This is a genomic window from Streptomyces sp. NPDC023527, assembly GCF_055560115.1.
The window spans coordinates 113,784-168,370 of the sequence record NZ_JBVHJJ010000016.1 but is presented as its reverse complement, the minus strand read 5'-3'; the positions used below and the strand labels follow the sequence as shown (position 1 = coordinate 168,370).

The 54,587-nt window shown below is 72.7% G+C and carries 55 protein-coding genes and 1 pseudogene (1 of these 56 only partly in view); 29 read left to right on the top strand and 27 right to left on the bottom strand.

Features of this window, described 5'->3' with window-relative positions:
* Positions 1-34: 34 nt before the first annotated feature.
* The 4 genes from ACZ303_RS28450 (at position 35) to ACZ303_RS28435 (ending at position 3,600) form a co-directional block, all read left to right on the top strand.
* Complete coding sequence (locus ACZ303_RS28450; RefSeq protein WP_467343323.1) at positions 35-649, top strand: PadR family transcriptional regulator; 615 nt, start codon at positions 35-37, stop codon at positions 647-649.
* Positions 650-803: 154 nt separating this feature from the next.
* A complete protein-coding gene (locus tag ACZ303_RS28445) occupies positions 804-1,385 on the top strand; it encodes a Clp protease N-terminal domain-containing protein (RefSeq protein ID WP_467343322.1) in 582 nt (193 codons plus the stop codon).
* A 12-nt stretch (positions 1,386-1,397) separates the two neighbouring features.
* The gene (locus tag ACZ303_RS28440; RefSeq protein WP_467343321.1) at positions 1,398-2,399 is read left to right on the top strand and encodes an EamA family transporter; all 1,002 of its coding nucleotides are present in this window, start codon (positions 1,398-1,400) and stop codon (positions 2,397-2,399) included.
* A 217-nt stretch (positions 2,400-2,616) separates the two neighbouring features.
* Complete coding sequence (locus ACZ303_RS28435; RefSeq protein ID WP_467343320.1) at positions 2,617-3,600, top strand: DMT family transporter; 984 nt, start codon at positions 2,617-2,619, stop codon at positions 3,598-3,600.
* A 20-nt stretch (positions 3,601-3,620) separates the two neighbouring features.
* On the opposite strand, the gene ACZ303_RS28430 is transcribed toward ACZ303_RS28435, so the two are convergent.
* The gene (locus ACZ303_RS28430; RefSeq protein ID WP_467343319.1) at positions 3,621-4,331 is read right to left on the bottom strand and encodes a pyridoxamine 5'-phosphate oxidase family protein; all 711 of its coding nucleotides are present in this window, start codon (positions 4,329-4,331) and stop codon (positions 3,621-3,623) included.
* A 35-nt stretch (positions 4,332-4,366) separates the two neighbouring features.
* Here ACZ303_RS28430 and ACZ303_RS28425 point away from each other — a divergent pair, with 35 nt between their 5' ends.
* A complete protein-coding gene (locus tag ACZ303_RS28425; protein WP_467343318.1) occupies positions 4,367-5,698 on the top strand; it encodes an aminotransferase class I/II-fold pyridoxal phosphate-dependent enzyme in 1,332 nt (443 codons plus the stop codon).
* On the opposite strand, the gene ACZ303_RS28420 is transcribed toward ACZ303_RS28425, so the two are convergent.
* Positions 5,689-6,756 (bottom strand): DMT family transporter, encoded by a 1,068-nt coding sequence (locus ACZ303_RS28420; RefSeq protein ID WP_467343317.1) that lies wholly within the window; start codon positions 6,754-6,756, stop codon positions 5,689-5,691. The genes ACZ303_RS28425 and ACZ303_RS28420 overlap by 10 nt on opposite strands.
* Before the next feature lie 74 nt (positions 6,757-6,830).
* Here ACZ303_RS28420 and ACZ303_RS28415 point away from each other — a divergent pair, with 74 nt between their 5' ends.
* Positions 6,831-7,751, top strand: a complete 921-nt coding sequence (locus tag ACZ303_RS28415; protein WP_467343316.1) for a LysR family transcriptional regulator — start codon at positions 6,831-6,833, stop codon at positions 7,749-7,751.
* A gap of 11 nt (positions 7,752-7,762) precedes the next feature.
* Here ACZ303_RS28415 and ACZ303_RS28410 read toward each other — a convergent pair whose 3' ends face one another.
* Positions 7,763-8,230 (bottom strand): pyridoxamine 5'-phosphate oxidase family protein, encoded by a 468-nt coding sequence (locus ACZ303_RS28410; RefSeq protein ID WP_467343315.1) that lies wholly within the window; start codon positions 8,228-8,230, stop codon positions 7,763-7,765.
* A 223-nt stretch (positions 8,231-8,453) separates the two neighbouring features.
* Between ACZ303_RS28410 and ACZ303_RS28405 the strand changes: the two genes are divergently transcribed.
* Entirely contained in the window at positions 8,454-9,176 is a 723-nt protein-coding gene (locus ACZ303_RS28405; protein ID WP_467343314.1) for a cysteine hydrolase family protein, read from the top strand.
* A 15-nt stretch (positions 9,177-9,191) separates the two neighbouring features.
* Here the strand turns inward: ACZ303_RS28405 and ACZ303_RS28400 are convergent, their stop codons facing one another.
* Complete coding sequence (locus ACZ303_RS28400; protein WP_467343313.1) at positions 9,192-9,689, bottom strand: Rieske (2Fe-2S) protein; 498 nt, start codon at positions 9,687-9,689, stop codon at positions 9,192-9,194.
* A 145-nt stretch (positions 9,690-9,834) separates the two neighbouring features.
* Here ACZ303_RS28400 and ACZ303_RS28395 point away from each other — a divergent pair, with 145 nt between their 5' ends.
* From ACZ303_RS28395 to ACZ303_RS28375, 5 genes are all read left to right on the top strand, one after another.
* Positions 9,835-10,659, top strand: coding sequence for a HipA family kinase (locus ACZ303_RS28395; RefSeq protein ID WP_467343312.1), 825 nt, complete (start codon positions 9,835-9,837; stop codon positions 10,657-10,659).
* On the top strand, positions 10,656-11,051 hold the full coding sequence (locus tag ACZ303_RS28390; protein ID WP_467343311.1) for a DUF3037 domain-containing protein: 396 nt from the start codon (positions 10,656-10,658) through the stop codon (positions 11,049-11,051). Before ACZ303_RS28395 ends, ACZ303_RS28390 begins: the two co-directional genes overlap by 4 nt.
* Positions 11,052-11,218: 167 nt before the next feature.
* Positions 11,219-11,980, top strand: a complete 762-nt coding sequence (gene fabG, locus ACZ303_RS28385; RefSeq protein ID WP_467343310.1) for a 3-oxoacyl-ACP reductase FabG — start codon at positions 11,219-11,221, stop codon at positions 11,978-11,980.
* 17 nt (positions 11,981-11,997) lie between these two features.
* Positions 11,998-12,750 carry an SDR family oxidoreductase gene (locus ACZ303_RS28380; RefSeq protein WP_467343309.1) on the top strand — a complete coding sequence of 251 codons (753 nt, stop codon included), beginning with the start codon at positions 11,998-12,000 and terminating at the stop codon, positions 12,748-12,750.
* A gap of 91 nt (positions 12,751-12,841) precedes the next feature.
* Positions 12,842-13,513: a uracil-DNA glycosylase gene (locus ACZ303_RS28375; protein WP_467343347.1), complete on the top strand. Its 672-nt coding sequence runs from the start codon at positions 12,842-12,844 to the stop codon at positions 13,511-13,513.
* 34 nt (positions 13,514-13,547) lie between these two features.
* Here the strand turns inward: ACZ303_RS28375 and ACZ303_RS28370 are convergent, their stop codons facing one another.
* The 3 genes from ACZ303_RS28370 to ACZ303_RS28360 form a co-directional block, all read right to left on the bottom strand.
* Positions 13,548-14,231, bottom strand: a complete 684-nt coding sequence (locus ACZ303_RS28370; protein WP_467343308.1) for a hypothetical protein — start codon at positions 14,229-14,231, stop codon at positions 13,548-13,550.
* A 102-nt stretch (positions 14,232-14,333) separates the two neighbouring features.
* Positions 14,334-14,855, bottom strand: a complete 522-nt coding sequence (locus ACZ303_RS28365; protein ID WP_467343307.1) for a DinB family protein — start codon at positions 14,853-14,855, stop codon at positions 14,334-14,336.
* Positions 14,856-14,909: 54 nt separating this feature from the next.
* Positions 14,910-15,044, bottom strand: coding sequence for a hypothetical protein (locus ACZ303_RS28360; RefSeq protein ID WP_467343306.1), 135 nt, complete (start codon positions 15,042-15,044; stop codon positions 14,910-14,912).
* A 26-nt stretch (positions 15,045-15,070) separates the two neighbouring features.
* Here ACZ303_RS28360 and ACZ303_RS28355 point away from each other — a divergent pair, with 26 nt between their 5' ends.
* Positions 15,071-15,976, top strand: a complete 906-nt coding sequence (locus ACZ303_RS28355; RefSeq protein ID WP_467343305.1) for a Gfo/Idh/MocA family protein — start codon at positions 15,071-15,073, stop codon at positions 15,974-15,976.
* Here the strand turns inward: ACZ303_RS28355 and lnt are convergent.
* Positions 15,948-17,507, bottom strand: a complete 1,560-nt coding sequence (gene lnt / locus ACZ303_RS28350) for an apolipoprotein N-acyltransferase (protein WP_467343304.1) — start codon at positions 17,505-17,507, stop codon at positions 15,948-15,950. The two genes, ACZ303_RS28355 and lnt, sit on opposite strands and share 29 nt — an antisense overlap.
* Before the next feature lie 354 nt (positions 17,508-17,861).
* Here lnt and ACZ303_RS28345 point away from each other — a divergent pair, with 354 nt between their 5' ends.
* Entirely contained in the window at positions 17,862-19,022 is a 1,161-nt protein-coding gene (locus ACZ303_RS28345) for a terpene synthase family protein (protein ID WP_467343303.1), read from the top strand.
* On the opposite strand, the gene ACZ303_RS28340 is transcribed toward ACZ303_RS28345, so the two are convergent.
* From ACZ303_RS28340 to ACZ303_RS28320, 5 genes are read right to left on the bottom strand one after another with little or no spacing between them, the layout of a single operon-like run.
* A complete protein-coding gene (locus ACZ303_RS28340; RefSeq protein WP_467343302.1) occupies positions 18,914-20,350 on the bottom strand; it encodes a cytochrome P450 in 1,437 nt (478 codons plus the stop codon). The two genes, ACZ303_RS28345 and ACZ303_RS28340, sit on opposite strands and share 109 nt — an antisense overlap.
* Entirely contained in the window at positions 20,347-20,985 is a 639-nt protein-coding gene (locus ACZ303_RS28335) for a GTP-binding protein (RefSeq protein ID WP_467343301.1), read from the bottom strand. The genes ACZ303_RS28340 and ACZ303_RS28335 overlap by 4 nt, the downstream gene beginning before the upstream one ends.
* Positions 20,966-21,331: a DUF742 domain-containing protein gene (locus ACZ303_RS28330; protein ID WP_467343300.1), complete on the bottom strand. Its 366-nt coding sequence runs from the start codon at positions 21,329-21,331 to the stop codon at positions 20,966-20,968. Before ACZ303_RS28330 ends, ACZ303_RS28335 begins: the two co-directional genes overlap by 20 nt.
* On the bottom strand, positions 21,328-21,705 hold the full coding sequence (locus ACZ303_RS28325) for a roadblock/LC7 domain-containing protein (protein ID WP_467343346.1): 378 nt from the start codon (positions 21,703-21,705) through the stop codon (positions 21,328-21,330). Before ACZ303_RS28325 ends, ACZ303_RS28330 begins: the two co-directional genes overlap by 4 nt.
* A gap of 34 nt (positions 21,706-21,739) precedes the next feature.
* The gene (locus ACZ303_RS28320) at positions 21,740-23,284 is read right to left on the bottom strand and encodes an ATP-binding protein (RefSeq protein WP_467343299.1); all 1,545 of its coding nucleotides are present in this window, start codon (positions 23,282-23,284) and stop codon (positions 21,740-21,742) included.
* A gap of 519 nt (positions 23,285-23,803) precedes the next feature.
* On the opposite strand from ACZ303_RS28320, the gene ACZ303_RS28315 reads away from it, so the two are divergent.
* Positions 23,804-26,503, top strand: a complete 2,700-nt coding sequence (locus ACZ303_RS28315) for an ATP-binding protein (RefSeq protein ID WP_467343298.1) — start codon at positions 23,804-23,806, stop codon at positions 26,501-26,503.
* 13 nt (positions 26,504-26,516) lie between these two features.
* Here the strand turns inward: ACZ303_RS28315 and ku are convergent, their stop codons facing one another.
* Positions 26,517-27,497: a non-homologous end joining protein Ku gene (gene ku, locus ACZ303_RS28310; protein ID WP_467343297.1), complete on the bottom strand. Its 981-nt coding sequence runs from the start codon at positions 27,495-27,497 to the stop codon at positions 26,517-26,519.
* Between the two features lie 32 nt (positions 27,498-27,529).
* Here ku and ligD (ACZ303_RS28305) point away from each other — a divergent pair, with 32 nt between their 5' ends.
* The gene (gene ligD, locus ACZ303_RS28305) at positions 27,530-28,432 is read left to right on the top strand and encodes a non-homologous end-joining DNA ligase (RefSeq protein ID WP_467343296.1); all 903 of its coding nucleotides are present in this window, start codon (positions 27,530-27,532) and stop codon (positions 28,430-28,432) included.
* A gap of 10 nt (positions 28,433-28,442) precedes the next feature.
* Here the strand turns inward: ligD (ACZ303_RS28305) and ligD (ACZ303_RS28300) are convergent, their stop codons facing one another.
* Both ligD (ACZ303_RS28300) and ACZ303_RS28295 read right to left on the bottom strand, forming a co-directional pair.
* A complete protein-coding gene (ligD, locus tag ACZ303_RS28300) occupies positions 28,443-29,399 on the bottom strand; it encodes a non-homologous end-joining DNA ligase (RefSeq protein ID WP_467343295.1) in 957 nt (318 codons plus the stop codon).
* Between the two features lie 56 nt (positions 29,400-29,455).
* Positions 29,456-30,478: a PHP domain-containing protein gene (locus ACZ303_RS28295; RefSeq protein WP_467343345.1), complete on the bottom strand. Its 1,023-nt coding sequence runs from the start codon at positions 30,476-30,478 to the stop codon at positions 29,456-29,458.
* A 136-nt stretch (positions 30,479-30,614) separates the two neighbouring features.
* Between ACZ303_RS28295 and ACZ303_RS28290 the strand changes: the two genes are divergently transcribed.
* Positions 30,615-32,039: an NAD(P)/FAD-dependent oxidoreductase gene (locus ACZ303_RS28290; RefSeq protein ID WP_467343294.1), complete on the top strand. Its 1,425-nt coding sequence runs from the start codon at positions 30,615-30,617 to the stop codon at positions 32,037-32,039.
* Positions 32,040-32,043: 4 nt separating this feature from the next.
* Here ACZ303_RS28290 and ACZ303_RS28285 read toward each other — a convergent pair whose 3' ends face one another.
* Complete coding sequence (locus ACZ303_RS28285) at positions 32,044-33,471, bottom strand: lipase maturation factor family protein (RefSeq protein ID WP_467343293.1); 1,428 nt, start codon at positions 33,469-33,471, stop codon at positions 32,044-32,046.
* A gap of 70 nt (positions 33,472-33,541) precedes the next feature.
* Here ACZ303_RS28285 and ACZ303_RS28280 point away from each other — a divergent pair, with 70 nt between their 5' ends.
* The 5 genes from ACZ303_RS28280 to meaB all read left to right on the top strand — a co-directional run bounded on the left by ACZ303_RS28280 (position 33,542) and on the right by meaB (position 41,973).
* A complete protein-coding gene (locus tag ACZ303_RS28280; protein WP_467343292.1) occupies positions 33,542-35,647 on the top strand; it encodes a SpoIIE family protein phosphatase in 2,106 nt (701 codons plus the stop codon).
* Positions 35,648-35,758: 111 nt separating this feature from the next.
* Complete coding sequence (locus tag ACZ303_RS28275) at positions 35,759-36,784, top strand: CinY protein (RefSeq protein ID WP_467343291.1); 1,026 nt, start codon at positions 35,759-35,761, stop codon at positions 36,782-36,784.
* Positions 36,785-36,885: 101 nt separating this feature from the next.
* Positions 36,886-38,772, top strand: coding sequence for a methylmalonyl-CoA mutase small subunit (gene mutA / locus ACZ303_RS28270; RefSeq protein WP_467343290.1), 1,887 nt, complete (start codon positions 36,886-36,888; stop codon positions 38,770-38,772).
* The gene (gene scpA / locus ACZ303_RS28265; protein ID WP_467343344.1) at positions 38,772-40,970 is read left to right on the top strand and encodes a methylmalonyl-CoA mutase; all 2,199 of its coding nucleotides are present in this window, start codon (positions 38,772-38,774) and stop codon (positions 40,968-40,970) included. The genes mutA and scpA overlap by 1 nt, the downstream gene beginning before the upstream one ends.
* 4 nt (positions 40,971-40,974) lie before the next feature.
* Positions 40,975-41,973 carry a methylmalonyl Co-A mutase-associated GTPase MeaB gene (meaB, locus tag ACZ303_RS28260; RefSeq protein WP_467343289.1) on the top strand — a complete coding sequence of 333 codons (999 nt, stop codon included), beginning with the start codon at positions 40,975-40,977 and terminating at the stop codon, positions 41,971-41,973.
* 59 nt (positions 41,974-42,032) lie between these two features.
* Here the strand turns inward: meaB and ACZ303_RS28255 are convergent, their stop codons facing one another.
* Positions 42,033-43,082, bottom strand: coding sequence for an enoyl-CoA hydratase/isomerase family protein (locus ACZ303_RS28255; protein ID WP_467343288.1), 1,050 nt, complete (start codon positions 43,080-43,082; stop codon positions 42,033-42,035).
* A gap of 111 nt (positions 43,083-43,193) precedes the next feature.
* Positions 43,194-43,745, bottom strand: a complete 552-nt coding sequence (locus tag ACZ303_RS28250) for a hypothetical protein (RefSeq protein ID WP_467343287.1) — start codon at positions 43,743-43,745, stop codon at positions 43,194-43,196.
* Positions 43,746-43,898: 153 nt separating this feature from the next.
* Between ACZ303_RS28250 and ACZ303_RS28245 the strand changes: the two genes are divergently transcribed.
* Entirely contained in the window at positions 43,899-44,741 is an 843-nt protein-coding gene (locus ACZ303_RS28245) for a glycoside hydrolase family 16 protein (protein WP_467343286.1), read from the top strand.
* A gap of 7 nt (positions 44,742-44,748) precedes the next feature.
* Here the strand turns inward: ACZ303_RS28245 and ACZ303_RS28240 are convergent.
* From ACZ303_RS28240 to ACZ303_RS28215, 6 genes and pseudogenes are all read right to left on the bottom strand, one after another.
* Positions 44,749-45,181: pseudogene (locus tag ACZ303_RS28240) on the bottom strand (GNAT family N-acetyltransferase); the annotation flags it as partial.
* 18 nt (positions 45,182-45,199) lie between these two features.
* Positions 45,200-46,075 carry an undecaprenyl-diphosphate phosphatase gene (locus ACZ303_RS28235; RefSeq protein WP_467343285.1) on the bottom strand — a complete coding sequence of 292 codons (876 nt, stop codon included), beginning with the start codon at positions 46,073-46,075 and terminating at the stop codon, positions 45,200-45,202.
* 221 nt (positions 46,076-46,296) lie between these two features.
* The gene (locus ACZ303_RS28230; RefSeq protein WP_467343343.1) at positions 46,297-46,620 is read right to left on the bottom strand and encodes a nuclear transport factor 2 family protein; all 324 of its coding nucleotides are present in this window, start codon (positions 46,618-46,620) and stop codon (positions 46,297-46,299) included.
* Positions 46,621-46,781: 161 nt separating this feature from the next.
* The gene (locus ACZ303_RS28225; RefSeq protein ID WP_467343284.1) at positions 46,782-47,129 is read right to left on the bottom strand and encodes a DUF1036 domain-containing protein; all 348 of its coding nucleotides are present in this window, start codon (positions 47,127-47,129) and stop codon (positions 46,782-46,784) included.
* Between the two features lie 10 nt (positions 47,130-47,139).
* A complete protein-coding gene (locus ACZ303_RS28220) occupies positions 47,140-47,373 on the bottom strand; it encodes a hypothetical protein (RefSeq protein ID WP_467343283.1) in 234 nt (77 codons plus the stop codon).
* Positions 47,374-47,579: 206 nt separating this feature from the next.
* Positions 47,580-48,290, bottom strand: a complete 711-nt coding sequence (locus tag ACZ303_RS28215) for a TVP38/TMEM64 family protein (RefSeq protein WP_467343282.1) — start codon at positions 48,288-48,290, stop codon at positions 47,580-47,582.
* A gap of 192 nt (positions 48,291-48,482) precedes the next feature.
* Here ACZ303_RS28215 and ACZ303_RS28210 point away from each other — a divergent pair, with 192 nt between their 5' ends.
* A complete protein-coding gene (locus tag ACZ303_RS28210; protein ID WP_467343281.1) occupies positions 48,483-48,698 on the top strand; it encodes a hypothetical protein in 216 nt (71 codons plus the stop codon).
* Positions 48,699-48,804: 106 nt separating this feature from the next.
* Positions 48,805-49,650, top strand: a complete 846-nt coding sequence (locus tag ACZ303_RS28205) for a spermidine synthase (protein WP_467343280.1) — start codon at positions 48,805-48,807, stop codon at positions 49,648-49,650.
* Between the two features lie 27 nt (positions 49,651-49,677).
* On the opposite strand, the gene ACZ303_RS28200 is transcribed toward ACZ303_RS28205, so the two are convergent.
* Positions 49,678-50,709: a DUF8017 domain-containing protein gene (locus tag ACZ303_RS28200; RefSeq protein ID WP_467343279.1), complete on the bottom strand. Its 1,032-nt coding sequence runs from the start codon at positions 50,707-50,709 to the stop codon at positions 49,678-49,680.
* An 82-nt stretch (positions 50,710-50,791) separates the two neighbouring features.
* On the opposite strand from ACZ303_RS28200, the gene ACZ303_RS28195 reads away from it, so the two are divergent.
* Entirely contained in the window at positions 50,792-51,244 is a 453-nt protein-coding gene (locus ACZ303_RS28195) for a DUF4442 domain-containing protein (RefSeq protein ID WP_467343278.1), read from the top strand.
* A 121-nt stretch (positions 51,245-51,365) separates the two neighbouring features.
* A complete protein-coding gene (locus ACZ303_RS28190; RefSeq protein ID WP_467343277.1) occupies positions 51,366-52,031 on the top strand; it encodes a DedA family protein in 666 nt (221 codons plus the stop codon).
* 73 nt (positions 52,032-52,104) lie between these two features.
* On the opposite strand, the gene ACZ303_RS28185 is transcribed toward ACZ303_RS28190, so the two are convergent.
* On the bottom strand, positions 52,105-52,326 hold the full coding sequence (locus tag ACZ303_RS28185; RefSeq protein WP_467343276.1) for a response regulator transcription factor: 222 nt from the start codon (positions 52,324-52,326) through the stop codon (positions 52,105-52,107).
* 293 nt (positions 52,327-52,619) lie between these two features.
* Here ACZ303_RS28185 and ACZ303_RS28180 point away from each other — a divergent pair, with 293 nt between their 5' ends.
* Both ACZ303_RS28180 and ACZ303_RS28175 read left to right on the top strand, forming a co-directional pair.
* On the top strand, positions 52,620-53,888 hold the full coding sequence (locus ACZ303_RS28180; protein ID WP_467343275.1) for an MFS transporter: 1,269 nt from the start codon (positions 52,620-52,622) through the stop codon (positions 53,886-53,888).
* Positions 53,885-54,587, top strand: partial view of a type I polyketide synthase gene (locus ACZ303_RS28175; RefSeq protein ID WP_467343274.1) — the start only. It continues 2,582 nt past the right edge of the window; the window shows 703 of its 3,285 coding nt (coding positions 1-703); it begins with the start codon at positions 53,885-53,887; its stop codon lies beyond the right edge, outside the window. The genes ACZ303_RS28180 and ACZ303_RS28175 overlap by 4 nt, the downstream gene beginning before the upstream one ends.

The following is a 54,587-nucleotide window of genomic DNA, read 5'->3' as shown; positions in this document are numbered from 1 at the left end:
CTGATCAAGACCTATCAGTGATGGGAGGGACGTCATGTGGCGTTCGCATGGACATGAGCACCATGAGCACCATGAGCACTGTGGGCCCGGCCGTCGTGGTCCGGGTGAGTTCGAGGGGCGGCGGGCCGCGTTCGGCCCCTTCGGGCCGGGTTTCGGCGGTCCGCCGTTCGGGGGGCCGCGGGGCCGCGGACGTGGCGGCCCGGGCGGCAGGGCGCGGCGCGGTGACGTCCGCGCGTCGATCCTGGCGCTGCTGAAGGACCGGCCGATGCACGGGTACGAGATGATCCAGGAGATCGCCGAACGCAGTGGCGGCGCCTGGAAGCCGAGCCCCGGATCGGTCTATCCCACGCTCCAGATGATGGAGGACGAGGACCTGATCGAGAGTGAGAGCGAGGGCGGCAAGAAGCTGTTCACTCTCACCCGGGCGGGCCGCGCCGAGGCCGACGCGGGCTCCGACGCGCCGTGGCAGGACGTCGGCCGCGGGGTCGACTGGGAGTCGATGCAGGAGATCCGGCAGGCGGGCTTCGCGCTGATGGAGGCCTTCGGGCAGGTCTGGAAGACCGGCAGCAAGGAGCAGCGCGAGAAGGCGCTGGCCGTCATCAACGAATCGCGCAAGAAGCTGTATCTGATCCTCGCCGACGAGGGCTGACCCGGACCGGTTCGCCGGCACCGTCCCTGAGGACATTTCCGCCCTCATCCTCCTCAAGGATGAGGGCGGAGCCGTTCGTGCCCAACCCGCGTGGGATGCGCGAATGCTCCCCGCCGGGGATGACGTGGCGGCGTGGGGCTGATGGGGTGGGAAGGTGCAAAGCCGTACACGTGATACCGAACCGGTCGGCACCGCCTGTGAGAGCCTGCTCAGCGCCGAGTTGGCCGCCACCGTCGCGGGCGCCCGCAGGCGCGCCGTCCGCGACGGCGACCGGCAGATCGACACCGCGCAGCTGCTGCACACGCTCCTCGAAGCCGACCCCGAGGCGTGCCGCGTCGTGGACGGCGACGGCGCGGGCCGGGTCGTACGGCTGCTCGGCTATCTCGTCCAGCGCACCATCGGCTACGGGCTGCGGTGGAGCGGCACGGTCGAGGACACCGGTGCCCTGCCCGCCTTCCGGGACAGCCGGGCGCCCGGCTGGTCGCGGCCGGCGGGGGCGGCCCTGGAAGGCGCGTTCGCCCGAGCCCGGGCAAGGGACGCCGGCCGGGTCACGGGTCTCGACCTGCTCGCCGCTCTCGCCGTTGACGACCGGTGCCGGGCCGCGGAGGTGTTGCGCCGGGCCGGAGTCGATCTTCAGTCGCTCCTCGCGCGGCTCGGCGCCACCCCGGCCGCGACGACGCGTCTCACCCCGTCTCATGTCATGAGCGAAGGGGGTGACGGTCATGTCATCGGCTGACATGATGCTCCGATGCATGGTTCTGATGTGTCTCGGGGGAGGAGCGCCGGCCTCGGGTGGGCGCTGGTGTCCGCGCTCGCGTTCGGCGGATCGGGTGTCGCGGCCAAGCCGCTGATCCTCGCGGGTCTGGACCCGCTCCATGTCGTCTGGCTGCGCGTGGCCGGCGCGGCTCTGGTCATGCTGCCCGTCGCCTGGCGCCACCGCGCCCTGCTGACACGCAGGCCCGCCCTCCTCGCGGGGTTCGGGCTGCTGGCCGTCGCGGGCGTCCAGGCCTGCTACTTCGCCGCGATATCCCGCATCCCCGTCGGGGTGGCACTGCTGGTCGAATACCTCGCCCCCGCGCTCGTGCTCGGCTGGGTGCGCTTCGTCCAGCGGCGCCCGGTGAGCCGGGCCGCGGCCGTTGGCGTCGTCCTGGCCGTCGCCGGACTCGCCTGCGTGGTGGAGGTGTGGTCGGGGCTGAGCTTCGACGCGGTGGGGCTGCTGCTGGCGCTCGGCGCGGCCTGCTGCCAGGTGGGTTACTTCGTCCTCTCCGACCACGGCAGTGACGGCGACGAGCCCGCCGACCCGGTCGGCGTCATCGCCTACGGCCTGCTGATCGGCACCGTGATCCTCACCGCCGTCGCACACCCGTGGGCCATGGACTGGCAGGTGCTCGCCGGGAGGGTCGACATGAACGGGACGCCGCTGCCCGCCGCTCTGCTGCTCGCCTGGATCGTCCTGATCGCGACGGTGGCCGCCTATCTGACCGGGGTCGTCTCGGTGCGCAGGCTCTCGCCGCAGGTGGCCGGGGTGGTCGCCTGTCTGGAGGCGGTCATCGCGACCGTACTGGCCTGGGTGCTGCTCGGTGAGCACCTCTCCGCGCCGCAGATCGCGGGCGGTGCGGTGGTGCTGCTGGGAGCCTTCATCGCGCAGAGCTCCGCGCCGAAGGCCGCCGCAGACGGGCCGGTTGCCCGCGCCGAGGGCGTGGCGGCGGACACCGAGGAGGAGTTGTCGGCCGGAACCCGGTCGGCATAGGCTCCCGATCATGCCGATGACCGTTCTGCCGCCTCCCGCCGCCTAGCGCGGGCGGCCGCTCCCGGAGGACCGGGCCCGGGGCGAGGCCCCGGGCGGATCGCCGCTGCCCGCACAGAGGACTACGCGATCACCTCATGTCTTCCGCGGGAGAACAGTCATGCCCCATTCCTCTTATTCCCCCTGCCCTTCCTCCGCCACGTCGCCTTCGCACGTCCCCGTGCCGGAGTCCCCGGCCGGCATACCCGTCGGTCGCGGACTGCTCTACGTCGCCGTGGCGGCCGCCTCCTGGGGCACCACGGGTGCCACCGCCGACCTGGTCATGGAGGGCAGCGGGCTCGGCCCCGTCGCCCTCACCTTCTGGCGCACGGCCGGTGGGCTCCTACTGCTGCTGGCGGTGTGGGCACTTCGGCGGTGCCGCACGGTCCGTACGGACGTCCGCGCCGCCCGCCCGTACGAACCGCTGCCGCGCGGGGTCGGGCGCGTCCTGATCACCGGCGTGGGCCTGACCGTCTTCCAGGTGGCCTACTTCGGGGCCGTGGAGGGCACCGGGATCGCGGTCGGCACCGTGGTGACGCTGGGCGCCGCGCCGGTACTGGTGGCGCTCGGCGGCAGGCTGTTCATGGGCGAACGGCTGGGCGGAGGCGGTGTGCTGGCGGTGTCCGGGGCGTTCGCCGGGCTGGCCGTGCTGATGCTCGGCAATGACGGTACGGGCGCGGTGCGCCCGGTGGGTGTGGCCCTGGCGCTGCTGTCCGCCGCGGGCTACGCGGTCGTCACCCTTTACGCGCGGTTCCTGGAGCGCGAGGGCCGGTCCACCGATCCGTTCACCACGACGGTGACGTCCTTCGTGGTCGGGACGGTCTGTCTGCTGCCCCTGGCCGCCGTCGAGGGGCTGTGGCCGCACGCCCGCGAACTGGGCCGCACGCTCGGGCTGATGGCCTACCTGGTGACGGTGCCCACCGCACTCGCCTACGGGCTGTTCTTCGCGGGCCTGGTGGTGGTGCGGGCCACCACCGTCTCGGTGATCACCCTGCTGGAGCCGGTCACGGCAGCGGTCATCGCGGTGGCTCTGCTCGGTGAGCACCTCACCGCGGCGACGGCGGCGGGCGCCGCGGTGCTGCTGTGCGCGGTGGTCGCACTGGCCGTCGCCGAGGCGCGCGGGCAGGCCGCGCCGGCTCTCGGCGGGGCGGTCACGCGAAGGTGAGGATCACGCGGAGGTGAGGGTCACAGAACGGTGAGGTAGTCCGGCACGGGGATGCCCGGGGTGAGGTCGTCGGCCGGGACCGGGGTGCCGTAGACGGTGGTCACGGGGACGACGCCGGCCCAGTGGGGGAGGGTGATGTCCTCCGGGTCGTCCCCGGGGCCGGCGTCGCGGACCTTGGCGGAGGCCTCGGTGAGGTCGACGCGCAGCACCGCCGTCGCGGCGAGCTCCCTGGGCGACGCGGGGCGGGAGTCCGCGGACCGGCCCGGCACGACCTGGTCCACGAGCGCGTCGAGCGCGGCCCTGCGCTCGGCCTCCTCGGTCACCTGGCGGGCGGTGCCGTGCACCACGACCGAGCGGTAGTTGAGGGAGTGGCTGAAGGCCGAGCGCGCCAGGACCAGACCGTCGAGGTGGGTGACGGTCACACAGACCGGCATGCCGGGGTCCTCGGTCAGCGAGGCGTCGCGCAGCGGGCGGGACCCGGTGGAGCCGTGCACGTAGAGGCGGTCGCCGATGCGGCCGTAGAGCGTCGGCAGGACGATGGGGGCCCCGTCACGGACGAAGCCGAGGTGGCAGACGTAGCCCGCGTCCAATATCGAGTGGATCAGCTCGCGGTCGTAGGAGCCGCGCTCGCGGTGGCGGGTCAGGGCGGTCCGCTCGGTCGGCTCGAAAGACGCGGCAGCCGTGCCGGGCGAGGTGCCGGGCGTCGTGGCGGCCGTGGCGGGAACAGACATTGCGCACTCCATTGCACTAGTGCATACTGGGCTTTGTGCTAGGAGAGTATCGGATTCAAGGTCGTCGCGCAGCGGACATCTCCGCGAGCGTGGAGCGTGCTGTCGGTGCGGGCAGCCTCGCTCCGGGCGAACTGCTGCCACCGATGCGCGAGTTGGCGGTCGAGCTGGGCGTCAATCCCAATACGGTCGCGGCCGCTTATCGCACCCTGCGCGAGCGGGGAGTGGTCGAGACGGCCGGCCGCAGGGGCACCCGGGTGCGCCATCGCCCGGCCAGCACCCACCGCGAGCTGATCCGGGTGGAGGCGCCCGAGGGTGTGCGCGACGTCTCCACCGGCAACCCCGACCCGGCGCTGCTGCCCCCGCTCGCCGACGCCCTCGCCGCGGCCGCCGCGCGCGCCGCCGAACGGCCGGTGCTCTACGGCGCGCCCGCCGTCGACACCGAGCTGGAGCGGCTGGCCCGCGCCGCCTTCACGGAGGAGGGCGTGCCGGACGGACCGCTGGCCGTCACCTCCGGGGCCCTCGACGCCATAGAGCGTGTACTGAGCGCGCATCTGCGGCCCGGCGACGCCGTCGCGGTCGAGGACCCGGGCTGGGGCAGCCTCCTCGACCTCGTCCCGGCCCTGGGCCTGCGCCCCGTCCCCGTCGCCCTCGACGACGACGGCCCCCTGCCCGAGGACACCGACCGGGCCCTGCGGCAGGGAGCCCGGGCGCTGATCGTCACCGACCGCGCGCAGAATCCCACGGGGGCGGCGATCGGCCGCGTCCGCGCCCGCGAGCTGCGGGCCGTCCTCGCGGGGCATCCGCAGGTGCTGCTCATCGAGGACGACCACGGCCACGGCATCGTCGACGTGCCGCTGCGCCCCCTGGCGGGGGTCACCGACCACTGGGTGGTGGTGCGTTCGGTCGCCAAGGCGTACGGGCCGGATCTGCGGCTCGCGGTGATCACCGGGGACCCCGTCACCGTGGACCGGGTGCGCGGCCGGCAGCGCCTCGGCTCCGGCTGGGTCAGCCATGTGCTCCAGGACGCCGTGCTGCACCTGTGGCGGAGCGGCGCCGTGGACACCCCGGCGGTGGCGGCCTCGTACGGGCGGCGTCGGGAGGCGCTCGTGGGGGCGCTGCGGGAGCGGGGGATCGCCGCGCACGGGCGCAGTGGCATGAATGTGTGGCTGCCGGTGCCCGACGAGGCCGCGGCGGTGGCACGGCTGTTGCACGCCGGGTGGGCGGTGGCTCCGGGCGCCCGCTTCCGGCTGGCATCGCCGTCCGCTGTCCGGCTGACCGTCTCCCCGCTCGCCATGGACGAGATAGGGCCGGTCGCGGACGCGCTGGCGTCCGTGACCGGCCCGGTGTCGACGGGGCGTTACGACTGAGTCCCGCGGCCCGCCTTCCTGGGGGCGGAGCGCGCCTTGCTCTGGGTGAGCGCCGCGCCGGCCAGCACGATCAGGGCGCCGACGGGGGTGTTCCAGGTGAGGCGTTCATCGAGGACGAGCACGCCCGCCACGGTCGCGACGAGGGGGATGAAGTAGGTCGTCAGGGTCGCGGTCGTCGGCCCGACCTCGGCGACCAGTCCGTACTGCACGAGGAAGGCCAGGCCCGTGCCCAGGGCGCCCAGTGCGAGGACGGCCAGCAGGGGCACGGTGGGGAAGGAGGTCGGCAGCGGGCTGAGCAGCGGGGCGACGACGGCCAGCTGGACCGCGCCGAGCAGCAGCTGGGCACCGGACATCGACAGATGGGAGTCGCCGGTGGAGGACAGGGTCCGCCGGACGTAGATCCAGCCGACCGCGTAGCTGGCGGAGGCGATCAGCGCCATCGCCGTGCCCGTCGGGTCCTGCCCGTCGAAGCCCTGCCAGGCGCCGAGGACGGTGAGCACGCCGAGGAAGCCGATGCCCAGCCCGGCGAACCGGCGCCGGGTGGGCCGGTCCTCGGAGAGGGCGACGAGCGAGAGCACCATGCCCCACAACGGGGTGGTGGCGTTGCAGATGCCGGCGAGGGTGGAGGGGATGCGCACCTCGGAGTAGGCGAAGAGCGTGAAGGGGAGGGCGTTGAGAAGGAACGCCGCGACGGCCAGGTGCCCCCAGGTGCGGGCGCGCCGGGGCAGCCGCTCCCGCTTGACGGCCAGGGCCGCGACGAGCACCGCCGTGCCGAAGAGCATGCGGCCGAGCGAGACGTACGCCGGGGCGAAGCCGTCGGTGCCGAGCTTGATGAACAGGAAGCTGCATCCCCAGATCAGGGCGAGCGCACCGAAGCGGATCCGCCAGTCCAGGCTCGGGCGTCCCGGTCGGCCGCCATCGGCGCCATCCGCGGTCCGGGGGGCGCCGGATGCCGGGGCCCGGGAGGCGGGGGAGCCGGAAGCAGCCGGAGAAGCGGGGGGAGTCGGGGCCGAGGAGTCGGGAGAAGCGATGGTGCCCGTGGTGCTTATGGTGCGCATGAGCATAACAATGAGGCTCCGCACGCATTAGAACAAGCAAATAAAACTGGTGCCTATCGCGTAGCATTCCTTACATGTTGAACCTGGACCGCCTGCGCACCCTCAATGCCGTCGCCCGCCATGGCTCCGTCAGCGCCGCCGCGGACGGACTGCACGTGACGACCTCGGCCGTCTCGCAGCAGCTCGCCAAGCTGGAGCGCGAGACCGGCCAGCAGCTGCTGGCCAAGCAGGGCCGCGGCGTGCGCCTGACCGACGCCGGCCGGCTGCTCGCCGACCACGCCTCGCGGATCCTCTCCCAGGTCGAGCTCGCGCAGGCCGACCTGGAGGCCCAGCGCGGCGAGGCCGTCGGCGAGCTGCTGCTCGGCGCCTTCCCCACGGCCGCCCGCGGGCTCTTCCCCACCGCCCTCGCCGAGCTGCGCCGCGCCCACCCGCAACTGCGCGCCTGCCTGGAGGAGATGGAACCCGACCAGGCCGTGCCCCGGGTCGTGCGCGGTGACATCGACGTCGCCGTCGTCCTCGACTGGTACAACAAGCCGCTGCCCATGCCCGACGGCCTGGCCAAGGCCCAGATCCTCGACGACCTCGCCGATGTGGCGATGCCCGCCGACCACCCCCTCGCCGACCGGCGCGAGGTGGATCTGGAGGACTTCGCCGCCGACGACTGGGTCTCCTGGCCCAGGGGCGAGTTCTGCCACGACTGGCTGATGCTCACGCTCCGCGGCAAGGGCATCGAGCCCCGCATCTCCCACATGGCCGAGGAGCACCACACCCAGCTCGCCCTCATCGCGGCCGGACTCGGCGTCGCGGTCGCGCCGCGGCTCGGCCGGGGCCCGGTACCGGACGGGGTGCGCGTCGTGCCCGTACGCCACACCATGCGCCGCCACGTCTACGCGGTCTGGCGCGCGGACGCCGACCGCAGGCCCTCGATCCGTGCGGCGGTGGACGCGCTGCGGGCGGCGGGCGAGACGGTGTCCGGCCTGCCCGCACCCCGCTGAGGGTCTCCTCCTCAGCCGCCCGGCAGCTTGCGGAAGTCCCAGGAGGCCACCGCCTCCGGCGTCAGGCGCAGCCACGCGTGCCGGCCGTCGTGCGGCATCGCGGACAGGCCGAAGTACTTGGCGGCGAACAGCGCCTCGACGGGGTCGAGGCCGGGACACCGCAGGCCCGTGCGCGGCGCCTCGCCGACGAACGCCGCCGTGCCGGACAGTTCGGCGCCGCGCAGCTCCCCGTACTCCCGGCCGTCGTCGACCACCACCGCCACCCGGGCGTCCCGCCGCAGCTCGGCCCACCGGCGGCTGCGGACGAGGGAGTACAGCCACAGCGCGTCCCCGTCCCAGACGAACCACAGCGCGCCCACGTGCGGCCGGCCGTCCCGGCCGACCGTCGCCACCCGGCAGGTGCGCTGTTCGGTGAGGAAGGCGTCGAGCTCCGCCCGCGTCATCATGATCCGGCGGCCCCGCCGCTGGGTGGTGGTCATCCCGCACCTCCCTGGAGTTCTGACTGGGTGTCAGGAATCATGAGGCCTCTTCCTCCACGACGCAATGCCCGTTAGCCTCACGCGATCCGGCGATCCGGCGATCCGGCGATCCGGCGATCCGGCGATCCGGCGATCCGGCGATCCGGCGATCCGGCGATCAGCGCGATCCCGCGAGCTCCGACCCCGCCCGATCCGACCCCGCCACCACCTGACGAGGGAGCCCATGGCGCCTCCGGAACCGCACGCCCAGCGACCGCACGCCGAGCGACCCCGCGCCGAGCCGCTCCCCGAGCCGCGCAACGGACCGCGCGCCGATCCGCTCCCCGAGCTGTTCGATCCGGCCGAGACCGTGCTCCTGACCGTCGAATGCCAGCGCGGTGTCGTCGGCCCCGACAGCGCCCTGCCCGAACTCGCCACCGTGGCGCGCGCCTCCGGCGCCCTCCTCAATGTCGCGCGCCTGGTCGCCGGCGCGCACTCCGCCGGAGTCCAGGTCGTCCACGCGATCGCCGAGCGCCGCCCCGACGGCCGTGGCGCCGGCCGTAACGCCCGCCTCTTCCGCGCCGCCGAGCGGCTGCCCGTACAGCAGCTCGCGGGCACCACGGCCGTCCGCGTCGCCGAGCCGATCCCCGTCGCTGACAGCGACCTGGTCGTACGGCGGCTGCACGGGCTCTCACCGCTCGCCGGCACCGGCCTGGACGCCCTGCTGCGCAACCTCGGCTGCCGCACCCTGGTCGTCACCGGCGTCTCGGCCAACGTGGCGATACCGAACGCCGTCTTCGACGCGGTCAACCTCGGTTACACGGCCGTCGTCCCCGCCGACGCCATCGCCGGAGTGCCCGCCGAGTACACGGCGGCGATGATCCGCCACACCCTCGCCCTCGTCGCCACCGTCACCACCGCCGAGGCCGTGCTGCGCGACTGGCGGCGCCCGCACCGGCCGCGCTGACCCGGCGGGGCGGCCTCAGCCCAGCTGGATCGCATCACCCTGCACCGTGACGCCCTGCGGCGGCAGCGGCCGCCGCGCGGGCCCGCCCCGGACACTGCCGTCCGTGACGCTGAACTTGCTGCCGTGACAGGGACAGTCGATCGTCCCGTCGGCCACCTGCTTCACGAGGCACCCCTGATGGGTGCAGACCGCCGAGAACGCCTTGAACTCACCCTTCGCGGGCTGCGTCACGACCACCTTGCGGTCCGCGAAGACCTTCCCGCCGCCCACCGGGATCTCCGAAGTGCGGGCCAGGACGTCACCCTTGGGCGCCGCCTCCTTCGGCGTCCCGTCCGCGCCCGACGGCGTGGCGGGCTGCTGCCCGGGCTTCGTCTCCTCGGCCCCCTGGTCCCCCTTGCCTCCCTTGTCGTCCGAGCCGCACGCGGCGAGCGCGGCCACGAGGCCGGTGGCCCCCGCGGCGGCGACGAGAGTGCGGCGGCTCGTGCCGGCCCGGACCGGTGACGAATGCGTCATGATCGCTCCTCTGAACTGAGCTCGCTGGTTCATGGGAGTTATACGGCCGCGGAGCCGCCCGCGTTCAGTGCCCCGCCGCCGACGGCGGAAGAAGGCGCGCACGGGCGGTACCGGATACCTCCCCGTACCGCAGTAGCCTGGGGCGATGCTCCCCGAAGTCATCGCCACCCGCTATGTCACGCCCTTGCGTGAGGGTGGCTCGCTCCCCGGGATCGTCGAGGCCGACGATCTCGGTACGTACGTCATGAAGTTCACCGGCGCCGGCCAGGGCCGCAAGACCCTGGTCGCCGAGGTCATCTGCGGACAGCTCGGCCGGGCCCTGGGCCTGCGGGTGCCGGAGCTGGCCCGGATCCGGCTCGACCCGGTCATCGGCCGGGGCGAGCCGGACCAGGAGGTGCAGGGCCTGCTGAAGGCCAGCGGCGGGCTCAACCTCGCCATGGACTTCCTGCCCGGCGCGCTGGGCTTCGACCCGCTGGCCTTCGAGACGGACGCGGCCGAGGCCGGGCGCGTGGTCTGGTTCGACGCGCTCATCAACAACGTCGACCGCTCCTGGCGCAATCCCAACCTGCTGGTGTGGCACGGCCGGCTGTGGCTCATCGACCACGGCGCCACCATGATCTGGCACCACAACTGGCCCACGGCCGGCGCGGCGGCCGGCAAGGCCTACGACGCCTCCGACCACGTCCTGGCCTCCTTCGGCCCGGACATCGCGGCCGCGGCCGCCGAGCTCGCCCCGCGGATCACCGAGGAACTGCTGACCGCGGTCGCGGCCGACGTCCCCGACGAATGGCTCGTGGACGAGCCGGGCTTCGCCGACCCGGACGAGCTGCGCCGCGCCTATGTGGAGGTGCTCCTGGAGCGCGCGGCGGGCATCGGCGACCGGATCACCCTGGGCGAACGCAGCAAGGACAAGCCCTCGCAGGCCCCGGAGTGGGTGCGTGTCAGGCTCGATGGAAGGGCCGGAAAATGACCGGGCGCCACAATGGACGCGATGTTTTCGAGTACGCGCTGCTGCGCGTCGTCCCGCGCGTGGAGCGCGGTGAGCAGATCAACGCCGGGGTCGTCGTCTACTGCCAGGCGAAGTCCTTCGTCAAGGCCCGGGTCCACCTGGACGAGGCGCGGCTGCTGGCCCTCGACCCGGCGGCCGACGTCGAGGGAGTACGGGCCGCGCTGTGCGCCGTCGAGGGCGTCTGCCTCGGCGGGGAGCGGGCCGGACAGGCCGCGGGGGACGACCCCGGGCGGCGGTTCCGGTGGCTGATCGCGCCGCGTTCCACGGTCGTACAGCCCGGCCCCGTGCACACCGGGCTGACCGCCGACCCCGAGGGCGAACCGGAGCGTCTGCTCGACCTGCTGGTGAGGTGAGCCGTGAAGCGTTGACAGCGGGTGGCGGGGCTTCTAGCGTCTGATCCACAAGCTACTAAGCGGTTGCTCACCTGTTCGCGCTCGTCGGTTCCCGGAGCGCCGGGGGAGCGGCCGCCGGAGCCGAGCGCGACGTCGATGTCGACGTTCCGAGGTGAGGAGAGCCCCGCATGTCCACCACCGAGCAGCGTGTGGCCGTTGTGACGGGCGCGGCCCGTGGCATCGGCGCCGCGACCGCGGTCCGCCTGGCCGAAGAGGGGTGCGCGGTCGCCGTCCTCGACCTCGACGAGGCGGCCTGCGCGGACACCGTGGAGAAGATCACGGCGGCGGGCGGCAAGGCCCTCGCCGTCGGCTGCGACGTCTCCGACGCGGCTCAGGTGGACGCCGCCGTCGCCCGGATCGCCGCCGAGCTGGGCGCGCCGGTGATCCTCGTCAACAACGCCGGCGTGCTCCGCGACAACCTGCTGTTCAAGATGAGCGAGGACGACTGGGACACGGTCCTGAACGTCCACCTGCGGGGTGCGTTCCTGATGTCGCGCGCCTGCCAGAAGCACATGGTGGACGCCGGCTTCGGCCGTGTCGTCAACCTCTCCAGCAGCTCCGCGCTCGGCAACCGCGGCCAGGCCAACTACGCCGCCGCCAAGGCCGGTATGCAGGGCCTCACCAAGACCCTGGCCAAGGAGCTCGGTAAGTTCGGCATCACCGCCAACTCCGTCGCCCCCGGCTTCATCGCCACCGACATGACCGCCGCCACCGCCGCCCGCGTCGGCATGGGCTTCGAGGACTTCAAGGCCGCGGCGGCGAGCCAGATCCCCGTCCAGCGCGTCGGGGAGCCCGAGGACATCGCCAACGCCGTCGCCTTCTTCACGGACGAGCGGGCCGGCTTCGTCTCCGGCCAGGTCCTGTACGTGGCCGGCGGACCGCTCAACTGACGGGGACGGACGCACTCATGACCGCACAGGACAGCGGAAAGGTCGCCCTCGTCACGGGCGCCAGCCGCGGCATCGGATACGGCATCGCCCAGGCGCTGGTCGCCCGGGGCGACCGCGTCGTCATCACCGGACGCAACGAGGACACCCTCAAGGCGGCCGTCGAGGCCCTCGGCCCCGACCGGGTGCTCGGCGTCGCCGGCAAGGCACACGACGAGGCCCACCAGGCCGCCGCCGTGGAGCGCGCCATGGACGCCTTCGGGCGCGTCGACTACCTCGTCAACAACGCCGGTACGAACCCCGTGTTCGGCCCGATCGCCGACCTCGACCTCGCCGTCGCCCGCAAGGTCTTCGAGACCAACGTCATCTCCGCGCTCGGCTTCGCCCAGCGGACCTGGCGGGCGTGGCAGAAGGAGAACGGCGGCGCGATCGTGAACATCGCCTCCGTCGCCGGGCTCGGCGCGTCCCCCTTCGTCGGCGCGTACGGCATCAGCAAGGCCGCCATGGTCAACCTCTCGCTCCAGCTCGCGCACGAGATGGCACCGGGCGTACGGGTCAACTCCATCGCCCCCGCCGTGGTGAAGACCAAGTTCGCCGCCGCCCTCTACGAAGGGCGCGAGGAGGAGGTCGTCGCCTCGTACCCGCTCGGACGGCTGGGCGTGCCGGAGGACATCGGGGGAGCGGCGGCCTTCCTGCTCTCCGACGCCGCCGGGTGGATCACCGGGCAGACGCTCGTGGTGGACGGCGGGATCTTCCTCAACGCGGGGTTCTGACGCTCGACGTCGGCGTTGTCAGTGGTCGCCGGTAAGTTCTTGGGTGAGAACGGAACGAACCCCGGAGGTTGTTGACGTGACCGTCACCGACATGCTGCCCGAATCCTGGCGCGGAGTCCTCGGCGAGGAGCTGGAGAAGCCCTATTTCAAGGAGCTCATGGACTTCGTCGAGGAGGAGCGGGCCAAGGCGCCGGTGTACCCGCCGCGCGGGGAGGTCTTCGCCGCTCTCGACGCGACCCCTTACGAGCAGGTGAAGGTCCTCGTCCTCGGACAGGACCCCTATCACGGCGCGGGCCAGGGGCACGGCCTGTGCTTCTCGGTCCGGCCCGGGGTGAAGACCCCGCCCTCGCTGCGCAACATCTACAAGGAGATGCGCGAGGAGCTCGGCTATGACGTGCCGGACAACGGCTTCCTCATGCCGTGGGCCCAGCAGGGCGTCCTGCTGCTCAACGCCGTCCTGACGGTCCGGGGCGGGGAGCCCAACTCCCACAAGGGCAAGGGCTGGGAGAAGTTCACCGACGCGGTCATCCGCGCGGTGGCCTCCCGCCCCGACCCGGCCGTCTTCGTGCTCTGGGGCAACTACGCCCAGAAGAAGCTGCCCCTGATCGACGACAACCACCACACCGTCGTCAAGGGCGCCCACCCCTCGCCCCTCTCGGCGAAGAAGTTCTTCGGCAGCCGCCCCTTCACCCAGATCAACGAGGCGGTCTCGGCCCAGGGCCACGAGCCGATCGACTGGCGCATCCCGGACCTCGCGATCTGATCCACCACCCCGGGCACCGAGCCCCCGCCGGGGTTCATTGCCCGTAGACCTGGCCACAGATGCGGGAGGCGTCGCCGCCCTGCTGCCAGTGGCCGTATTCATGGCCGAGCGAGCAGATGCCCTTGCCGCGCCGGGGCGGCGGGGCGACCGGCGCGGGGGCCTCGCGGTGGCTTTCGGGTGCCCGTTCCGGTTCGGATGCCCGGCCGGTGATCGTGGTCGTCGGCGGGACTGGTGCCTGCTCAGGGGGACCTGAGGAAGGGCCCCGGCGTGAGGGCGCCGCTCGGCGGTCCGCCGGGTGGGCGGGGCTCCAGGTGTCCGAAGGGCCGGACGGGCCGGACGGGGACGATCTGTCCCTTCCACCTGAGCCGCCCGAACCACGCGAACCACCCGAGCCGCCCGGGCCGTGGACACCCTCCGACTCGGGGGAGTCGTACGAGCCGCCCCACTCGTCCGGCCGGGTCCGGCCGTGCCCGTCCCGCACGGCGCCGAGGTCGTCCGACAGGGCTCCGCGCCCGTCCCGAGGATCCCCCGGGGACGCCGGTGCCCCCTTCTCCGGGGCATCCGGGCCCGTCATGACCAGCGACTCGCGGGCGGGGCCCGGCAGGAAGCGGGGTTCGGCGGCGCCGGACAGACGGGGCGGGGAATGCGGCGCGGTGCGCGGAGAGACGGACACGCAGCCGACGGCGGCCGCCATCGTCATCACCGTCAGAGCTGTCACTACGGGCAGTCGATGCACTCGCTCAACTCTGCTGCCCCGCAAGGCCCATTGGGAATGCCCCGCACGAGTGACGCGTGATCACTCGCGCGACATCCCGGCCGGTCAGTCCCCCGCGGCGCCGTCGATCCGCTCGCGGATGAGGTCCGCGTGGCCGTTGTGGCGCGCGTACTCCTCGATCATGTGGGTGTAGACCCACCGCACGTCGAACGTCTTGCCCGTGCGGTGCTTTCCAAGACTGAGATCGTCCAGCGAACGCCCCCGCGTCACCTCGCGGGCCAAGGCGATCTGCTCCTGCCAGGTGGCGTAGGCCTCTTCCCAGGTGTCCTGCTCGGTGAAGTGGAACTCCCCGTCGGGGTCCTCCTCGGTGACGTAGATCGGTTTGGTCTCGCCCCCGGCGACGACATTGCGGAACCAGCCGCGCTCGCACTCGGCCATGTGCCGGACGAGACCGAGCAGGGTCAGCTCCGACGGCGGCGCCGACGCCTCGCGCAGCTGCTCATCGGTAAGGCCCGCGCACTTCAGGGCCAGCGTGGCCCGGTGGTGGTCGAGCCAGCCCTCCAGGCTGGTGCGTTCGTCGCAGACGGTGGGCAGCTCGGGGCGCTCAGGGAGATCCATGGGCGCCATACTGACGTCTCTCACCCCCTCCCGCCAGGGGTTATCGCCGCTCACCGCTTCCGATCACGCCGTGCGGCAGCCTGCGCCTTGCGCACCGTCGGCCTCGCCGCGCTCGACCTCCTCGGCTCCCGTGCCGCCCCGCGCGGCCTCGACGGAGTGGCCGATCGGCGACCACCCGTACACACGTATGCTGCTCAAACGGAGACGCGCACCAGGGAGGCTCAGTGAAGGTCGGCTGCATCGGGCTCGGGGACATCGCTCAGAAGGCATATCTGCCGGTCCTCACCACCCAGCCCGGTATCGAACCCCACCTCCACACCCGGACCGCCGCCACCCTCGACCGCGTCGGGGACACCTACCGCGTCCCGGACGCCCACCGCCACGCCGACCTCGACTCGCTCCTGGCGGCCGGCCTCGACGCGGCGTTCGTCCACGCGGCGACCGCGGCGCACCCCGAGATCGTCACCCGCCTCCTCGAAGCGGACGTGCCGGTCTACGTGGACAAGCCCCTCGCGTACGACCTCGCCGGCAGCGAGCGGCTCGTGCGCCTCGCCCAGGAGCGGGGGGTGAGCCTGATGGTCGGCTTCAACCGCCGCTACGCACCCGGCTACGCCCAGTGCCTGGAGCACCCGCGCGACCTCGTCCTCCTCCAGAAGAACCGCGTCGGCCTCGCCGAGGACCCGCGCACCCTCGTCTTCGACGACTTCATCCACGTCGTCGACACCCTGCGCTTCCTGGCGCCCGGCACCGTCGACCACATCGACGTACGGGCCAGGGTCCGCGACGGCCTCATGCACCACGTCGTGCTCCAGCTCTCCGGCGACGGCTTCACCGCCATCGGCACCATGAACCGGATGAGCGGCTCCACCGAGGAGGTCCTGGAGGTCTCCGGCCGGGACACCAAGCGCCAGGTGCTCAATCTCGCCGAGGTGGTCGACCACAAGGGTCAGCCGAGTGTCCGCCGCCGCGGCGACTGGGTGCCCGTCGCCCGCCAGCGCGGCATCGAGCAGGTCGTCCTGGCCTTCCTCGACGCGGTACGGGCCGGCAAGGTGCTGGACGCGGAGGACGCCCTGCTCACCCACGAGCTGTGCGAGCGGGTCGTCAACGCCGCTCTGGAGCAGGCTTCCTGACGCGGCGTCGCCGCACCGCCCGTACGCCCTCGAAGGCGGCGTAGCAGGCGAGGACCGCCAGCGCGCCGAGGACGGCCCAGTCGCCGGCGCGGACGTACGGGCTGGTGCCCCGCGCCAGCGGCACGTCGTAGACGGCCGACGCGCTGCGGTCCGTGCCCAGCCGCTCGCCCACCGTCCTGCCGCGCGGGTCGGCGACCACGCTCACTCCGGTCAGCGTCGCGTGCACCATCGGCCGCCAGGTCTCGGCGGCCCGCAGCGCGGCCAGCGAGGCGTGCTGCCCCGGTGCCCAGCTGTGCTGGAAGGACGAGGTCGCCGACTGGGCGACGAGCAGCCGCGCCCCGTCGCCCGCCAGCTTCCGGCTCATGTCCGGGAACGCCGACTCGAAGCACACCAGCGGGCCGATCCGCAGCCCGCCCGCGTCCGGCGGCCGCATCACCACCCGCGCCGCGCCGCGCCTGCGGTCCTCGCCCGCCGCCTTGCCCACGGAGGTGGCCCAGCCCAGCACCGAGCGCGCCGGCACGTACTCCCCGAAGGGCACCAGCCGCATCTTGTCGTAGCGGTCACCGGTCGGGCCGTCGGGGCCGATGAGCACGGAACTCTTGAAGATCCCGGGCCGGTCCGAGCGCCGGGCGTCGACGTTCACGAGGAGATCCGCGCCGACCGCCCGGGACAGCGCGGCCAGCCGGTTCCGCAGATCGGGCCGCTGCCCCAGATCCTGGCCGACGCTGCTCTCGCCCCACACCACCAGGTCCGGGCGCTGTCCGGCCAGCCGACGGGTCAGCTCCTCCTCGCGGTCGAAGCGTCGCTGCGGGCTGTGCTCGCCGGAGACGACCCCGGGCTGTACGACCGCGATCCGCACCGTCCCCGCGGCCTCGGGCAGCGGTGCCCACACCCACACGGAAGCGACGGCCGCGGCGCAGGCGATCACCCCGGCCAGACCGGTGATACGGCTGTGAGCCGAACAAATCAGCGTGGTGAGAGCGGTGTTGAGGGACACCAGGAGGAAACTAACCAGCCAGATCCCACCCACCGAAGCGATCCTCAGCGCGGGAGCGACCTGCCATTGACTGGCACCGAACAGCCCCCAGGGGCCGCCCAAATACTCCCAGGAACGGGCAAGTTCGACCATCAACCACGCGGCGGGTACGACCAGCAGGGCCGACGCGGCCCGGCCGACCCCGGGTGAGCCGCCCAGCAGCCGGTGCACCACCACGCCCCACGGCGCCCACAGCAGCCCCAGCAGCGCGGCCAGTACCAGAATGAAGACATGCAGGCTCGGCAGCAGCCAGTGGTGCACGGCCAACAGGAAGCCGGACCCGCCGAGCCACCCGTCGAGCGCCGCCCGGCGGGCCGTGGCGGCCGAGCGGATCAGGAGCAGCCACGGAACGAGCGCGGCGTACGCGAGCCACCACAGCGCCGGCGCGGGGAAGGCCAGCGCGGGCAGCGCACCCGCCCCGGCCGCCGCGGCCGCACGCCACCAGGGCCGGGTGAGCGCCGGTGCGTACCGCCGGGCCGCCGATGCCACTGCCATGCCATGCCTCCGAGGGCCAGCCGATCACCAGTGTCGGGAGTCGTCGGTGTTCATCCCCGCTCCATGCGAGCGAGAACCGGTCAACCCTTGGCCTTTCGAACAGGGGAGGACCGTGGTGAAGAAACCCGACAACGGTGTGCAATATTCAACCGTTTCACACCCTCCAGGGGAACCTATTTGGCTCGATTCGATCGAAAACGATCCGAAGTGAGCCTTGCGTCCGGTGCTGGAAAGGTGTGGGTGGTTATGCGCCACAGGTTATCCACGGTCCGCCCTGGGCAGGTACCGCGCAAAAGTGGACAGGAATGTCGTAAGTCGGCCTGGGGAGGCGGCGTGGGGAGCGTGCGAGACCGCATGACAGCCCAACTCTTGGAGATCCTGCCTTTCTACTGTCCGATCCCACCGGCCGTCCACCCCCGCGTACGGGAGATCAACGAGGCATCGGTCCACTGGATGCTCCAACAGGACCTGGACCCCTCGCCCCACCAGCGCCAACGCCTTGTCGATTGCGACTTCGGCGGGCTGACCGCCAGGACCATGCCCTACGGTCAGGCCGCCCCGCTCGCCGTGGTGGCCAAGTTGCACTCGGTGCTCTTCTCCTTGGACGACGCCCTGTGCGACGAGTCGGGCGCCACCGCCCACGGCCTCGCCCAGGCGACCTCGCGCATCATGCGCGTACTGGAAGCCCCGAATCCGCCATGGCCGGATGACTCACCCCACGCGGCGGCGCTGCGCGCCGTCCGGCTGGAGCTTGCCGACCACGCCACACCGACCCAGCTACGACACTGGACCGAAGGCATGCGTACCTATTTGTCAGGTCTGGTGTGGGAGGCCGCCTGCCGCCGCGACCGGGCCCTGCCCTCCGTCAATGACTACGCCGCCATGTGGATGCGAGCCATCGGCATGGCACCCTCCACGGCACTCATGGACATTGCCGGGGGATACGAACTCCATGATCACGACCTTGACCGGCCCGAGGTGCGGGCGCTGACCGAGATGACCTGGACGCTGGTCGCCTGGGACAACGACTTCTATTCACGGAACAAGGAGATCCGGCGCGCCGGTGACCATCTCAACCTGATCGACGTCCTCGCCCAGGAACGGGACTGCGAGCCCGCCCGAGCGCAGGAAGAGGCCATGGCGATGCGGGACCGCGTCATGACACTCTTCCTGCGACTGCGCGAACAGCTCTGGCCGAGAGCCGGCGTCGAACTGCGCTGTTATCTGGTGGCCCTGGGGCAGTTCATCCGCGGCCACCTCGACTGGGCGTCGGCCTGCAGCCGTTACGCCGACCCGTACGGGACCACGACGCCCGTCCAGTGGTGGAAGCCGGCCCCTTCGGACGACAGCCTGACCCCGCTGCCCATCCCCTCCATCGCCTGGTGGTGGGGCCAACTCGAACCCCTCTATCCGCGGCGCAACCAGCGGGTGAACGACCGCCACCATCCGCCCGGCGCGGGCGCCTGGCCGGGCGGCGGCGGGATGGCCGCCGGCTGTTCCGGCCTCGTCGGATGAGCGGCCGGCGCCGGATCGTCCAGGACGAGCTCCGCGGGGGCCTCGGGGGGCTGGGGCTGACGCGCGGTGAACTTCACCGGCAGCTTCCGCAGGTGACGCCCCATCAATGACGAGTGATAGCTGAGCTCCGACTCGTCCACCCCGAGGGTGAGGTCGGGCAGTCGCAGGAGCAGGGCGTCGATGCCCGTGTCCGCGATCGCCCGGCCCACATCCTGGCCGGGGCACTCGTGCTGGCCTCCGCTGAACGCCAGGTGGGCGCGGTTGCCGTGGATGGGGACGTCCGGGTCGGGCCGGACCACCGTGTCCATGTTGGCGGCGGCCAGCCCCAGCACCAGGGCGTCCCCCGCCTTGATCTGCTGCCCGGCCAGCTCGGTGTCCTGGGTCGCCCAGCGGCCGAGGATCGTGGTGAAGGGCGGCTCGTCCCACAGCACCTGCTCGACCGCGTCCGGCAGCGTCATATGGCCGCCGGCGAGCGAGGCCCGGAAGCGGACGTCGGTGAGCACCATCTTCAAGGTGTTGGCGATGAGGTTCGCCGTGGTCTCGTACGCGGCGATGAGCACCAGCCGCAGATGCTGCTGCACCTCCTCGTCCGACAGCCCGGAGGGGTGTTCCAGCAGCCAGCTCGTGAAGTCGGCACCGGGCTCCACGTGCTTGCGCGCCACCAGCTTGCGCAGCGTCTCCTGGACGAAGGCGTTGCTGGCGACCGCCGTCTCGGTGCCCTTGATCATGTCCCGGGCGGCGTTGACCAGCCGCAGGCTGTACGCCTCGGGCATGCCCAGCAGCTGAGTCATCGCCATCATCGGCAGATGCTCCGCGAACTGGTGCACCAGGTCGGCCCGGCCGGAGGCGCAGAACTGGTCCACCAGCTGGTTGGAGAAGCGGGTCACATGACGGCGGATGCCCCGCTTGTCGAAGCGCGCGATGGCGTCGTTCACCGCTCCGCGCCAGCGCTCGTGCTGCTGCCCGTCGGCGAAGACGCAGACCGGCTGCCAGGTGGCCACGGGCGCGAGCGGGTGTTCGGGGGTGAGCCGGCCCTCCCGGGCCTCGGTCCACAGCCGGGAGTCACGGGAGAAGCGCGAGGGGGTGCGCGCCACGTCGAGGTTCTCGCGATAGCCGAGGACCAGCCAGGCGGGGAGGTCGCCGTGCAGCAGTACGGGCGCGACCGGGCCGTGCTTGGCGCGGAGCCGCTCGTAGAGGGCGTTGGGGTCGGCCTCGGCTTCCGGCCCGTACAAGCGGGTGACGCCGCCCGGACCGAGGGCGTGGACGGGGCACTGCGGGGGTGGCCCGGCCGGGGAGTCGGCGCGGGCGTGTTCGGGGGGGAGGGTCACTGGGGCTCCGGGGAGGCGGTCGTGAGGGTGTACAGATAGCGCATGAGGGTGAGCAGGGTGTCGCGGCAGGAGGCGCGGTCGCGGGCGTCGCAGTCGACCATGGGCACGGAGTCGTCCAGGTCCATCGCCGCCCGCAGCTCCGCCATGGGGTAGGTGGGAGCCTCGGGGAAGCGGTTGACCCCGACGACGAAGGGCACGCCCCGTTCCTCCAGGCGGCCGATCACGTCGTAACTGACCTCCAGGCGGCGGGTGTCGAGGAGGACCACCGCGCCGAGGGCCCCTTCGAAGAGACCGTTCCACAGGAACCAGAAGCGCTCCTGGCCGGGCGTGCCGAACAGATACAGCACCAGCTGCTCGTTGATGCTGATCCGGCCGAAGTCCATGGCCACGGTGGTCTCGGTCTTGTGCTCGATCCCGGCGAGGTCGTCGACGCCGACCCCGGCCTGGGTCATGGTCTCCTCGGTGGTCAGCGGGCGGATCTCACTGACCGCGCCCACCAGGGTCGTCTTTCCCACTCCGAAACCACCGACGATGACGACCTTGACGGCCGCCGTGGCCGACGCAGGAAGGACGTCCTCGCTCCGTGGCCCCGCGTAGGTCCCGGGGCCCTGGGTGTCAGAGCCTTTGAAGTCCATTCATCACCGCCTCAAGAAGTTGGACGTCGGGCAGCGCCGCCGCCGGGACCGGTGGGCGGGCCTCCACCTGGCTGCTGGACAACAGCTCCGTCAGCAGCAGGTTCAGCGTGCTGACGGGCAGTTCCAGATAGGCCGATATCTCGGCGACGGACAGGGGGTAGTGGCACATCCGGACGATGGCGGCGTGCTCGGGCTGCAGACCGGGGTCGGTCTCCGTGCGGGAGACGATCAGTGTGACGAGATCGAGCTCGGTCTTCTTCTCCGCGCGGGTCTGGCCGCCCGTGAGGATGTACAGCCGGTCCGGACTGCCGGGTGCGGTCGCGGGGTCGGGTCCGGCTTCTCTCATGTCACCGACCCACTGACCCGCGGCGGGCTGGTCAGGTGCGAACCGATGCGGGCCACCAGGTCCCGCATCCGCATCCCCATCAGCCCGGCGTCCACGTCGTCGTCGGCCAGCACCGCCAGGAACGCTCCGGCGCCGGCGGCCATCAGGTAGAAGAATCCGCCGTCGACCTCGATCACGACCAGGCGCATCTCCCCGTCCCCGCGCGGGAATTCGGAGGCGATCGCCGTCGACAGACTCTGCAGACCGGCACAGGCGGCGGCGAGCCGGTCGGCGGCGTCCGGGTCCGTGCCGTGCTGAGCCATGCGCAGGCCGTCCGAGGACAGCACGATCACGTGTCGGGTCTGCGGAACGCTGGTTGCCAGGTCCTTGAGCATCCAGTCCAGGTTGAACCGCGGCTGCGTCACTTGGCTACTCTTCCTTGTCTGACGAGGTATCACTGTTGGGCCGGCCGGGATCCGGCTCCGGGAGCTCCCCGTTGATTCCGTTGGTGAAGGCCTCCAGCCACATTCCCGGCTGCCTGGGCGGCTCCTGCGCGAGGGCGTCCCGCTCGGGGCCGGGCTGCACCGGCACCGACGGCTTGACCTGGGACCGCTCCCGCTCCCGCTGGGCGGCCGCGGCCCGGCCGAACGGCAGCGGCGCGGGGCCGCGGCGCCGTCGGCGCTGGGGCAGGCCGCTGTCCCCGAGCGGCGGCGGGATGGGGTGCTCCATCATCGGCGGCGGGGCCTCGGGCCCGGGGGCCGGGATCTTCTGGCCCGGGCGCCGCTTGGACTTGAACGGGGGGAGCTTGGGGGCGCGTGCGATATCGCCTCCGGGGTGCTTGCTGGCGGTGATCAGATCCATCGGGATGACGAGCACCGCGCGTACCCCGCCGTAGGCGGAGGGGCGCAGCGACACCAGGAAGTTGTACGAACGGGCGAGCCGGCTGACGACCGCCAGGCCCAGCCGGGGCGCCTCGCCCAGGTCGTCGAGGTCGAGCGCGCCCTCCCTGGACAGCACCCGGTCGGTGCGGCGCCGGGCCTCGTCGGTCAGGCCCACGCCCGCGTCCTCGATCTCGACCGCGATGCCGGACTGGATGTCCACGGCGGTCAGGTGCACCCGGGTCTGCGGCGGGGAGTAGCGGGTGGCGTTGTCGAGCAGCTCGGCCAGGGCGTGGATCACCGGCTCGACGGCGGGTCCGACCACGGCGACGTCCGCCACCGAGTGCAGGTCGACCCGTCGGTACTCCAGGATCCGCGACATGGCGCCGCGCAGGACGTTGTAGAGGGGGATCTCGTTCTTCCACTGGCGGCCCGGCCGGGAGCCACCCAGGACGGCGATGCTGTCGGCGAGCCTGCCGGTCAGGGCGTTTCCGTGGTCGAGGTGCAGGAGGTCGCCGAAGACGTCGGGGTCGTTGCCGTGTTTGTGCTCCATCTCCCGGATGTCGTAAGCCTGTTGGTGAACGATGGCCTGCACCCGGCGGGCGATGTTGACGAAGGCGCGCTGCGCGGAGTCACGCAGCCCCTCCTCCGCCTGGACCGTCTCGATGACGGACTTCAGAACGGATCGGTGCGCGGCCGCGTAACCCGGTTCCAGGTCGTGGGCCGGCAGGGTGTGGCGCAGCACGACCTCGGTGGGCGCGCCGCGCTGGAGCAGGTGGATCGCCTTGGGCAGCAGCTCGCGCGCCAACCGCTGGGTCTCCGCCTCGTGTTGGTCGAGCTGGTACCGCAGCGCGGCCTCCTGCTCGGTGCACCGCCGGCGGAGGGTGGTGATCAGGCGGCCGCGCCGGGCGGCCTCGGAGGCCGCCAGTGCCACCGCGACCGTGGCCGAGGCCCCGCACCAAGCCACCGGCGTGCGGGCGTCGGGCGTCACGGTGAAGACCGCCGCACCCGTGCACACCGCCAGGACGAGGGGCGAGATCAGCCATATCAGAGCGGAGACGGGCCGCCGCGGAGCTGACGAGCCAGTACCAACCATCGAGATCCTCGAACTCTTGAAAAAGGGCTGGGTGCCGGAGCGCGGCGTTCCTCGTGAATGCGCGGAGAACGGCGACAGCGCGGCACTTGTCCGCGGCGGGCCATGGTCGCCACAGGCGTGAAGTGGCCGCAACCCGCTGCGCGACATGGAGCGTAGCCGGTCGCCGGGGTGCTCCGGCGCGAAGTTGTCATATTCGCTGATTGGCCTGACGGGGGAATTGGAAAGGCCTCATAATGACCCGGCGTCACAAATACCGAATATGTTTCCGTTTTTTATTGGATGTGTGTTCGGATTTCGTGGGGAGTTCGCTCCGGGTTCGCCGAGGAACCTTTTTCGGCCGCCCGTCCGGCGGCCTTCCCGCGGCCGGTACCGCGCGGGATCGGTACGCGCACCCTCCCACCGATGGTGGTGCGCGGGGTCCGAAGGTCACGCTCCCGGGTGGTACGTCCTGTGAACCCTGCCCCTTGACCCGCCGTCGGGGCTAGGCTCGCCTCACCACACCTCCTGGGAGACATCGTCATGTCAGGGCAACAGCGTGAACAGAACGCAGCCGCCGCCCTGTTCGAGCGGGAGCTCGAGCTCGCGACAGCGGAACAGGCGGTGCGCCGCTTGTGCGGCCACGCCACCGAAGGGAGGGACCGGCTCGGTGGACTGCTGCTCTACAGCGGCGAAGCGGGCCTCGGTAAAACGGCGTTGCTCACCGAGCTGCGCCGCGTCGCGGCCGAGATCGACACCTGCACCGTGCTCTTCGCCCGGGGAAGCGAGTCCGCGCGGTCCGTCCCCTTCCATGTCGTCCGTCAGCTCCTTCAGCCGGCCCTCGCCCCGCTGACCGCGGCGGCCCGCCAGGAGCTGCTCAGCGGGTGGTACGACATCGCCGGACCCGCCCTCGGCATCGCCCCGCCGACCGGTCCGCAGGACCCGCAGGGCGTGCGCGACGGACTCGACTGGCTCGTCACCCAACTCGCCGTGAAGGGCGACCCCGTGCTGCTCGTCATCGACGACGCGCACTGGTCCGACGCCGAGTCCCTCGCCTGGCTGACCGCCTTCACCGTGCGGCTGCGCGAGATGCCGTTGCTCGTCGTCCTCGCCTACCGCCCCGACGAACTGCCCGAGCACACGCCCGCCTTCCGCGACCTCGTCAAGGGCCGCAGCGTCCGGCCCGTGGAGCTGCGCGCCCTGACGCCCGAGGCCGTGGCCGGGCTGGTCCACGCGGCCTTCGGCGACGAGGCGGACCCTCCGTTCTGCCGCGAGGTCTGGGCGGTCACCGGCGGCAATCCCTACGAGGTCGTCGAGCTGATCGCCAAGGCGCAGGACCGCGATCTGAAGCCGACCGAGGAATCCGCCGCCCTCCTGCGCGACCTGGGCGCCTCCGCCCGCGGCAGCGGACTCGTGGCCCGCCTGGAGCGGCTGGGCCCCGCGGTCACCCGCTTCGCCTGGGCCGCGGCCGTGCTCGGCACGGAGATCTCCCCGGAGCTCGCCGCCGACCTCGCGGGCATGGGCCCCGCGCAGGCCGCCGAATGCGCGGACAAGCTGCGCGAGGACCGTATCCTCAGCGGCGCCGACCGGCTGGAATTCGTCCACCCGCTGATCGCCACCGCCGTCTACAGCGCGATCCCGGCGGCCACCCGCACCGCGATGCACGGTCAGGCCGCCTGGTCGGTCACCCAGGCCGGCCATGGCGCGGCCGCCGCCTCCCGCCACCTGCTGGAGGTCCATCCCGACCACGACTCCGACCTGGTCGAGCAGTTGCGGGCGGCGGCCCGTGAGCACCTCGCGGTCGGCGCCCCCGGCGCGGCCCGCCGCTGCCTGGAGCGGGCCCTGCGCGAACCGCCGCCCGAGGAGGAGCGGGCGGCGGTGCTGTACGAGCTGGGCTGCTCGGCGCTGCTCACCTCGCCGCCGACCACCGTCAACCACCTCAAGACGGCCCTCGCCCTGCCGCACCTCAGCGAGGAACTGCGCGTCGACGCCACGTACCGGCTCTCGCAGGCGTACGCCCACAACAACCAGCTCAAGGAAGCCGCCGAGGTGGTGGCCGTCCAGGCCGCCCGTACGCCACCGGGCCCCGGCCGGATGCGGCTCCAGGCAGCCCACTATCTGTGGAAGGGCATCCAGGTCGAGGAGGAGGACGCCCCCGCCCGGTCCCGCCGCATCGCCGAGCTCGCCGATCACCTCGACGGCCGGGACAACGCCGAGCGGGCGCTGCTCGCGCTCCGCGGATTCGACGGCATGCTCCGCGGCGAGGACGCGCTGAGCGTCGTGGGCCGCCTCGACCACGCCCTCGTGGACGGCCGGCTGGCCGCCGGCATGGGCTGGACCAACACCGAGTGGGGCTTCGAACTCCCCAGCATCATCGGCATCAGCTATGCCTACACGGACCGGCTCGACGCCGCCGAAGAGCTGTTCAGCGAGGCTGTGCGCGCCTTCGAGATCTCCGGCTGGAGCGGAGCGCACCTCGCCTTCGCACACGCCTTCCTCGGCCTGGTCTTCCGTCGGCGCGGCGAGCTCTCCGAAGCGGAAAGGGTCTTGCGCGAAGGGCTGCGGCTGGCCGACCGCCTCGGCCCCGGGCTGCCCATCCAGTGGGACGGCACCTGCCTGCTGATCGACACCCTGCTCGCCCGGGGCCAGGTGGAGGAGGCGCAGGCCGTCGCGGACGAGAACGGCTTCCGCGCGCCCTACTCACCGGCCATCGTCCTGCCCGACGCCGCGTGCCTGGCCGGTCGGCTGCTGCTCGCCCAAGGCCGTACGAAGGAGGCCGTCGCCGAGCTGGAGGCGGCCGGGCGCAGGCTGGAGGAGCGCGGTCGGCACAACACCCTGTGGGCGCCATGGGCGCTCGACCTGGCCGTGGCGATCGCGCCCGACGACCCCGGGCGCGCCCGTTCCCTCGCCGATCAGGCCGTGCGGCACGCCGGACGGTTCGGCACCGACACCGCCGTCGGTGAGGCGCTGCGCATGGCCGCCGCCGTGGCCGAGCCGGAGGACGCCCTGCGCAAGCTCGACCAGGCCGTGGGGCATCTGCGCAGGTCCCCGTGCAAGTACGAATTCGCGGCGGCCCTGGTCGACCACGGTGTCGCGCTGAGCCGGGCCGGCCGCGCCGCCGAGGCCGCGGACCGGCTCCGCGAGGGGCTGGAGACCGCTGAGTACTGCGCGGCGAGCGGGCTCGCCAAGACGGCCCGCGCCGCGATCGACGCCGTGTGCGAGGAGGCCGAGCCGACGGTGTGAGCGCGGCGCCCTGTCAGGACGCGCGGCGGCCCGTCTTCTTCGCGGCGGTCTTCTTCGTGCCCTTGGCGGCGGCGCTCTTGCTCGCCGACTTCTTCGCGGTGGACGCCGTGGCCGACGACGCCTTCTTGGCCGGTGCGCGCTTCTTCGGCTCGGCGGCCTTCTTGGTCGCGCCGCGCTCCGGCTTGCCGGCCGACGGCTGCTTGTCGGCCTTCTCCTCCGGCTTCCTGCCCGCCGTGTCGATGGACGCCTGAAGGGCGGCCATCAGGTCGATGACATTGTCCGGCGCCGGCGCCGTCTCCTTCTTGGGCACGGGCCGGTCGGACAGATGGGCGTCGATGAGCTCGGTCAGGGCGACCTCGTACTCGTCCTCCAGCGCGTCCAGGTCGAAGTCCTCGGAGAGGGTGTCCATCAGGCTCGTGGCCATCTTCAACTCCTGCGGCCGGACGGTCACCGAGGAGGGTGGGGCGAGGTCACCGGCGTCGCGGACCTCGTCCGGCCAGTACATGGTGTGGATGGTCAGCAGCTCCCCGTGGACCCGCAGCAGCGCCAGCGACTCCCGCGTCCGCAGCGCGATCTTGGTGACGGCCACCCGGTCGGTCTGCTTGAGCGTCTCCCGCAGCAGGACGTACGGCTTGTTGGCCGCCGCGCTCTCCGGCGCCAGGTAGTAGGAGTTGGCGAGCTGCAGCGGGTCGATGGCGGCGGAGTCGACGAAGGCCAGGACGTCGATGAGCTTCTTGCTGGGCAACGGCAGCCCCGCCAGCTCGTCCTGGGTGACGACCGCGGTGTGCCCCTCGTCGTCCTCGAAGCCCTTGGCGATGTGCTCGTAGTCGACCTGTTCGCCGCAGACGTCGCACACACGCTTGAGGTGGATCCGGCCGCCGTCCTGGTCGTGGACCTGGTGCAGCTTGACGCCGTGCTCCTGGACCGCGGCATACAGCCGTACGGGCACGGACACCAGTCCGAACCCGATCGCACCCTTCCACATGGTCCGCATAGTTTTATCCCTCCACGGGGAATTCCTACCTTATGCCCGCATCCTCGGACCGGCAGGCGGTGGAGATCGAGGGCCACCGGCTGGCGCTCTCCCACCTCGACCGGGTGCTCTTCCCCGCCTCCGGCCACACCAAGGCGCAGGTCCTGCACTACTACGCCCGGGTCGCCGCCGTGATGGTGCCGCACACCACCGGCCGCCCCGCTTCCTTCGTCCGCGCCCCGGAGGGGCTGGAGGGGCAGAGCTGGGTGGCCAAGAATCCCCCGGGCGGGGTACCCCGCTGGGTGCCCCGGGCCCCGGTGGAGCACCGGGAGGGGGTGACCGAGCAGGTCCTGATCGACTCCACGGCGGCCCTGATCGCGATGGTCAACCTCGGCGCGTACGAGGTGCACGTGCCCCAGTGGACGGCGGCCGCGGGCCCCGACGCCCACGACCGCCTCGTCCTCGACCTCGACCCCGGGCCGGGCACCGACCTCGTCCTGTGCTGCCGGGTCGCCCAGCGGCTGCGCCAGCTCCTCGACGACGACGGCCTGACCGCCCACGCCGTCGTCTCCGGCTCCAAGGGCCTCCACCTCTACGCGGCCCTGCGCCCCGCCTCCGGCCGGGCCACCTCCGCGTACGCCAAGGAGCTGGCGGGCCGGCTGCGGAGCGAGCACCCCGGGCTGGTGGTGGTCTCCATGGCGCGCGCCGAGCGTGCCGGCAAGGTCTTCATCGACTGGTCGCAGAACGCGAGCGCGAAGACGACCGCCGCGCCGTACACCGTCCGCCTGCGGGAGTGCCCCGGCGTGGCCGCCCCGGTCACCTGGGAGGAGGTGGCCGCCTGCGAGAGCCCCGACGACCTGACGTTCACCATGGAGGAGGTCGTCGACCGTGTCGCCGTCCACGGTGACCTGCTGGCGCCGCTCACCGGCGACAGCGTCCGCGGGCGGCTGCCGTGAGCGCCGGCCGTCAGCCGAGGCGGGTGAGGTCGGGGCGCAGCCGGTGCCAGGTCGGGTGCCTCAGGTGGCCGGCGGGTGTCCAGTTGGAGAAGGTGATCTCGGCGATGAGCCGGGGCTCGACCCAGTGCGCGCCCGCCACCCCGACCGGCCCCGTGAAGGGCGAGTCGGCGCGGGCGAGGACCTGGAGATAGCGCGCGAGCTCACGCCGCTCTCGGTCGGAGAGCCCCGAGCCGACCGAGCCGGCGTAGCGCAGCCCGCCCGACTCCTCCAGCCCGACCAGGACCGCGCCGGGCAGCCCGGTCAGCGCGCCGCGGCCCTCCGCCCAGCCCCCGATGACCACGTCGAGGGTGGTCACGTGCTTGGTCTTGCGCCACTCGGGTGACCGCACCCCCGGGGTGTACCGGGAGGTGAGCCGTTTCGCCAGGACGCCCTCGAATCCGCTGCTGAGCGTGGCGTGCCACGCCTGCCGCCCGTGCCCCTCCATGTACGAGGGCACCGACCAGTGCGTACCGCCCAGCCGCAGCCCGGCCAGGACGGAGCGGCGGTCCCGGTAGGGGAGGTGCACCAGGGGCTCGGCGTCCAGGTGCATGATGTCGAACAGCATGAGGTGGACGGGGTACTCCATCGCCAGCTGGGCCGCGCGGCGCGGATTCATCACGCCCATCCGGCGTTGCAGCAGCCCGAAGTCGGGCCGCCCCTGGGCGTCCAGGACCACTACCTCGCCGTCGAGGACCGCGGCCCGGCTCCGGAACCGCTCGCCGAGCACCCGCAGCTCCGGATACGTCATGGTCGCGTCGTTGCCGGCCCGGGTGACCAGGCGTACGGTCCCGTCGCCCGGCGCGGTCACCACCAGGCGCACCCCGTCCCACTTGACCTCGAAGGCCCAGCCCGCGTCGTCGCCCTCGGCGGGCAGGGGGCCGGGGGTGGCGAGCATCGGCTGGATCACGGGGAGCGTGACGGGTCCCATGTCTTCGATGATCCTGGGGCGCGGTGCCGCCCGCAGGTCGGCGGCGCCGGCCGGGATCACTTGGAGCGGGTCCACTCCAGCAGCTTCGGGGCGCCCCAGGTGGTGACGATCCGCTCGGCGGGCACCTGGCACTCCTCGGCGCGGGCACAGCCGTGGATCTGCCAGTCGAGCTGGCCGGGGGCGTGGGCGTCGCTGTCGATCGAGAAGAGCACGCCCGCGTCGAGGGCCCGGCGGATCAGCCGGCGGGGCGGGTCGAGCCGCTCGGGACGGCTGTTGATCTCCACGGCGGTGCCGAAGCGGGCGCAGGCGGCGAAGACCATCGCCGCGTCGAACTCCGACTCCGGCCGCCCCCGGCCGGCCAGCAGCCGCCCGGTGCAGTGCCCCAGAACGTCCACCAGCGGGTTGGCCACGGCCGCGACCAGCCGCCGGGTCATGCTCTCGGCGTCCATCCGCAGCTTGGAGTGGACGGAGGCGACCACGAGGTCCAACTCCTCCAGCAGTCCCGGCTCCTGGTCGAGGGAACCGTCGGTGAGGATGTCGCACTCGATGCCCGTCAGCAGCCGGAACCCGCCGCCCTCGGCGGCGAGGCGGTCATTGACCTCGGCCACCACCTTCAGCTGCGCGCGCAGCCGCTCGGGCGAGAGCCCGCGGGCGATGGTCAGCCGGGGGGAGTGGTCGGTGAGCACCGCCCACTCGTGCCCCAGGTCGCGGGCCGCCCGCGCCATCGCCTCGATCGGACTGCCGCCGTCCGACCAGTCCGAGTGCAGATGGCAGTCGCCGCGCAGCGCGGCCCGCAGCCGCTCGCCGCCCTCGGCCAGCGGAGCCGCCGCTTCCTCCTCCAGCCGCGCCAGATACCCCGGGACCGCGCCGGACACCGCCTCGGCGACCACCCCCGCGGTCTTGGGCCCGATGCCTTTCTCCCTGGTCAGCGTCCCGGCCGCGGCGCGCTCGCGGACCTCCTCGGGCGCCATCGCGGCGATCACCTCGGAGGCCGTACGGAACGCCTTGACCCGGTAGGTGGGCGCCTGCGCGCGCTCCAGGAAGAAGGCGATCCGGTCCAGCGCCGCCACCGGGTCCATGCCGTCCACCGCCTCGCCTCGCCGCCGGTCCTCCTCCCTACCGTGCGGGATGCCCGGGCGCCGCGCACTCCGCCGGGCCCGGGCACGGCTGGGTGAACCGTGCGTAGCCGCCCCTTCCGCAGGGGAGGTTCCGGGCATGAGGAGCACTGACAACATCCCTGCCGCCGCCGGTCGTCGGGCCCGCGCGGTGGTCCTCGGCGCGGGTCTGGCCGGGATGCTGGCCGCTTCCGTGCTCGCCGGCCATGTCGACGAGGTCGTGATCGTCGACCGGGACCGGATGCCCGAGGGCGCCCGGCCGCGCAAGGGCCTGCCGCAGGCCCGCCACGCGCACCTGCTGATGTCCGGCGGCGCGCGGGCCGTCGAGTCCCTGCTGCCCGGCACGATCGAGCGGTGGGTGAGCGCGGGCGCCCGGCGGATAGCGCTGTCGACCGGCCTGGTGGTGATGGGCCCGGCGGGCTGGTTCCCCCGTTGGCCCGGCACGCAGTTCATGATGGCCTGCACCCGCGAGCTGCTCGATCTGGTGGTCCGTGAGCAGGTCCTGGCCCTGCCCGCGGTCACCCTGCGGGAGGGGACCGAGGCCGTCGCGCTGCTCGGCGACGCCCGCCGGGTCACCGGGGTGCGGGTCCGGGACACCGACGCCGGTGCCGCCGAGGTGCTCGAGGCCGATCTGGTCGTCGACGCCTCGGGCCGCGGCTCGCAGGCCGCCCGCCGGCTGACGGAGCTGGGGCTGCCCGTCGTCCACGAGGAGACCGTGGACTCGGGGCTTGTCTACGTCACCCGCGTCTTCCGGGCGCCTCCGGACACCGAGCGGTTCCCCGTCGTCAGCGTCCAGGCCGACCCGCGCGGCGACGCCCCGGGCCAGGGCGCGACGCTGGTCCCCATCGAGGGCGGCCGCTGGCTGGTCACCGCCTCCGGCACGCGCGGGGCCGAACCGCCGGGCGGCGCCGAGGACTTCGAGCCGTTCGTACGTGGCCTGCGCGACCCCCTGGTCGCCGACCTGATCGCCCGCGCCGAGCCGCTGACCGATGTCCACCTGACCCGGAGCACCGTCAACCGCCGCCGGTTCTTCGAGCGTCTGCCGGCCGCTCCCGAGGGCTTCGTCGCCCTCGGCGACGCCGTCGCCACCTTCAACCCCGTCTACGGACAGGGCATGTCGGTGGCGGCCCAGAGCGCCCTCGCGCTGCGCCGCGTCCTGGGCGAGCGCGGCATCGGCTCCCCGGGGCTGGCCCGGCGCGCCCAGCGGGAGGTCGCCCGCGTGACCGCCGGCCCCTGGGACCTGGCCACCGGCGAGGACATCAACTACCCCGGCGCGATCGGCGAGCGGCCCCCGATGGCGGTCCGGCTGCTGCGCGGCTATGTGCAGCGGCTGATGTGGGCCGCGACGGGCGACCCGGTGGTGCTGCGGGCCCTGATGGACGTCATGACGCTGTCCGCGCCGATGAGCGACCTGATGAAGCCGGCGGTCGTGCTCGGCGTGGCGCGCGGTCCCGGCCGCGCGGCCCAGCGCGCGCCGTCGATCACCGCGGCGGAGCTCGCGCTGTGCGGGCTGGCGCCGCGCTGAGGGGTCAGCGCCGCAGGGCCACCGGCGGCAGGAACTCCCGCTCCAGCGTCCGGTGCCACCAGGCGCCGGTGGTCCGCAGCTCCCGCCAGGTGGTGAAGCGGTAGAGGTAGAGCCGGGCCCGTACGTGCGTGGGCGGGGTGCCGGGGAAGGGGTTGTGGCGCAGCAGCCGCAGGGTGTCCCGGTCGTTGACCAGCAGCCGCTCCACGAACGGGCCGAACCACGACTGCGCGTAGACGGGCGAGATCCCCGCGAACCACATCATCCAGTCGAGCCGCAGGTGGTACGGGGCGTACTGGCGCGGCAGGCGGCGTGGATCGCCCGGCTTGCCCTTGAAGCCGTACTCCCGCCACACCGTGCCCGGCCCCGGCTCGTCCTCGTCGGTGCCCTCGACCACCACCTCGTAGCGGTCGCGGTTGACGCTGCCGAAGGCGCCGTAGGTGTTGACCAGGTGGAACGCGTTGAACGACATGTTCATGCGCTGCTGCCGCGAGAGCATGTTGCGCACCGGCCACCAGCTCAGTACGAGCACGAGCACGGTCGCGGCGACGACGAGGACCTCGTACCAGACGGCGGGACCGGGCAGCGGCGTATGGGAGGGCAGGGACAGGGCGTCCGCCAGGCCCGCGCCGTCGACGGCGGCGAAGGCCAGGACGATGGTCACCCAGTTGAGCCACGCGAAGTTGCCGGAGGCGACGAGCCAGAGCTGGGTGCAGATGATCACGCCCGCGGCGAAGCTCGCCACCGGCTGCGGGGTGAAGAGCGCGAGCGGCACGACCAGCTGGGCGACGTGGTTCGCGGCCACCTCGACGCGGTGCAGGGGCCTGGGCAGCCGGTGGAAGAACCAGCTCAGCGGGCCCGGCATCGGCTGGGTCTCGTGGTGGTAGTACAGGCAGGTCAGGTCCCGCCAGCAGCGGTCCCCGCGGATCTTGATCAGTCCCGCGCCGAACTCGACACGGAAGAGCAGCCAGCGCATCAGCCACAGCACCAGGACGGGCGGGTCGGTGCGGGCGTTGCCCAGGAAGACGGCCAGGAACCCCGCCTCCAGCAGCAGCGACTCCCAGCCGAAGGCGTACCAGGTCTGCCCCACGTTGACGATCGACAGGTACATCACCCACAGGGCCGCCCACATCAGCATCGACGCCCACAGCGGCACCTCGTCCGCCGCCCCGCCCACGACCGCCGCCGACAGCAGCGCGCCCGTCCACGCCCACGCGGCGAAGAAGCGGTCGGAGTAGTGGAGCTGGAAGGCCCCCGGCGCGCGCCAGAACGGCAGCCCCCGTACGAAGCGCGGCACCGGCAGCATCCCCCGCTCGCCGATGAGCGCGCGGAACTGCAGCGCGGCGGCCAGGAACCCCGCCAGATAGAGCGCGGCGAGGCCGCGCTGCAGGATCAGGCGGCTCAGCCAGGACCCGGACACGGTGAACCACTCCATGGCGTATCCGTACCACTCGGGAGCGTGCAGTCACATCGAAGAAACGGGCAAAAGGTGTCAGAGTAGCTCTATGGTTGATCGGGGAGCGACGCCTGCCGCCGTGCCGGACGCCTCGGCGCCGGACGACTGGCCCGCTCGCCCGGAGCTGGCGCTCGCCCTCACCCGCGTCGGCACCTTCGACTGGGACCTCACCAGCGGCCGGCTGCACCTGGACGACATCGCCCTGGAGGTCCTCCACGTGCCGCGGGAGCACTTCGACGGGCGGATCGGCGACCTCGCGGAGCGGCTGCCGCGAGCCGACGCCACCGGGCTCGACGCCCTCGTCGCCCGCGCGCTGAAGGACGGCAGCGACAGCTACAGCGCCTACTACCGGGTCCGCGCCGACGACAGCGGGATGCGCTGGACCTACTCCGAGGGCCACATCCGGCGCGACGACCGGGGCCGCCCCTGCCGCATCATCGGCATCGTCCGCGACGCCACCGAGGAACTGACCCACACCGCCCGGTACGAGCCGGGCGACGACAGCCGCAACCAGACCACCGTCGTCGAGACGATAACGGCCGCCCTCGCCCACGCCCGCACTGTCCAGGACGTCATCGACTTCTTCCAGGACTCCCGCGCCGTCCAGCACCTCGGCTCCGACCTGCTCGTCCTCGGTCTCGTGGAGTCCGGGCGGATCCACATGGTCGCCGAGGGCCCCGGGGAGCACTACATCCCCGGCACCCGCTACACCCGCATCGACGACAACTTCCCCATGAGCGAGGTCATCCGCACCCTCGCACCCCGCTTCATCGAATCCCGCGAGGACTTCGCCGCCTCCTACGCCTGGCTCTGGGACAAGATCAAGGACGTCGGCATCTCCTCCGCCGCCTACCTCCCGCTGATCGCGCAGGGCCGCCCGATCGGCGCCCTCGGCCTGCTCTACCGCGACTCGCGCGGCTTCACCCAGCAGGAACGCAACCTCTTCATCGCCCTCAGCACCAGCCTCGCGCAGGCCATAGCGCGCGCCATGCTCTTCGACCAGGAGCACGACCTCGCGGAGGGCCTGCAACAGTCCATGCTCCCGCGCCGGATCCCCGACATCCCCGGCGCCCAGATCGCGGTCCGCTACCGCGCCGCCCGGATGGGCCGGGACATCGGCGGCGACTGGTACGACATCATCCCGCTGCCCGGCGGCCGGGTCGGCGCCGTCATCGGTGACGTGCAGGGCCACGACACCCACGCCGCCGCCGTCATGGGCCAGCTGCGGATCGCCCTGCGCGCCTACGCCAGCGAGGGCCACACCCCGGCCACGATCATGGCGCGCGCCTCGACGTTCCTGCACGAACTGGACACCGACCGCTTCGCCACCTGCTCGTACGCCGAGGCCGACCTCTCCACCGGGGTCCTCCAGCTCGTCCGCGCCGGCCACATCGACCCACTGCTGCGGCACGCCGACGGCACCGCCCGCCGCCTGCCCGTCGCCGGCGGGCTGCCGCTCGGCCTCTCCGCCGAGTTCGGCCGGCTCGACTACCCGGTCACCACGGTCGAACTGGACCCGGGGGAGACCTTGCTGATGTTCACCGACGGCCTCGTCGAGCAGCCCGGGTCCGACCTCGACGAGGGCATGCAGCTGCTCACCACCATCGTCGGCGAGGGCTCCTACGACCTCCACGAACTCGCCGACCGGCTGTGCGACGTGGTGGAGGAGCGGGTGGGCGAGGACGACATGGCCGTCCTCCTGCTGCGCCGGCAGGGCGCCGGCGCCCGGCACGGCGGCCGGCTCCAGCAGCACATCGCCCCCGCCGACCCCGAGGCCCTCTCCGCCGGCCGCCACATGATCCGCGCGGCGGTACGTGCCTGGGGCGCCCGGGAGCGTTCCGACGAGATCGAGCTCGTCGCCGACGAGCTGGTCACCAACGCCCTGCTGCACACCGACGGCGCGGCCGTGGTGACCATCCGCATGCTCACCGGACCCGAACGCCGGCTGCGCCTGGAGGTGGAGGACCGCTCCAGCACCCTGCCGCGCCGCCGTGAACCCGGCGAGTCGGGGGTGTCCGGCCGGGGCCTGCTGCTGGTGGACCGGCTCACCGACGTGTGGGGCGTGGAGTCGCGCGGCAACGGCAAGTCCGTGTGGTGCGAGTTCGTCGTGCCGGGGCGGCACGAACTCGACGAGCGGGAACCGGCACGGGACTGAGTCCGGAGCGGTGGGAGCCGCGGCGGACAGCACGCTGAATTGCAAATTCCGTCGCGTGCCGGTCCACTGACGTCCTCAACCCCTCACGACTCATCGCGAAGGCGTCACAGAATGCTCACTTCCAGACCCGGTCCGATCCGCCGCAGAGCGCTCGCCCTGGGCCTCGCGGCCCTGGCCGCACCATTGCTGACCTTCACTCAGACACAGCCGGCACGGGCCTTCGGCACCGTCAGCACGCTCGGCCAGCACGCCGAGCACGAGCGCGTCACCAGGGCCGCGCTGGCCTGCCGCCCGAACACCCCCTCCGACGGCTCCTGCTTCGAACCCCGCTCCCTGGACCAGGTCGCCGGCCACGCCGGCACCTTCGGCGCCGTCGGCTCACCCGACTCCGATGAGGTCCTCACCCCCGAGGCCCACTGCGACAACGCCGACCACCTCGCCGCCTTCGCCTACCCGCGCAGCCGCGCGGACGCCACCCGGCAACTCCAGGCGTGCGTCACCAAACTCCGCACCCGCTTCGACGAGGGCGTCGACGCCGCCGCCGGCACGGTCACGGCCGACGGCACCGTAGCCGCCGCCGAGAGCGACCTGGCCAAGGACTGCACCTTCTCCCTCGGCGTCCCCGGCCGCGACAAGTGCGAGGCCATCGAGGGTCTCGGCCGCGCCCTGCATGGCGTACAGGACTTCTATTCGCACAGCAATTGGACCGACAAGCCCGCCGCCGACCGCCCCACCGGCAAGGACAACCCGCCCGGCCTCGGCCTTCCCGCGCCCTCCCCGCTGCTCGACCTCGCCGGGGGCCGGCCCCTCCAGCCCTCCGCGGTCCCCGCCGACCTGACCACCGGCTGCTTCTCCGTGTTCCTCGGCTGCGCCCGCCGCGTCCAGCACGGCGACCTCAACAAGGACACCGGCACCATCGACCCCGCCACCGGCGCCACCAGTGGGCCGACCACCCCGCGCGGCCGGACCGCGGGCAACTTCGACCGCGCCGTCCAGGGAGCCGTCACCGACACCCGCCGCCAGTGGGCCGACTTCCGTACGACGCTGAAGCGGCGCTACGGCAAGGAGCGCGGCGAACGCATCGCCTGCGTCCTCACCCACGACACACCCGCACGCGACTGCGCCCCGAAGGGCTGACGGGGAACTGACCGGAGAAGCGGGGGAGCCGCGACGAAGAGGCAAAGGTCACAGCCCTTGCCACTGCTGCCGGACACACCGGCTCCCCTAGCCTTCCCCTCATGACGGTCCTGCCTGACGAAGGCTTCTCCCTGGCCGCCGAGTTCCCGGACACCTCCCGCGAGCAATGGCAGCGCCTGGTGGAGGGCGTACTGCGCAAAGCGGGCGCGGCGGATGTATCCGGCTCGGCGGCCGAGAGCGCGCTGGCCACCCCGCTCCAGGACGGGCTGGCGACCAGCCCGCTGTACACCGCCGAGGACGGCCCCGCCGCCCCCGGCTATCCGGGCTTCCCCCCGTTCGTACGCGGCGGGCGGGTGGAAGGGACCGTGGCGGGCTGGGACGTACGCCAGCGCCACGCCCACCCCGACCCCCGGCGGGCCAACGAGGCCGTGCTCGCCGACCTGGAGAACGGGGTCACCTCCCTCTGGCTGACCGTCGGCCCCCAGGGCATCCCGGTCACCGGGCTCACCACCGCCCTCGACGGCGTCTACCTCGACCTCGCCCCCGTCGTCCTCGACGCCGGAGCCGGCTTCGAGACCGCCGCCCGGGAGCTGCTGCGCCTGTACGACGAGCGCGGGATCGCCCGCGACGCCGCCACCGGCAACCTCGGCGCCGACCCCCTGGGCACCCTCGCCCGCACCGGCGGCGACACCGACCCGGCGGAGCCCCTCGAAGCCGCCGCCCGCCTCGCCGCGCTGTGCGCCGCCGAGCGGCCCGGCGTACGGGCCCTCACCGTCGACGCCCTGCCGTACCACGAGGCCGGCGGCTCGGCGGCGCAGGAACTGGGCTGCTCCCTCGCCACCGGCGTCGCCTACCTCCGCGCCCTCACCGCGGCCGGCCTGAGCGTCGACGCGGCCTGCGCCCAGCTGGAGTTCCGCTACGCCGCCACCGCCGACCAGTTCCTGACCATCGCCACGCTGCGCGCCGCGCGCCGGCTGTGGGCCCGTGTCACCGAGGTCAGCGGAGCGACACCCGGCGCCGGCGCCCAGCGCCAACACGCCGTGACCTCGACGGTGATGATGAGCCGTCGGGACCCGTGGGTGAACATGCTGCGCACCACCGTCGCCTGCCTGGGCGCCGGCGTCGGCGGCGCCGACTCCGTCACCGTGCTGCCCTTCGACGACGCCCTCGGTCTGCCGGACGCCTTCGCCCGCCGGATCGCCCGCAACACCTCCTCCATCCTGCTGGAGGAGTCGCACCTGGCCCGCGTCATCGACCCGGCCGGCGGCTCCTGGTACGTGGAGCGGCTGACCGACGAGCTCGCGCACGCCGCCTGGGCCTGGTTCCAGGAGATCGAGCGCGCCGGCGGCCAGGCCGCGGCCCTGCGTTCCGGGCTGATCGCCGAGCGGCTCGCCGACACCTGGCGCCACCGCTCCGCCGACCTCGCCACCCGCCGCGAACCCATCACCGGCGTCAGCGAGTTCCCCAACCTGGGCGAGCCGCCCGTGACCCGGGAGCCCGCGCCCGCGCCGGCCGGCGGCGGCCTGCCCACCGTCCGCCGCGACGAGGCGTACGAAGCGCTGCGGGCCCGCTCCGACGCGCACCTGGCCGCCACCGGCGGCCGCCCGCGCGTCTTCCTCGCCGCGCTCGGCCCCGCCGCCGCCCACACCGGCCGCGCGACCTTCGCCGCCAACCTCTTCCAGGCCGGTGGCATCGAGCCCGTGCACGACCCGGTGACCGTCGACGCGGACTCCGCGGCCGAGGCGTTCACCCGCAGCGGCGCCGCCGTGGCCTGCGTCGTCTCCAGCGACAAGCTGTACGCCGAACAGGCCGAGTCCGTCGCGGCCGCGCTCAAGGAAGCGGGCGCGCGACGGGTGTTCCTCGCCGGCCGCCCGGACGGCGAGCAGCGGGAAGCGTATCTGCGGGCCGGAGTCGACGAGTTCGTCTTCGCGGGCGGCGACGCGGTCGCCGTCCTCTCCTCCGTCCTCGACCGCATGGGAGTGGCGTGATGGTCCCCGACTTCACCGGCATCGAACTGGGCCCCCCGGCCGGCGCCCCCGCCGACTCCGGGCCCTGGCGCGCCGCCCTCAAGGAGAGCACCGGCAAGAGCGCCGAGGACCTCCTGTGGGAGACCCCCGAGGGCATCGCCGTCAAGCCCCTCTACACCGCCGAGGACCTGCACGGGCTGGACTTCCTCGCCACGTACCCGGGCGTCGCGCCGTATCTGCGCGGCCCCTACCCGACGATGTACGTCAACCAGCCCTGGACCATCCGGCAGTACGCCGGATTCTCCACCGCCGAGGAGTCCAACGCCTTCTACCGCCGCAATCTGGCGGCCGGTCAGAAGGGCCTGTCCGTCGCCTTCGACCTGCCCACCCACCGCGGCTACGACAGCGACCACCCGCGCGTCACCGGCGACGTGGGCATGGCCGGCGTCGCCATCGACTCCATCTACGACATGCGCCAGCTCTTCGACGGCATTCCGCTGGACAAGATGAGCGTGTCGATGACGATGAACGGCGCGGTGCTGCCCGTACTCGCCCTCTACATCGTCGCCGCCGAGGAACAGGGCGTACCGCCCGAGAAGCTGGCCGGGACCATCCAGAACGACATCCTCAAGGAGTTCATGGTCCGCAACACCTACATCTATCCGCCGACGCCGTCGATGCGGATCATCTCGGACATCTTCTCCTACACCTCGCAGAAGATGCCGCGATACAACTCCATCTCCATCTCCGGCTACCACATCCAGGAAGCCGGCGCGACGGCCGACCTGGAGCTGGCGTACACCCTCGCCGACGGAGTGGAGTACCTGAAGGCGGGCATCGAGGCCGGCCTCGACGTCGACGCCTTCGCCCCGCGGCTGTCCTTCTTCTGGGCGATCGGCATGAACTTCTTCATGGAGATCGCCAAGCTGCGGGCGGCCCGGCTGCTGTGGGCCAAGCTCGTCAAGCGCTTCGAGCCGCAGAACGCCAAGTCGCTGTCGCTGCGCACCCATTCGCAGACCTCCGGCTGGTCCCTGACCGCGCAGGACGTCTTCAACAACGTGGCGCGCACCTGCGTCGAGGCCATGGCCGCGACCCAGGGGCACACCCAGTCGCTGCACACCAACGCCCTCGACGAGGCACTCGCCCTGCCCACCGACTTCTCCGCCCGCATCGCCCGCAACACCCAGCTCCTGCTCCAGCAGGAGTCCGGCACCTGCCGGGTCATCGACCCCTGGGGCGGCAGCGCGTACGTCGAGAAGCTCACCCACGACCTCGCCCGCCGCGCCTGGCAGCACATCGAGGAGGTCGAGGCCGCCGGCGGCATGGCGAAGGCCATCGACGCGGGCATCCCCAAGCTGCGCGTCGAGGAGGCTGCGGCCCGCACCCAGGCCCGCATCGACTCCGGGCGGCAGCCGGTCATCGGCGTCAACAAATACCGTGTCGCCAGCGACGAGCAGATCGACGTCCTCAAGGTCGACAACTCCTCCGTCCGCACCCAGCAGATCGAGAAGCTGCGCCGGCTGCGCGCCGAGCGCGACGAGGCCGCCTGCCAGGACGCGCTGCGCGCCCTCACCGCGGCCGCCGAGAGCGGCCCCGGCGCCGGCCTGGAGGGCAACCTCCTGGCCCTGGCGGTGAACGCCGCCCGGGCGATGGCGACCGTGGGCGAGATCTCCGACGCCCTGGAGAAGGTCTACGGGCGGCACGCCGGGCAGATCCGTACCATCTCCGGTGTGTATCGCGAGGAGGCCGGATCGTCGTCCGGCGTGGAGCGCACCCGCGCGCTGGTCGAGGCGTTCGAGCGGGAGGACGGCCGGCGGCCGCGCATCCTGGTCGCCAAGATGGGCCAGGACGGCCACGACCGCGGCCAGAAGGTGATCGCCACCGCCTTCGCCGACCTCGGCTTCGACGTCGACGTCGGCCCGCTGTTCCAGACCCCGGAGGAGGTCGCCCGGCAGGCGGTGGAGGCCGACGTGCACATCGTCGGCGTCTCCTCGCTCGCCGCCGGCCACCTCACGCTCGTCCCCGCGCTCCGCGAGCAGCTGGCCGAGCAGGGCCGGGAGGACATCGTGGTCGTCGTCGGCGGGGTCATCCCGCCGCAGGACGTCCAGACCCTCATGGACATGGGCGCCGCCGCCGTCTTCCTGCCCGGCACGGTCATCCCGGACGCGGCACACGACCTGCTGAAGACCCTCGCCGGGTTCCTCGGCCACGAGCTGTGAGCCCATGGCGCGGACGATAGACCTGGACGCCTACGTCAAGGGCGTGCTCGACGGCAAGCGGGCGGTCGTCGCCCGGGCGATCACCCTCGCGGAGTCGACCCGGGCCGACCACCGCGCGCTCGCCCAGCGGATGCTGACCGACCTGCTGCCGCACGCGGGCGGCGCGCGCCGGATCGGCATCACCGGCGTGCCCGGCGTCGGCAAGTCCACCTTCATCGACGCCCTCGGCACCATGCTGACCGGCCTCGGCCACAAGGTCGCGGTGCTCGCCGTCGACCCCTCCTCCAGCAGGACCGGCGGCAGCATCCTCGGCGACAAGACCCGCATGGAGCGGCTCGCCGTCGACCCCGCGGCCTTCGTCCGTCCCTCACCGACCGCCGGCACCCTCGGCGGCGTCGCCCGGGCCACGCGCGAGACCATGGTCGTGATGGAGGCGGCGGGTTACGACGTGGTGCTCGTCGAGACCGTCGGCGTCGGGCAGTCCGAGACCGCCGTCGCCAACATGGTCGACACCTTCCTCATGCTCACCCTGGCCCGCACCGGCGACCAGCTCCAGGGCATCAAGAAGGGCGTCCTGGAGCTCGCCGACGTCGTCGCCGTCAACAAGGCGGACGGCCCGCACGAGCGCGACGCCAAGTCCGCCGCCCGTGAACTGGCCGGCGCGCTCCGCCTGATGCACGCCCCGGACGCCGCCTGGAACCCGCCCGTCCTCACGTGCAGCGCCCGGGAGAACACCGGCCTGGACACCCTCTGGGAGCGGCTGGAGCAGCACCGGCGGGTCCTCGACGCGACCGGCGAACTGGCCGCCCGGCGCCGGGGTCAACAGGTCGACTGGGTCTGGACCATGGTCCGCGAACAGCTCCTGGACGAGCTGCGCGCCCACCCCGAGGTCCGCCGCCGCGGCCCGGAGCTCGAAGAGCGGGTGCGCGCGGGGACCTTGCCGGCGAGCGTGGCCGCCGAGCGGCTGCTGGAGGCGTTCCGGGGGGTGTCCGGCGGGGCCTGAGCCCCGGCGGGTCCGGCGGCCGGGCGCGCGCCGTCGTGCACGACGGCGCGCGGTCCCCCCTACCGGGACAACCCCAACTCCCGCTCGCCCAGCGGCGCGAAGTGCCGCGCCACGTCCGCCTCGGTCACCTCGCCGAGCGTCGCCGGAGACCACCGGGGCCTGCGGTCCTTGTCGACGACCTGCGCGCGGATCCCCTCGACCAGATCCGGCCCGGACAGGGCCGCGCACGACACCCGGTACTCCTGGTCCAGCACCTCGGCGAGCGAGGACAGCTCCCGCGCCCGCCGCACGGCCGCCAGCGTCACCTTCACCGCGGTCGGCGACTTCGCCAGGATCGCCTCGGCGGCCTCCTTGGCCTCCGCGACGCCCGAATCGGTCAGCCTGCGGAGGATCTCCTCGACCGTGTCGGCGGCGTAGCAGTGGTCGATCCAGTCCCGGTGCGCGAGGAGTTCGGCCTCCGGCGCGGGCGCGGCGAAGGCGCGTACGGCCTCGGCGTGGTCCATGCCGGCGAGGGCGTGGGCGAACTCCGCGAGCCGTGCCGACGGCACGAAGTGGTCGGCGAAGCCGCACCGCACGGCGTCGCCCGCGCCGAGCCGGGCGGCCGTCAGGGCGAGATGCGTGCCCAGCTCGCCGGGGGCCCGCGACAGGAGGTACGTACCGCCGACGTCGGGTACGAAGCCGATGGCCGTCTCCGGCATGGCGATCGCCGACCGCTCGGTCACCACCCGGACGCCGCCGTGTGCCGAGATCCCCACGCCGCCACCCATCACCAGGCCGTCCATGAGGGCCACGTACGGCTTGGGGTAGTCGGCGATCCGGGCGTTGAGCCGGTACTCGTCCCGCCAGAAGTCTCTGGAGGCCGAGCCCCCGCGGCGCGCGTCGTGGTGGATGGCGCGGATGTCCCCGCCGGCGCACAGCCCGCGGTCGCCGGCGCCGTCGATCACCACGGTCGTCACGGCGTCGTCGTGCTCCCACGCGGTGAGCGCGGCGTCGACGCGGCGCACCATGGCGTGCGTGAGGGCGTTGATGGCCCGGGGGCGGTCGAGCGTGAGACGGCCGGCGCGGCCGTCCCGGCGCACGCGTACCGCGTCGTCGTCAGTGCTGGTCATCGTGGCGCTCCCGTCGTGCCCGGCTGTCCCTGGCGGCGGCGTCCCAGGACGCCGTGGCCACAGTAATCAGCCGGGGCGCGCCCGCTGTCGGCGGGACCGGGTCGCGGGGCGTCAGCCGGGGCGGCCGACCCAGTGCACGCTGGTGTACCGGGCGCTGAAGTCGGGCCGTACCTCCACGTCCACTGTGTCCTCGTCCCCCTTCGGCACATCGAAAGCGAAGGTGGCCGTGGCGGCCGCGCCGGGGGCCAGGGGGCCGGTGAAGGGGTTGCCGATGCCGCGTGCGCTGTCGAAGATCTGCTCCAGCCGGGCGCCCTGGGCCCCGGCCTTCGCGGTGACCAGCGCACCCGTCGCGTCGAAGGTCTCCTTCGTGCCGTTGAACAGCGTGACCGTGAAGGTGACGGGGGAGTTGCCCGCCCGATGGCCGAGCGAGGTGTCGCTGGGCGTGAAGGACCGCGGCTTGCTCACCTTGACCCGCAGACCGCCGTCGTAGGCGTAGGTGTCGTCGAACCTCACCACGTGCGAGCCCTGCGTCGAGGACCGCGCGCTCGACGGCGAGACGGTCTGCCCGCCGCCCTGGCCGTCCGTGCCACCGCACGCGCCGAGGAGCACCGCGAGAGCGGCCGCCACCGCCGCGCCGGCCCCGCCGCGCCTCCTGATGCCCATGCCCATAGCCTGCGCCCGGCGACACCGGCACGCATCCCGGACATCCGGCACACGGCCGCGCGGGCGTCGGCCAGTGCGCTCATCGGGCGAAGATTCGCGCCGCACCGGTGCGCACCCACCCATCGGCGGACCCTCAGCCGTACAAGTCCGAGCATGCGCTCCCCGAGACGCCCGACGCGCCGCCCTCTGGTGGTCGGCCTCCTCACCGCCGCCCTGCTCGCCCCGCACGCGGCGCCCGTCGCGGCCGTCGGCGCGGACCTCGACGAACCCGGGTGGCAGCCGCTCTTCGAAGACGACTTCGATGTCGACGTGGAGCGCGGCTCCTTCTCGGACTGCGACCACCACCCGGACACGCCGCGGGCGTACTGCGGCGGCCTGACCGGGGACATGCGCGACGACTGGTGGGCGTACCCCGAGGGCTGGCCGGACACCGCGACCCAGCGCGGCCTGCCGGTCGGCGGCCGCTACGACCCGGAGACGACGCTGTCCGTGACCCGCGGCAAGCTCCACATCCGCCTGTGGCGCGGGCCCACCGGGGCGGTGCACAGCGCCACCGTCGTCCCCAAGAAGCTGATGGGGCGGAAATACGGGCGGTACGAGGAGAGGTGGCGGGTCGCCCACGTCACCGCGGGCTACAAGAGCGCCCACCTGCTCTGGCCGGTCGTCCGGGACGGTTGCAGCGAGATCGACTTCCCCGAGCTCGAATGGGACGCGACGATCGCCGGCTTCGCCCACCCCCCGACCTGCGGACCGCAGTTCACCGTCGACACCGGCGAGCCGTGGACGCGCTGGCACACCACGGTCATCGAATGGCGCCCCGGGGACCTGCGCTTCCACCTCGACGGCGAGCTGGTCGGCAGGACCACCGAGGGGGTGCCGGCCAGGCCCATGAGCTGGGACATCCAGAACGAGTCCGCCCTCAACGGCGAACAGGCCGCCCCCGGCTCCTGGGCCCAGCTCGACATCGACTACGTACGCGGCTGGGCCTGGGACTGACGCCCGCTCATGCCTGCCGCACCTGGCGGACGTACGGAGTGGTGGTCGTGAGCGGCACGAACCCCAGCCGCAGGAGGATGGGACGGCTGTCGTCGGACGCGTCGACCTGGATCCGGCGGTAACCGCGCTCGGCAGCGATCCGGGCGCGGTGGGCGACCAGCGCCCGATAGATGCCCCGGCCGCGCCAGGGCTCCAGCGTGCCGCCGCCCCACAGGCTCGCGAAGCGGGTGCCCGGGTGCAGCTCCAGACGAGCGGCGGACACCGGCTCGTCACCCGCCATGGCCACGACCACGGCGACCAGTCCGGGCAGCTCGGAGAGCTGGCTCAGCACCCGGTCCCTTGACCCGCAGCCGGCCCGCGCCGAAGACCCGCTCATGGACATCCGCGACCAACTCCGCACCGGCCGCGTCGGTCACCGGCGACAACCGGATTATGGGTGGCACGGGTTGGCCGCGGTCTCAGCCCGTGCCCTCGCCCGCGTGGGGGCTGAGGACGTCCGCGCCGACCAGGGCGAACAGCAGCAGGCCCAGCAGGATCCGGTAGACCACGAACGGCATGAAGCTCTTGGACGAGACGTAGCGCATGAACCACGCGATCACCACGTACCCGACGACGAAGGCGACGACCGTGGCGAAGAGCGTCGGGCCCCACGCGGTGTGGCCGTCGCCCGCGTCCTTGAGCTCGAAGACGCCCGAGGCGAGGACGGCCGGCACGGCGAGGAGGAAGGAGTAGCGGGCCGCCGATTCACGGGTGTAGCCCAGCAGGAGGCCGCCGCTGATGGTCGCTCCCGAGCGGGAGACGCCGGGGACGAGGGCCATCGCCTGGCACAGGCCGAAGATCAGGCCGTCCTTGACGTTCAGGTCCTCCAGCTCCTTGCGCCGCGCCGCCGCCCGGTGCCGGCCGCCCGACTCGTCGCGCGCCGCCCGCCGGTCGGCGTAGCCGAGGACGAGCCCCATGACCACGAGGGTGGTGGCGATCAGCCGCAGGTCGCGGAACGGGCCCTCGATGGCGTCCTTCAGTACGAGCCCCAGCACGCCGATCGGGATCGAGCCGACGATCACCAGCCAGCCCGTCCTCGCGTCGGCGTCGTGCCGGATCCGGCTCCGGTCGGACAACGAGCGGAACCAGGCGGCGACGATGCGCGCGATGTCCCTGCGGAAGTAGATGAGGACGGCGGCCTCGGTCCCGATCTGGGTGATTGCGGTGAACGCCGCGCCCGGGTCCTGCCAGTCCGCGAAGGCGGCGGTCAGCCGCAGATGGGCGCTGGAGGAGATCGGCAGGAACTCCGTCAGCCCCTGGACGAGTCCGAGGACAAATGATTCGAACCAAGACATGAGGCGTGTGCCATCCCAGTGACGTTCGCGGACGCGTCCAGCGGTGACCGGCCCTGTGACGTGCCCGGCGCGCGGTCCGGTGGCCGCCCCCGTCGGGGCGCCGGTCGACTGGGATCATCCACCGGGTGAGCGGCCGCCCGGCGTCCGTGAGGTGAACGCCGCCTGAAGCCGGGCCTGTCGAGGGCGGGAGGCCGCTGCCTTCGGCGGCCGGTGCGCGGGGCTCAGGCCTGGCCGGTGTCGAAGCGGCTGACCTTGCCGTCGGAGACGCTGAAGTGCCACTTGGTCCGCATCTCGCCCCAGGTGTCATTGCGAAAGCGGGCGACGAGCGTCCGTCCGCCGTCGGACTCGGACTCCACGTCCATATGGCCACCCGAGGAGAAGATCTCCCGTTCGGACCACTGCGCGAGGTCCCGGTCGGTTCCGTCGTCGGACATGGTGGCGTCGTCGGTCAGCGCCTGCCGGAACGCGACGGGGTCGTTGGCGTTGATGGCGGAGACCAGAGCGCGTACGGCCGGGTCGGACAGCTCGTCGGGGATCACCGAAATTCTCCTTCCGGAGGCTGGTGCCCTCACGCTAGGCACGCGATGCCCCCGCCGCCACTCGGGCGACCCCGCCTGTCGGCCGGCCCGCGGGTCTCGCGCTCCGCGTGGACGCCACGCCCCCGCGCCGGAGGCAGTGCGGCGGCGGAGGGCGCGGCGCGGTCGGGTCACGCGATCAGATTGACCTGGTGATCGGTGTGGTTGCCGATGTCGAGTTCACGGAAGCCGACCCGCTGGGCGGTGCTGCTGCTGGTGTTGATGCACCAGCTGAAGGCGGTGGGCGGCACGGCGGTGGAGTACGGGCCGGCCCACACCGTGCCGTCGACGGCCACCGCGTAGAAGTACCAGTAGCGGTTGACGGCGGCGAGGTTGCCGCCGTACGGGACCTTGCAGGCGCCCGGGTCGATGTTCCACCAGCCGGACTTGAGCCAGTCGCCGCCGTCGGGACAGTTCGGGTAGTGGCGCATGATCGCCACCGAGACGGTGAGGTGGTAGCGGTTGCAGAAGCGCAGCATCGGCTCCCCCTCAGTTCTCGGAGGGCTGGAGGCGGGCCCCGGCGCCGGGGGCGGCGGGCCGGCCCTCGGAGGCGACCAGGAAGCCCGGCCGGTGCCGGACGACGCCCTCCGACTCCTCGGCTTCCTCGGCCTCGGCGGCGGTGACGCGCGGGAGGTCCGCCGCGCTCGCGGCGCGGAGCACGTCCGGATCCGTATCGGAGCGGGCGTCCGCGCCCTCGTCGTCCTCGATGTGGCTCGCGGCCATGTCAGCCCCTCTTCGCTCGACCCCTGCGGTGACCACCGAAAGTAGTCACGCGGAATCGCCCGGTGAAGGGCGTGCGGTGGCGTCCTGCTCGCGCGATGCGCGACGCGTGAGCGCCGGAGCCCGGAGCGGCGGGCTCTCCGGCGCTCACGACCGGCGCGAACCCTCCGCCCAGGACCACGGGTGGGGCGGAAGGGGCCCAGGGGCCCCTATGGGCGCGACGGCGGCAGCGCCCGGCCCCGCTTGCGCCACGCCACGACCACCGCGGCCAGTCCGGTGACGCCGATGAAGGCCATGGCGGCGAGGAAGGCGGGCGAGGTCGGCGCCGAGGCGTGACTGCCCGCGATCACATACGCGGCCGTGTTGGGCACGCTGCCCAGCCCGGTCGCCAGCAGGAAGGGCGTCCAGCCCATCCGGGACACGGCCGCGCAGTAGTTCGCGGCCGCGAAGGGCACCCCGGGGAACAGTCGGATCGCCATCATCGACCGGAACCCGTGCAGGCTCAGCTGACGGTCCGCCGCCGCGAGCCACCGCCCGCGCAGCATCGGCCGCAGCGCGTCCTGCCCCAGCAGCCGGCCCAGCCCGAAGGCGATGCCCGAGCCCAGTACCGTGCCCACGACGGCGGCCGCGGTGCCGAACGGGGTGCCGAAGAGGGCACCCGCCGCGAGGTTCAGGATCGGGCGCGGCACGAACGCCGCCGTGCACAGCCCGTACGCGGCCGCGAACAGCACCACCGCGGTGCCGCCCGACAGCTGCGGCGGCCAGCCACCCGCCAGCAGCCGCTCCGGCCGGAACGCCAGCACCGTCGCCGCGGCACCGGCGAGCAGCGCCACCAGCAGCCCCAGGCGGAACCACGGGGACAACAGCGCGCGCGAACGGCGCCCGGCGAGACCGGAGGGCGGAGCGGCGGAGTCGAGCATCGATGGAGCGTAACCGACAGGGACGGCCGCCGACCGCGAAGTCCACGACCCGGTACGGAACCAGAACACTCCGCCGTCGGCCGTTCGCGCGCGGGGGGACCGTGCCCGACGCCGGGGGCGCCCGGTCGGTGCCGCAGGCACCGGCGGGCTTAATCAGGTGCTCAAGACCGAAGGGCGACCTAGTGTGCAGCTATGGATGAGTGGTGGGAAGGGGCACTCGAACGAGCCGACCAGATGGCGTTGTTCGTGGCTGCCGAGCGGCGGGCGAGACTCGCGCTGCGGCAAGGGCAGCTGGAGAAGGTGCTCACCGCCCTACAGCTCAAGATGGTGAGCCGGCACATGGCTCAGATGTGGTTGGACGGGTTCGCGGTCGGTACGGCGCACCGGGCCCAGGGCGAGCAGTCGTAGCGGGCGCCGACGGCGGCCGTTCGCGGTCCGGGAGGGTGGGCGGACCGTCGGTACGGGGCCGGTCGACGCGGTATTCGGATGAGCCGGGGGTCGGCACAATGGGGGAGTGGAAGAACCGATACCCGTGATCCGGGACGTGGACTCGGGCACCGCCAAGCTGCTGCCCGACGTGGACCGGGCGCGGTCCTGGCTGCTCACCGTCGACGGCTCGCCCCAGTCGTACGTGGACCTGGACGACCCCACCCACCTCGAATTCGAGTACGCGCGGCGGATCGCCCACGTCCTCGACGCGGCCGCGCCGCCCCACCGCGCCCTGGACGTGCTGCACCTGGGCGGCGGTGCCCTCACCCTGCCGCGCTACGTCGCGGCCACCCGCCCCGGCTCCCGGCAGCGGGTCGTCGAGGCCGACCGCGGTCTGCTCGCCCTCGTCGCCGAGCACCTGCCGCTGCGCGAGGGGTCCGGGATCGAGGTACGGGCGGCGGACGCGCGCGCCGAGCTGGAGGCGGCGCCCGACGCCTCCGCCGACCTGATCGTCGCGGACGTCTTCGGTGGCTCGCGCGTCCCCGCGCACCTCACCTCGGTGGAATACGCCCGCTCCGCCGCGCGCGTCCTGCGCCCGGACGGCCGCTACGCGGCCAACCTCGCCGACGGCGCGCCCTTCGCCTTCCTCCGCTCGCAGGTGGCCAACTTCGCGAGCGTCTTCGGGCACCTGTGCCTGATCGCGGAACCGTCGATGCTGCGCGGCCGCCGCTTCGGCAACGCCGTCCTCGTCGCCTCGCACGGCGAACTGCCGGTGACCGCGCTCGCCCGCCGCGCCGCCGGTGACGCCTTCCCGGCGCGGGTCGAGCACGGGGAGGCGCTGGAGCGGTTCGCGTCCGGCGCGGAGCCCGTGCCGGACGCGGACGCGGTGGGGTCGCCGGAGCCGCCGGGCGGTGCGTTCAGCGTGGGCTGACGCCGCCGCCGGCGGCCGTGGCGTCCGTCAGGAGTCCTTGAGCGGCCTGAGCGAGCTCATGATCTTCTTGATGACGTCGTCGGGGACCTCGTCCTCGGTGCCGGTGGCGCTGTAGAGGCACCACGTGGCCAGATCGCCCTGGGTGTCCTTGTACGTCACCGTGAAGGCCTTGCCGCTGGAGGCGCACCGGCGCTTCTCCGCGATGCCGGTGACCGTCGCCGAGGAGGACGTGCCCGTCAGGCCGTGGTCGCTCTTGAACGGCTTGCCCTTGGAGTAGTTGAACTTCCCGGTCTTCTTCTGGTCGAAGGCGTAGAAGACCCAGTTCAGCGCCTCGTTCTCGGCGGCGTCGGCCTCGCTCTTGGCGCCCTGGGCGCCCTTGGTGCCGACGGCGACCGGGTTGGTGTTCTTCTCGCACCGGTCCTCGTTGAAGAACGCCGTTCCGGACATGCTGATGCCCTTGGGCGCGAAGGATTTGTCGCCGTCCTCCGAGATCTGGAAGCTCATGCCGGGGGAGGACACCTTCCACTCCGGCGGCACGTCGAAGGCGTTGTGGCGCTTGTTGTTGGTGACGACCTTCCAGCCGGCGATCACCGGCTTGATCTCCCCGCCGTTGCGCGGATTGTCGGCGGGTGCCTCCGAACCGCTCGCGGAGGGTCCGGCGGAAGCGGGCGCCGACGCGGAGCCCGACGGCTTCGGGTCGTCGTGCGCCACGTTCTGCTTGCCGTCGTCCTTCAGCACCACGACACCGGTGACCACGGCGGCGGCGACCACCGCGATCGCGGCGCCGATCGCGATCACCGTGGTGCGCCTGCGATTGTCGCGCGGCGGTTCCGGGGCGCCGGGCGGACCGGAGGCCGGCCACTGCGGAGGCGTCGGCGCGCCGGGCTGCCCGCCGCCCGCCTGGTACGGGTTCGGCTGCTGCCCGTAGCCGGGCTGTCCGTACCCCTGCTGCTGGTACGGGTTCGGCTGCTGGAACCCCGGCTGAGGCCCCGGCGTCTGGTACGGGTTCTGGTCCTGCGGGTTCTGCTCGCCCCCGGGCGGCTGCTGTCCTGGCCACATGGCCGATAACCATAGAGGCAGTGGGTGACATCGGTGACCGGCGCCCCTTCCGCCGCTTGCTACCGGCTGGTAACTTGCCGGTATGTCTGAGAACCAGCCCTCGATCGGCGACATGCTCGCGGCCACCGTGCCCATGGTCCGTACGCTCAACCTCGTCTTCGGGGAGATCACCGCGGAGCGCGCCGTCATCAGCCTCCCCGACCAGCCCGACTACCACAATCACGTCGGGGGCCCGCACGCCGGAGCGATGTTCACGCTCGCCGAGTCCGCGAGCGGCGCCATCGTCCTCGCCGCCTTCGGTGACCAGCTCTCCCGTGCCGTGCCGCTGGCCGTGAGCGCCGAGATCGGCTACAAGAAGCTCGCCAAGGGCCCCGTCACCGCCACCGCCGAGCTGGGCCGCCCCGCCGCCGAGGTCGTCGCGCAGCTGGACGCCGGGGAGCGCCCGGAGTTTCCCGTGCACATCGCGATCACCCGCGAGGACGGCGCCGTGACGGGTGAGATGACCGTCGTGTGGACCCTGCGCCCGAACGCGTAGGGCCCGGCCCGCAACCCGCGACCCCCTGAGGGAGTCCTTACCTCCAGTAGGCTTCCCGGCGTGCGCGCGCCTTTCCACGGCGCACGCCGGGCATAGTTCGTCAACCGGGGAGGAACCGGCGTTGCACATCGAGGAATGGCTCGAAACCGTACCGGCGATCGCCGTCTACCTCCTGGTGGGCGGGGTCATCGGGCTGGAGAGCCTGGGCATCCCGCTCCCCGGCGAGATCGTCCTGGTGAGCGCCACCCTGCTGGCCGCCACACAGGACCACATCAATCCCTACGTCCTGGGGGCCTGCGCGGTCGCGGGCGCCATCATCGGTGACTCCATCGGCTATCTGATCGGCCGCAAGGGCGGCCAGCCGCTGCTGGACTGGCTCGGCCGGAAGTTCCCCAAGCACTTCGGCCCCCATCACGTGGCCACCGCCGAGCGCTCCTTCCAGAAGTGGGGCATGTGGGCGGTCTTCGTCGGCCGTTTCATCGCCCTGCTGCGGATCTTCGCCGGACCGCTGGCGGGCGTGCTGAAGATGCCGTACTGGAAGTTCCTGATCGCCAACGTCCTCGGCGGCATCGTCTGGGCCGGCGGCACCGTCGCGGTGATCTACAGCGTCGGCAAGGTCGCCGAGGAGTGGCTGAAGAAGTTTTCCTGGCTCGGCCTGGTCGCCGCCGTCCTCTTCGGCCTGGGCTCGCTGGTCGTCATGCGGATCAAGGCCAAGAAGGCCGAGAAGGCCCAGGCGGCGGAGGCCGCCGTGGCACCGGCCCGGACGGAGACCGCCGCCGCCGAGTGACGGCGGGCGCTGTCCGACGCGCAGGGGCCCGAGGCGAATCGCCTCGGGCCCCTCGCGCGTCCACGGTGGACGGTCAGCCGCCGTCCTGGGCGATGCTCAGCCGCACGAGGTCGGCGAGCGTGGGGGCCGTGCGCTTGGCCCGGATGCGGCGGGTGTACGTGCTCACGGTGTGCACGCTGATGCCCAGGCGTCTGGCGATCTGATGGTAGGTCAGTCCGGCACCGATATGGGCCAGCACCTCGCGCTCACGGGGCGACAGGCTCGGTGACCCGCTCTGGACGCTGTGGCCGGGCATCTCTTCTCCATGAGGTAGGGAGGCGGAGCCGACAGGTGTGGGTGGCCCATGGCCTCCGCCCCTCTGTGAGCGCACGCCTCCTGCGCGTGACACTCAAGGGGATCTAACCACGAACTCGGTGAAATGCAAGCAAAAAGTAGCCCCTCGTCCGTCAACACCCCTATCGCGTAAGGACAGGGGGATGTCAAGTCCCCAACTTGCGTGGCTCCAGGCTCGCTTCGAACGGAGCGAGTGTGGGGAGCGACCTCCGCCGACCGCGGCGGCATCCGGAGGCCGACTGGAGGGGAACGCGCGTGGGGCACTTCCGCCTGCTCGTCCTGGGCAACGGGATCTCGGCGTACGGCAGCTACCTGAACATGGTGGCGCTGAACGTCTTCATCTACCACGTGACGGGAAGCGCGCTCACCGCCGGTCTCTTCATGGCCGTACGCCTGATCACCAGCGTCGCCTCCGGTTTCGTCAGCGGCCGCCTCGTCACGCGCCACGACCGCAAGCGCCTGATGGTCGGGGCCGACCTCACCCAGGCCGCGGCGCTGCTGGTGCTGCTGCTCGCGCCCGCCGACGGACGGGTCGCGCTGCTCTTCGCCTTGGCCGTGATCACCGGAGCCTGCTCGACCCTGTCCTCGGTGGCGCTGCGCAGCAGCGTCCCCGAGATCGTCGGGACCGAACGCCGGGCCCGGGCCAACGGGCTGCTGGTGACCGGACGGTCGCTGGCCATGATCGCCGGATTCGCCTCCTCCGGTGTGGTCGTGGCCCAGCTCGGCTACACCACGGCCTTCGCCCTGGACGCCGCCTCCTTCGTGGTCTCCGCGACGATCCTCTTCCTGCTGCCCGTCCGCACCCGGGCGGCCGGCCGGACGGCGGGGGAGGAGGCCGAGGGCTCCGCGCGGTGGGGCACCCGGGCGCTGCTGCGGGCGGCGCCGCTGCTGGCGGTGATGATCGCCGTCCGGGCCGCCGACGGCCTGGGCTCGTCCTCCCACAACGTCGCCCTGCCCATCTACTCCGACGGCCTGGACCCCGGCCACCCGGCGACGTTCATCAGCCAGTTCTGGGCGACCTGGGCGCTGGGCAACATCCTTGCCCAGCAGCTGTGCGGCCGCTTCATGAGCAAGGGCGGACGCGGCCCGGGGGAGCGGGCGTTCGCGCTCGGCTCCTGTGCGATGTCGGCGGCGTTCATCCTCGTCTTCTGCGGCCTGCCCACCGCCGCGGCCGTCGTCGCCGCGCTGATCGCCGGGGCGGCCGACGGCTTCACGGAGATCGTGTACGTCTCGCGGCTCCAGGCCGCCCCGGACCACCAGCGCGGCCGCCTCTTCGGGCTGTCGGCCTCCGCCGAGAACGCCGGCTTCGGCCTGGGAATGATCGTCAGCGCCGCCCTGCTCGACCACTTCGCGCCCCTGCCGGTGGTGGCCGTCTTCCACGGCGTCGCCATCGCCCTGTGCCTGGCCCTCCTCGTCCTGCTGCTCCGGCGCGGCGCCGGGCTCGCACGGCAGGGCGGGGAACGGGCGGACACGGCTCCGGCGGCGGGCCGGGACCTCCCCACGGCGGAAGGACACAGCGCGTGAGCCCGACGACCGACCGGGCCATCGCCGTCATCGGCATGGCCTTCCGCCTGCCCGGGGCCGACACGCCCGAGGACCTCTGGCGGATCATCCGCGACGGCCGGGACCGCGTCACCCGCTTCACCGACGAGGAGCTGGCCGCCGCGGGCATCCCCGAGGAGACGTACCGCGCGCCGGACTTCGTCGGAGCCGCCGGCGTGCTGGACGACATCGCCGGATTCGACGCCCGGCACTTCGGGATGAGCGCGCGCGAGGCCCAGCTCACCGACCCCCAGCACCGGATGTTCCTGGAGTGCGCCCAGCACGCCCTGGAGAACGCCGGCTACCCCGGGGAGGGCGACGGCACCCGGGTGGGCGTCTACGCCACCACCGGATACCACCTGTACTCCATGCAGCATTACCTGCTCAACAACGTCCTCACCGGAGCGCCCGCCGACGACTGGCTCTCCCGGATGCAGATCATGGTCGGCAACTACACCGACTTCACCGCCACCCGCGTCTCCTACCGGCTGAACCTGACCGGACCGGCCGTCAGCGTCCAGACCGGCTGCTCCAGTTCCCTGGTCGCCGTGCAGACGGCCGCGCAGTCCCTGCTCCTCGGCGACTGCGACGTCGCCCTCGCGGGCGCCACGGCCGTCCATGTGCCGCGCGTGCTCGGCTACCGCTATGTGAAGGGCTCGATCCTCTCCAGGAGCGGCCGGC

Bases quoted from the DNA above. Each gene is read 5' to 3' on its own strand.
- ACZ303_RS28450 (WP_467343323.1), top strand. From the start codon at position 35: ATGTGGCGTTCGCATGGACATGAGCACCATGAGCACCATGAGCACTGT.
- ACZ303_RS28440 (WP_467343321.1), top strand. From the start codon at position 1,398: ATGCATGGTTCTGATGTGTCTCGGGGGAGGAGCGCCGGCCTCGGGTGG.
- ACZ303_RS28430 (WP_467343319.1), bottom strand. From the start codon at position 4,331: ATGTCTGTTCCCGCCACGGCCGCCACGACGCCCGGCACCTCGCCCGGC.
- ACZ303_RS28420 (WP_467343317.1), bottom strand. From the start codon at position 6,756: ATGCGCACCATAAGCACCACGGGCACCATCGCTTCTCCCGACTCCTCG.
- ACZ303_RS28415 (WP_467343316.1), top strand. From the start codon at position 6,831: ATGTTGAACCTGGACCGCCTGCGCACCCTCAATGCCGTCGCCCGCCAT.
- ACZ303_RS28410 (WP_467343315.1), bottom strand. From the start codon at position 8,230: ATGACCACCACCCAGCGGCGGGGCCGCCGGATCATGATGACGCGGGCG.
- ACZ303_RS28405 (WP_467343314.1), top strand. From the start codon at position 8,454: ATGGCGCCTCCGGAACCGCACGCCCAGCGACCGCACGCCGAGCGACCC.
- ACZ303_RS28400 (WP_467343313.1), bottom strand. From the start codon at position 9,689: ATGACGCATTCGTCACCGGTCCGGGCCGGCACGAGCCGCCGCACTCTC.
- ACZ303_RS28395 (WP_467343312.1), top strand. From the start codon at position 9,835: ATGCTCCCCGAAGTCATCGCCACCCGCTATGTCACGCCCTTGCGTGAG.
- ACZ303_RS28390 (WP_467343311.1), top strand. From the start codon at position 10,656: ATGACCGGGCGCCACAATGGACGCGATGTTTTCGAGTACGCGCTGCTG.
- fabG (WP_467343310.1), top strand. From the start codon at position 11,219: ATGTCCACCACCGAGCAGCGTGTGGCCGTTGTGACGGGCGCGGCCCGT.
- ACZ303_RS28380 (WP_467343309.1), top strand. From the start codon at position 11,998: ATGACCGCACAGGACAGCGGAAAGGTCGCCCTCGTCACGGGCGCCAGC.
- ACZ303_RS28375 (WP_467343347.1), top strand. From the start codon at position 12,842: ATGCTGCCCGAATCCTGGCGCGGAGTCCTCGGCGAGGAGCTGGAGAAG.
- ACZ303_RS28365 (WP_467343307.1), bottom strand. From the start codon at position 14,855: ATGGCGCCCATGGATCTCCCTGAGCGCCCCGAGCTGCCCACCGTCTGC.
- lnt (WP_467343304.1), bottom strand. From the start codon at position 17,507: ATGGCAGTGGCATCGGCGGCCCGGCGGTACGCACCGGCGCTCACCCGG.
- ACZ303_RS28345 (WP_467343303.1), top strand. From the start codon at position 17,862: ATGACAGCCCAACTCTTGGAGATCCTGCCTTTCTACTGTCCGATCCCA.
- ACZ303_RS28335 (WP_467343301.1), bottom strand. From the start codon at position 20,985: ATGGACTTCAAAGGCTCTGACACCCAGGGCCCCGGGACCTACGCGGGG.
- ACZ303_RS28330 (WP_467343300.1), bottom strand. From the start codon at position 21,331: ATGAGAGAAGCCGGACCCGACCCCGCGACCGCACCCGGCAGTCCGGAC.
- ACZ303_RS28325 (WP_467343346.1), bottom strand. From the start codon at position 21,705: ATGCTCAAGGACCTGGCAACCAGCGTTCCGCAGACCCGACACGTGATC.
- ACZ303_RS28320 (WP_467343299.1), bottom strand. From the start codon at position 23,284: ATGGTTGGTACTGGCTCGTCAGCTCCGCGGCGGCCCGTCTCCGCTCTG.
- ACZ303_RS28315 (WP_467343298.1), top strand. From the start codon at position 23,804: ATGTCAGGGCAACAGCGTGAACAGAACGCAGCCGCCGCCCTGTTCGAG.
- ku (WP_467343297.1), bottom strand. From the start codon at position 27,497: ATGCGGACCATGTGGAAGGGTGCGATCGGGTTCGGACTGGTGTCCGTG.
- ligD (WP_467343296.1), top strand. From the start codon at position 27,530: ATGCCCGCATCCTCGGACCGGCAGGCGGTGGAGATCGAGGGCCACCGG.
- ligD (WP_467343295.1), bottom strand. From the start codon at position 29,399: ATGGGACCCGTCACGCTCCCCGTGATCCAGCCGATGCTCGCCACCCCC.
- ACZ303_RS28295 (WP_467343345.1), bottom strand. From the start codon at position 30,478: ATGGACCCGGTGGCGGCGCTGGACCGGATCGCCTTCTTCCTGGAGCGC.
- ACZ303_RS28290 (WP_467343294.1), top strand. From the start codon at position 30,615: ATGAGGAGCACTGACAACATCCCTGCCGCCGCCGGTCGTCGGGCCCGC.
- ACZ303_RS28285 (WP_467343293.1), bottom strand. From the start codon at position 33,471: ATGGAGTGGTTCACCGTGTCCGGGTCCTGGCTGAGCCGCCTGATCCTG.
- ACZ303_RS28280 (WP_467343292.1), top strand. From the start codon at position 33,542: ATGGTTGATCGGGGAGCGACGCCTGCCGCCGTGCCGGACGCCTCGGCG.
- ACZ303_RS28275 (WP_467343291.1), top strand. From the start codon at position 35,759: ATGCTCACTTCCAGACCCGGTCCGATCCGCCGCAGAGCGCTCGCCCTG.
- mutA (WP_467343290.1), top strand. From the start codon at position 36,886: ATGACGGTCCTGCCTGACGAAGGCTTCTCCCTGGCCGCCGAGTTCCCG.
- scpA (WP_467343344.1), top strand. From the start codon at position 38,772: ATGGTCCCCGACTTCACCGGCATCGAACTGGGCCCCCCGGCCGGCGCC.
- meaB (WP_467343289.1), top strand. From the start codon at position 40,975: ATGGCGCGGACGATAGACCTGGACGCCTACGTCAAGGGCGTGCTCGAC.
- ACZ303_RS28255 (WP_467343288.1), bottom strand. From the start codon at position 43,082: ATGACCAGCACTGACGACGACGCGGTACGCGTGCGCCGGGACGGCCGC.
- ACZ303_RS28250 (WP_467343287.1), bottom strand. From the start codon at position 43,745: ATGGGCATCAGGAGGCGCGGCGGGGCCGGCGCGGCGGTGGCGGCCGCT.
- ACZ303_RS28245 (WP_467343286.1), top strand. From the start codon at position 43,899: ATGCGCTCCCCGAGACGCCCGACGCGCCGCCCTCTGGTGGTCGGCCTC.
- ACZ303_RS28235 (WP_467343285.1), bottom strand. From the start codon at position 46,075: ATGTCTTGGTTCGAATCATTTGTCCTCGGACTCGTCCAGGGGCTGACG.
- ACZ303_RS28225 (WP_467343284.1), bottom strand. From the start codon at position 47,129: ATGCTGCGCTTCTGCAACCGCTACCACCTCACCGTCTCGGTGGCGATC.
- ACZ303_RS28220 (WP_467343283.1), bottom strand. From the start codon at position 47,373: ATGGCCGCGAGCCACATCGAGGACGACGAGGGCGCGGACGCCCGCTCC.
- ACZ303_RS28215 (WP_467343282.1), bottom strand. From the start codon at position 48,290: ATGCTCGACTCCGCCGCTCCGCCCTCCGGTCTCGCCGGGCGCCGTTCG.
- ACZ303_RS28210 (WP_467343281.1), top strand. From the start codon at position 48,483: ATGGATGAGTGGTGGGAAGGGGCACTCGAACGAGCCGACCAGATGGCG.
- ACZ303_RS28200 (WP_467343279.1), bottom strand. From the start codon at position 50,709: ATGTGGCCAGGACAGCAGCCGCCCGGGGGCGAGCAGAACCCGCAGGAC.
- ACZ303_RS28195 (WP_467343278.1), top strand. From the start codon at position 50,792: ATGTCTGAGAACCAGCCCTCGATCGGCGACATGCTCGCGGCCACCGTG.
- ACZ303_RS28185 (WP_467343276.1), bottom strand. From the start codon at position 52,326: ATGCCCGGCCACAGCGTCCAGAGCGGGTCACCGAGCCTGTCGCCCCGT.